Source organism: Pseudonocardia sp. N23 (assembly GCF_002583555.1).
In the GTDB taxonomy this organism is placed as follows: Bacteria; Actinomycetota; Actinomycetes; order Mycobacteriales; family Pseudonocardiaceae; genus Pseudonocardia.
Genome location: NZ_BEGX01000032.1, coordinates 56,811 through 114,029 on the forward strand (window position 1 = coordinate 56,811; position 57,219 = coordinate 114,029).

Below are 57,219 nucleotides of genomic sequence, written 5' to 3' on the forward strand. Positions count from 1 at the left end.
TGGGCACCGCGGCCTGGCTGGCCGGTGGCATGCCGCGGCCGCTCGAGCACGACGGCGGCCCCGGCAAGATCACCCCCGACGCCGTGCGCCGGGCCGCCGGCGGGCCCGGGCCCTACTACACGATGCGCACCAGCCTGCTGTGCCTGGAGAACACCCACAACGCCGCCGGCGGGACCGTCACCGCGCCGGAGGAGCACGCCGCCGTCGCGGCCGCCGCCCGCGCCGCCGGGCTGTCGGTGCACCTCGACGGTGCCCGGCTGTGGCATGCCGCCGTCGCGCTGGGGGTGCCGCCCGGCGCGCTGACCGTCGGCGCCGACACCGTGCAGGTCTGCCTCAGCAAGGGCCTGGGCGCACCCGTCGGGTCGCTGGTCGCGGGGTCGGCGGAGTTCACCGCGGAGGCGCGGCGGCTGCGCAAGATGCTCGGCGGCGGTGTCCGGCAGGGTGGCGTGCTCGCCGCGGCCGGACTCGTCGCCCTCGACCGCGTCGACCGGCTCGCCGAGGACCACGAACGGGCCCGGGTCCTCGCCGAGGGGCTGCGCGAACACGGCTGGCAGGTCTCCGAGCCGGAGACCAACATCGTCCTGATCAGCGTCGCCGACCTGGCCGGGACGCTCACCCGCTTCGAGGACTCCGGGGTCCGGGTGGCGCCGATGGCCGGGAAGGTCCGGCTGATGACCCACGCCGACCTCACCGACGGCGACATCGACACCGCCCTCGACCGGATCGGCCCCGTGGAGAACGGCGTCCAGGACCCCGCGCCTGCCCACCTCGCACCGGCCGGCCCCGGGCACCGCTCCCTCAGGCGGGCGGCGGGCTCCGCCGGTCGCGCTCCAGCGCGGCGAGCCGGGCGTTGACCGCCCGCAGCTCGACGAGCACCTCGTCGAGCCGCTCCGTCGTGTCCTGCAGCTCGTCCTCAGTGCGCTGGGCCGCCGCGGCCGTGGTGGTGCGCAGGTTCGTGATGAACCAGCTCGCGATCGACGCCGTCACCACACCGAGCAGGGCGATACCCGCGACCATCAGCGTGCCCGCGACGAGCCGGCCCTCGAACGTCACCGGGTACCGGGCGCCGTAGCCGACCGTCGAGATCGTGGTGATCGTCCACCACAGTGCCTCGCCGAACGTCGTGATCGTCGCGCCCGGGGCGTCGCGTTCGGCGTCGAGCACCGCGAGCGCGGAGACGAACCCGACCAGCGTCACCGTGCCGGCCACGTAGACGGCGACGCGGCCGCGGAAGTCGTCACGCAGCTGCCGGTTCAGCACCCCGATGATCGTCACGACGCGCAGCGCACGCAGCGGGCGCAGCACCGGCAGCACGAGGATCAGCAGGTCGAGGATGTGTGTCCCGACGAACCGCAGCCGCCGGTGCGCCAGCGCGATCCGCACGACGTAGTCGGCGCCCATGATCGCCCAGATGACCGTCAGCACGGTGTCGAGCGCCTCGTGCATCTCCGGGGACAGCGACCGCTGCAGCACCTGCCACGTGAAGACCGCGAGGAACACCACGGCCAGCCCGGTCAACGGCCAGTCGACGCGGCGGTCCCAGGCGGCGATGCGCGGCTCGTCCATGGGCCCGGGACGATAGCCGCCGGCCACCGGCCACCGGCGCCGCGGCACCGACGATCCAGGCCAGCAGCGGCGTGACCTGGTCGGACGAGGGTCCGACGTTCACAGCGATGTCGCGGCGAGCGCGGACCGGCGGCCGCCGGGCGGCACTGATCACACCGCAGGGAGCCAGCCCCGGAGCCGTCGCAGCGCCTCGACGATGTCGTCGGTGCCGCCGGCGAAGGAGAACCGGATGAACCGGTTGCCGTCGACGGGGTCGAAGTCCATCCCCGGCGCGACGGCCACCCCCGTCTCTGCCAGCAGCCGGTAGGTCAGCGCCATCGAGTCGTCGGCCAGGTGCGACACGTCGGCGTAGACGTAGAAGGCGCCGTCGGCCGGGGCGAGCTTGTCGATCCCCAGGTCACGCAGCCCGTCGAGCAGCAGCGACCGGTTGTGCGCGTAGCGCTCGACGTGCGCGTCGACCTCCACGTAGGACTCCGGGCCGAACGCGGCCAGCGCCGCGTGCTGCGGCAGCGCGGGCGGGCACACCGTGAAGTTGCCGGTCAGCCGGTCGACGGCCCGGCGCAGCCGCGGCGGCACCACGAGCCAGCCCAGCCGCCAGCCGGTCATCGAGAAGTACTTCGAGAACGAGTTGACGACGATCGCCTCCCGCGACGTCGACCAGGCACACGACGTCGCGGGCGATCCGGCGTAGCCGATGCCGTGGTAGATCTCGTCGCTGACGAACTGCACGCCGTTGCCCTCGCACCACGTCGCGAGCGCCGCGAGCTCCGCCGGGTCGAGGACCGTGCCGGTCGGGTTGGCGGGGCTGGCGACGATGAGGCCCGCGACGGGCTCGTCCAGCGCCTCCAGCATCTCGACGGTCGGTTGGAACCGCGTCTCCGGGCCGCACGGCAGCTCCACGACCTCGCAGCCCAGCGCGGTGAGGATGTTGCGGTAGCAGGGGTAGCCGGGCCGGGCGAGCGCCACGCGGTCGCCGGCGTCGAACGCGGCCAGGAACGCCAGCAGGAACCCGCCCGACGAGCCGGTGGTGACGACGACGTCGTCCGGTGCGACGTCGAGGTCGTAGGTGCGCCCGTAGTGGCCTGCGATCGCCTCGCGCAGCGGCTCGATGCCCAGCGCCACGGTGTAGCCGAGGACCTCGGTCTCCAGCGCCGCCGCGGCCGCGGTGCGCACCGCCTTCGGCGCGGGCGTCGACGGCTGGCCCGCCGAGAGGTTCACGAGGTCGCCGTGGCTGCGGGCCCGCTCGGCCGCGGCCTGCCAGACGTCCATGACGTGGAACGGCGGGATCTGCGAGCGAAGCGCTTCGGGGCGCGGACCGGTCACGTCCCGAGCCTAGGAGACGCCCCGGCGGACGCTCCCGAGAACCGGCCGCAACCTCACGGTCGTGATCCGGGCGCAGGAGGACGCCGAGGTTGCGCGCGGATCGCTCGGGGCTGCCGCGGGTCAGGCGCGGGCCGGGATCGCGACCTCGCCGCGGGCGGCGCGGGCCGCGATGTCGGTGCGGTGGTGCGAGCCCGGGAGGTTGACGCCCGCGAGCCGCTCGTAGGCGTCGGCGCGGGCGCCGTCGAGGTCGTCGCCGGTGCCCACGACCGAGAGCACCCTCCCGCCCGCGGAGACGACGGCGCCGTCGTCGCGGCGCCGGGTGCCTGCATGCAGGACGCCCTCCCCGTCGGCGCCACTGATGACGTCACCGAGCCGGGGAACGCCGGGGTAGCCCTCTGCGGCGACGACGACCGTGACGGCCGAGCCCTCGGCCCACTCCAGGGGCGCGACGTCGGCGAGGGTCCCGGTGGCGACGGCACGCAGCAGGCCGGCGAGCGGGGTGCGCAGGAGCGCGAGGACGACCTGGGTCTCGGGGTCACCGAACCGGCAGTTGAACTCGATGACCGACGGCCCGGCCGAGGTCATGGCGAGGCCCGCGTAGAGCAGCCCGGAGAACGGGACGTCGCGCCGGGCCATCTCGTCGGCGACCGGCTGCACGACGCGGGCGACGATGTCGGCGACCGCCGCGTCGTCGATCCAGGGCAGCGGGGCGTAGGCGCCCATGCCGCCGGTGTTGGGACCGGAGTCGTCGTCGCCGACGCGCTTGAAGTCCTGGGCCGGCACGAGCGGGACGACGGTGGTGCCGTCGACCAGGCAGAACAGCGACGCCTCCGGTCCGTCGAGGAACGTCTCCAGCAGCACAGGGTGGCCGCCGTCGAGCAGGGCGGCGGCGTGCGCGCGGGCGATCTCGCGGTCGGTGGTGACGACGACGCCCTTGCCTGCGGCGAGCCCGTCGTCCTTGACGACGTACGGCGGCGTGAACCGGTCGAGCGCGGCGTCGAGCAGCGCAGGGCTGTCGACGATCTCGCAGCCCGCGGTGGCGACGCCCGCGGCCGTCATGACGTCCTTGGCGAAGCTCTTGGAGCCCTCGATGCGGGCCGCGGCGGCGCCGGGGCCGAAGCAGTCGATGCCGGCGGCGCGCACGGCGTCGGCGACACCGGCGACCAGCGGCACCTCCGGCCCGACGACGACGAGGTCGGCCGTCCAGTCACGGGCCAGCCCGACGACCGCCTCGGGGTCGACCGCGTCGACGCCGTGCTGCTCGGCGACGGCGGCGGTGCCGGCGTTGCCGGGGGCACACGCCAACGCCGTGACCGCAGGGTCGGACGCCAGGCTCAGGACCAGGGCGTGCTCTCGGGCACCGGAGCCGATCACCAGGACTCGCACGGTCGGCCAGCCTAGGGGCCCGCGGCGGGTGGGTGGTCACCGCATGCGGGATCCGGACGCGCGTCACAGTCCCAGGCGGGACGGCGCGGTCGTCACGCGTTCACCGCGGCGACGTCGCCCGGTCGACTTCCGTCGCCCGGACAGTCGTCCCGCGCCCCCAGACTGGCCCGATCATCACCCGACCGGGAGGACAGCCGGTGATCGACCTCGGCTCCGGTGCGACGGCACCCCTGGTGATCGCACATCGTGGAGCGTCGGGATACCGGCCGGAGCACACGCTCGCGGCCTACGAGCTGGGTGTACGTCTCGGCGCCGACGCGCTCGAGCCGGATCTGGTGTGCACGGCCGACGGGGTTCTCGTCGGCCGGCACGAGCCGGAGATCGGCAGGACGACCGACATCGCGGCACGTCCGGAGTTCGCCGACCGCCGGACGACGAAGACGATCGACGGCGTCGCGCGCGAGGGCTGGTTCGTCGACGACCTGACGCTGGCCGAGGTGCGGACGCTGCGCGCGGTGGAGCGCATCCCGGACGTCCGCAGGCGCAACACACTCCACGACGGACGCCACCCGGTCGCGACGTTCGACGAGATCCTCGAGCTGCGGGCGCGGCTGTCGGCCGAGGTCGGCAGGCCGATCGGGCTGTTCCCCGAGATCAAGCACTCCAGCTGGTTCGCGGCCCGCGGCCTGCCGATCGAGCCCGCGCTGGTCGACGCGCTCGACCGAGCGGGTCTGAACCGGCCGGGGTCGCCGGTGTGGGTGCAGTCGTTCGAGACGGCGAACCTCGTCGCCCTGCGCGGGGCGTTGCGGACGGGCCTGGTGCAGCTGCTCGACGACCACGGGGCCCCCGCGGACCTCACCGCGGCCGGGGACCCGCGGACGTTCGCCGATCTCGCCACGCCCGCGGGGTTCGCGGGGATCGCCCGCTACGCCGACGCGGTCGGGGCGGCGAAGCGGCTCGTCGACCCGCTGCTGGTGTCGGAGGCACACGACTTCGGGCTGTCGGTGCTGGTGTTCACGCTGCGCAACGAGAACCGGTTCCTACCGGCCGACCTGCGCCGTCCGGGACCCGACGGCGAGTGGCACGACGACGACTTCGGGGACGCGTTCGCCGAGGCGGAGCGGTACCTGCGACTGGGCGTCGAGGGCGTGTTCAGCGACCACCCCGACACGGCGGTGGCGGTCCGGGACGCGCTGACGGCGGCGACGAGCCGCGGCCGAGGGCTCAGCGGCTGACGTCGGCGACGAAGTCACGCAGCAGCCTGCGTACCTGCCCGGGCCGTTCCTGGTGCGGGAAGTGCCCGGCGCGGGCGAGGACGTGGCGGCGCACCCCGCCGCCGGCCCAGCGGTCGGACGCGGCGGCCGTCGCGGGCAGGATGCAGGGGTCGTCGGCACCGTGGATGGCGAGGACGGGCGCGCTGACGGGACGGGCGACGGCCGCGGCGAACCGCCGGCCCTCGGCGCGCAGCTGGGAGCGCATCGCCCACCGGTAGTACTCCATCGACGTGTGCGCGACGACCCCGATCCGGATTGCGGACCTGTTGTGCGCCACCACGTCCGCGAAGTCGTGGGTGATCGTCCAGTCGTGTCCCGCCCAGCGGCGCATGATCGTCTCGACCCGGGCGCCGTCGTCGACGCGCAGGGACCTTTCGGGCAGCCGCGGCAGCTGGAAGCCGAGCGCGTAGGAGGCGGTGGCCCGGCCCTGGCCGCGAGGGTCGCGCCACACGGCCCGGCGGAACGCCAGCGGGTGCGCCGCGCCGACGATCCCCAGCCCCGCGACGAGCCGCGGGTGCAGCGCGGCGAGCGTCCACGCGATGAAGCCGCCCCAGTCGTGCCCGACGACGGTGGCGCGCTCCTCACCGAGCGCCCGGATCAGGCCGGCGATGTCGCCGGCGAGGGTCCACAGGTCGTAGCCGCGGGGCGGCTTGTCGGAGTCGCCGTAGCCGCGCAGGTCGACAGCGACGGTCCGGTACCCGGCGGCGGCCAGGTCGGGCAGCTGGTGGCGCCACGACCACCAGAACTCCGGGAAGCCGTGCAGCAGCACGACGAGCGGGCCGGTGCCCGCCTCGGCGACGTGCAGCCGGATCCCGTTGGCGGACACGTCCCGGTGGATCCAGGGGCCCTCGATCCGGACGACCGACGGGTCCGGCCCGCGGCGCCGTGCGACCACCGGGTCAGGTCAGCTCAGGGGTGTTCCCCGCGGACTTGCCGCGGCTGCCGATGACCTGGGCGGTGTCCTTGAGCGAGCTGATCGTGCGCTCCGGCTTGCGGATCTTGCGCACCCGCAGGAAGCCGAGGAAGCCGAACAGGCCGGCGACGACGACCATGAAGCCGAAGACGATGCCGAACGCCGCCGCCCGGTTCAGCCACAGGGCGAGCAGCTCGCCCAGGGCGAAGAACAGGAAGAACAGGCTGAACAGCACGATCGTCAGGGCGACGATGAAGAAGATGCTGCCCTGCACGCCCTTCTTGACCTCGGACGTGACCTCGGCCTTGGCGAGCTCCACCTCGGAGCGGACCAGCGACGACAGGTGCGTCGTCACGTCCTTGACGAGTCCGCCGACCGACTGGTCCTCCGGCTTGACCGGGTCCGCGGACAGCGGGATCGAGGGCAGCACAGGCGGAACGTCCGTGCCGCCGGTGTTGGTCGGGCTGGCCACCGCGGTCCCCTTCTTCTGTCCTGCTGGGATCGTCACCGTCGCTCCGGGGAGCCGGTGACACGTCGTGATCAGGAGTCATCGTGCCACGGCCCCACGGGCGGTGCCCGCTCAGGCGCAACCGTCATCCGGTCGTGACGTGCCCGTCGTCATTCCGGGGTCGATCCGGTGTCGCTCCGGGGTTCCGCTCCGCTGTGGACGCGACGGCGGCGCAGCAGCAAGGCGGCCGCGATGAGCGCGGCCGCGGTGCTCGCGAGCAGGACCGCGGCCTTGGCCGCCTCCATCTCGGCCGGCAGGTCGGCCAGCGACAGCTCGGCGATGAGCAGGCTGACGGTGAAGCCGACCCCGCCGAGCATGGACACCGCGAGTATGTCGCGGCCGCCGAGCCCACGTGGGCGGCTACCGGGGACGAGCCGCATGACCAGTGCGGCCGACCCGGCGATGCCGATCACCTTGCCCACCAGCAGACCCGCGACGACGGCGAGCGGGACCGGATCGGTGACGACCGTCCGCAGCGCCTGGGCCCCGAGCGGCACCCCGGCGGCGAAGAGCGCGAACACCGGCACGCACAGCCCGGCCGACCACGGCTGCAGCCGGTGTTCGAGCCACACGGCCGGGGCGTGCTCCTCGCCGGGGTCGGCGCGGACCCGGACGAGCAGGCCCAGGACGACGCCGGCGATCGTCGCATGGATGCCGGACTCGTGGACGGCCGCCCACGTCACCAGGGCGAGCGGCACGTAGAGCCACCAGGCGCGGACGCGGCGGCGCTGCAGGTACCAGAACGTGGCCGCGCAGGCCGCGGCGACGAGCAGCCCGAGCAGGTGGATGCCTGCCGAGAAGACCACGGCGATGACGACGATGGCGCCGAGGTCGTCGGCGACGGCGAGGCCGAGCAGGAAGATGCGCGCTGTCGCCGGGAGCGACGAGCCGGCCAGCGCGAGCACCCCGAGCGCGAAGGCGATGTCGGTGGCGACGGGGATCGCCCAGGCCTGGTCCATGCCGGGGGCGCCGCGCCCGACGAGCAGCGCGAGCCCCGCGGGGACGACCATGCCACCCAACGCGGCAGCGACCGGCAACAGGGCGCGCCGGATCGACGACAGCTCGCCGACGACGAGCTCACGCTTGAGCTCGAGGCCGACGACGAAGAAGAACAGGGCGAGCAGCCCGTCGGTGGCCCACTGACCGACGGTGAGGTCGAGCCCGAGCGCGGCGGGCCCGAGGCGGGCGTCGCGGACCGTCTCGTAGCCGCCCTTCCACGGCGAGTTCGCCCAGATCAACGCGATCGCGGTGGCCCCGAGCAGCACCATCCCGCCGACGGTCTCGGTGCGCAGGTAGCGGGCGAACTCGGAGACGGGCTCGGGCAGGCGGCGGTTCATCGGGGCGGCTCCGGCGGAATCGGGCATGCGGACGACACGCCGACCAGACTTCCCGGCACACCGCCGACGACCTTACCGCCGCTCGGTCCGGGAACACCGGCCGGCTCAGTCCGGGAACGCCGTCCAGCGGGACACCGCCCACAGCCCGCCGAAGCAGCGCCTGCACCGCAGCGACGACGAGGAAGACGCTCAGCTCGACGCCACGGCGCTGCACGTCGACGGCGGCCACCGCGCCGCCCGCGACCCACCAGCGCCGCCACGATGATCGTTCGCTGCGGGCCCGGGGGTGTCGTCGAACGGGGTCGGTGACTCCACCGGCGGCACTGCACCGAGGGTACGCGGGGAATCCCCAGGTGGATGCGACATTCGGGGGACGCCCGTGGTCCTGCGGCGCCCGGGCCGCTACTCGTCCGGGCGGCCCCGGAGCCTCTTGATCGCGCCGCGCCGCGTCTTCGCGTCCATCCGCCGCCGCTTCGCACCCCTCGACGGCTTCGTCGGCCGCCGCGCGGGTGGGTCGGCCGCCGTCGCCTCTCGCAGGGCCGCCAGCAGCCGCTCCCGGGCGGCGTCACGGTTGCGCAGCTGGGAGCGGTGTTCGGACGCCACGATCGTGAGCACCCCGTCGACGAGGCGGTTGCCGAGCCGGCGCACCGCCCGCTCGCGCAGGTCGTCGGGCACGCTCGGCGAGCGCGCCACGTCGAACGACAGCTCCACCCGCGAGTCCGTCGTGTTCACGCCCTGTCCGCCGGGACCCGAGGCGCGCGAGAAGCGCCAGCGGAGCTCGCGCTCCGCCAGCACCACGTTCTTGCGCACCACGAGATCGTCGTCGGACACGAGCAGTGCCTACACCGCATCGACCGTCGGTGACCAGCCGAGCGCCGGCCCCAGCCGCGTCGCCATGTCGGTGAGGATCTGGACGTAGTCCTGCGGCTCGAAGCTGAACGGCAGCGCGAACACCACCTCGGTCACCGCCCGGTAGGCCTCGTGGGCGTGCAGCTGTTCGGCGATCCACTCCGACGGGCCGACGATGTCGCGGGCGAACAGCATCCCGGCCGGACCCTGGGGCTTCTCCGTTCGTGGCGTCCGTTCGGCCGCGTAGGCCTCGTACTTCGCACGTTGCTGCGGTGTCGCCGAGTCGGTCGGGACGACGACGAGCCCCTGCGACACCCGGCCCTGGGGGTGCGACTGCCGGAACTCGTCGATCTGGGCCCGCTGAATCGCCGCGAACCCCGTCCTCTCGTTGCCCTCGGCCCGCACGACCGAGCTGGTCAGCAGGTTCATCCCCAGCTCACCGGCCCGCCGCGCCGACCCCAGGCTCGCCGCGCCGTACCACATCCGCGACCGCAGCCCGGGCGAGTGCGGCTCCACCCGTTCCGAGTAGACCTCGAAGCCCTCGGTGCCGCTGAAGGTGCTCGCCCGCTCGCCCGCGACGAGACGCAGCAGCCGGCTGAGGCGCTCGTCGCCGAAGTCCTCGTCGGTACCGGGACAGAGCGCCTCCCGGACCTCGTCGAGGTTGCGTGGCGGTCCCACGCTCACCCCCGGGTTGAGCCGGCCGCCCGAGAGCAGGTCGACAGTCGCCAGGTCCTCGGCGAGGCGCAACGGGTTCTCCCAGCCCAGCGGCGTGACCGCGGTGCCGAACTCGATGCGCCGCGTACGCTGCGACGCCGCCGCGAGGACGGCGACGGGCGAGGAGATCCCGTACTGGAGGTGCCGATGCCGTAGCCAGGCACTGTCGAACCCGAGCTGCTCGCCCAGCTCGATGGTCCGCAGCGTGTTCTCGTGGCCGGGCCCCGGATCGGCACCGTCGAAGAGGCCGATGGTGAGGAAGCCGAGCCTCTCCAGCGGCCGCGCCGTCTCGCTCAGTCCTCGCCCTTCCCGTCCTGCATGCCCGACGAGATCAGGTCCATGACCGTCGAGTCCGCCAGCGTCGTCACGTCGCCGACCTCGCGGTTCTCCGCGACGTCACGCAGCAGCCGGCGCATGATCTTGCCCGAGCGCGTCTTGGGCAGCTCGTCGACGACCATGATCTGGCGCGGCTTGGCGATCGGCCCGATCTCCTTGGAGACGTGCTCGCGCAGCGCCTTGATGGCTTCCTCGCCCTTGGCCTCGTCCTGGGCGACGTTGCCGCGCAGGATCACGAACGCCACGATGCCCTGGCCCGTCGTCTCGTCCGACGCGCCGACGACCGCGGCCTCGGCCACCGTGGGGTGGCTGACCAGCGCCGACTCGACCTCGGTGGTCGAGATGCGGTGCCCGGACACGTTCATGACGTCGTCGACCCGCCCCAACAGCCAGATCGCGCCGTCGTCGTCGTACTTCGCACCGTCGCCCGCGAAGTAGTAGCCCTGCTTCTCGAAGCGGGACCAGTAGGTGTCGCGGTAGCGCTCCTCGTCGCCCCAGATGCCACGCAGCATCGACGGCCACGGCTTGTCGAGCACCAGGTAGCCGCCGCCGCCCGGGCCGACCGGCTCGGCCTCCTCGGTGACGACCTCGGCACTGATGCCCGGCAGGGTGCGCATCGCCGAACCCGGCTTCGTCGCGGTCACGCCCGGCAGCGGGGCGATCATCATCGCGCCCGTCTCCGTCTGCCACCAGGTGTCGACGATCGGGCAGTTGTTGCGGCCGATGTTCTCCCGGTACCACATCCACGCCTCGGGGTTGATCGGCTCACCGACACTACCCAGCACCTTGAGCGAGGACAGGTCGTACTTCTCCGGGATCTCCTTGCCCCACTTCATGAACGTCCGGATCAACGTGGGCGCGGTGTAGTAGATCGAGACACCGTACTTCTGGATGATCTCCCAGTGCCGACCCTCGTGCGGGGTGTTGGGCGTGCCCTCGTACATCACCGAGGTCGCCCGGTTCGCCAACGGCCCGTACACGATGTAGGAGTGCCCGGTCACCCATCCGATGTCCGCGGTGCACCAGTACACGCTCTCACCGGGCTTGTGGTCGAAGACGGCGTGATGGGTGTAGGCCGCCTGGGTGAGGTAGCCGCCGGACGTGTGCAGGATGCCCTTGGGCTTCCCCGTCGTCCCGGACGTGTAGAGGATGTACAGCGGGTGCTCGGCGTCGAACGACCGGGCCTCGTGCGTGTCGGCCTGCCGGTCGACGATCTCGTGCCACCAGACGTCGCGGCCGTCGGTCCACGGGACGTCGGTCTCGGTGCGCTTCACGACGAGCACGTGCTCGATCGACGGCGTGTCGGCGACCGCCTGGTCGGTGTTCTCCTTCATCGGGGCCGGCTTGCCGCGCCGGTACTGCCCGTCGGAGGTGATGAGCAGCTTCGCCTCGGCGTCCTCGATCCGGGACTTCAGCGCGCTCGGCGAGAACCCGCCGAACACCACGCTGTGCAGCGCACCCAGCCGGGCACACGCCAGCATCGCGACCGCGGCCTCCGGGATCATCGGCAGCTGGATCGCGACCCGGTCACCCTTGCCGACGCCGAGCTCGGTCAGCGCGTTCGCCGCCCGGCACACATCACGCTGCAGGTCGGCGTAGGTGATGGTGCGGGTGTCGCCGGGCTCCCCCTCCCAGTGGAAGGCCACCTGGTCGCCGTGCCCGTCCTCGACGTGGCGGTCCACACAGTTGTAGGCGACGTTCAGCTCACCGCCGACGAACCACTTGGCGAAGGGGGCGTCCCACTCCAGGACCGTGTCCCACTTCTTCGTCCACGAGAGCCGGTCGGCCTGCTCCGCCCAGAACGCCTCCCGGTCGGCGTCGGCCCGGTCGTACCAGTCCGCCGTCGCATTGGCCTGGGCCGCGAACTCCTCGCTGGGCGGGAAGGTGCGGTCCTCGTGCGACAGGTTGCTCAGGGTGGCGCCGGACTCGGCCATTTCCTCACGTCCTCCTCGTGGCTGCGGGGCCACCGACCGCGAGCACAACTCGGCGGCGGTCAGGGTCACCGTCTCGCAGCGAACGGTAGTGCGCCGACGCGCCGGATGCACCGTCAGTACGGAGAGGGAGCCACCGGGTGACAGGTGGGGGTCGGCACCGATGACAGCATGGCGTCGTGGCCCCCTCCTCCACCACGGACCCGCTGGCACCGCTCGTGTCGCTGCCCGGCGTCGGCGACGCCGTGGCACGCGTCCGGGACGCGCTCGTCGCCGTCCACAACCACCCGGCCAACAGGCGAGGATTCGCCGCCAACGCGGCCGAGGGAGGCCTGCGTGGCGCCCGCGCCTCGGCGGCGATCGACGGTGCCCCGCTGACCACCGCGGACCTCGTCTCCGACCCGCTGCTCGCCGGCGCGGCGCGGGTGGCCGACGAGCACGCCCGGCTGGTCCCGGTGTGGAAGGCCGCGCCGCTGCAGGCGCTGGCCCGGCTGCACGTCCTCGCGGCCGCCGACCTCGTACCCGTCGAGCAGCACGACGCCGAGCTCGGCCGGCCCAGGCCCGGCACGTCGGACCGGCTGGCGCTGCTCGCCGACCTCGTCACCGGCGCGACCCGGGTGCCCGCGCCCGTCCTCGTCGCCGTCGTGCACGGCGAAATCCTCGCGCTGACGCCCTTCGGGGTCGCGGACGGTGTGGTCGCGCGCGCCGCCGCCCGGCTCGCCGCGACCGCGTCGGGTCTCGACGTGAAGTCGCTCGCCGTGCCGGAGGTCGGGCACCTGCGCAGGCTCGCCGAGTACCGGACGGCTGCCGCGGCGTTCGCGGCCGGCGGGGCCGACGGCGTGGGTGCGTGGCTGCTGCACTGCTGTGAACAGTGGGAGGCGGGCGCACGGGAGGCGACCTCGATCGCGGAGTCGCGCTAGCCGTCGTCGCCGTCGTCGCCGTCGTCGCCGTGGTCGTGCCCAGGACATGAGAAAGGCGGCACCCTCACGGGTACCGCCCCTCTCGCACGACCTTCCGGGGTCCAGGCGTGCACTACGTGTCGTGGTCCGGCCTCGGCGTCCGGCGTCCCGGTACGCAGGCCCACGACGACATGCCTCCCGCGGCGTGCTGTGCGTGGAGTGCCCGGCGTCCGTGCACGGAGCCCACCCGGGGGAGACGGGTACTTCTCTGCCGTACCGCCCCTGGCCGACCGGAGTCCGTGGGGTCATTTGTAGTGCGTGACCGCGGGCACATCAAGGGTCGGATCGGGTACACCACCGGATGGACGCGTGGTGACGAAAAGGCGTCGCACGGAACCCGGATGGGGGCTGCACCGGAGCTGCGGGCACGGAGTACAAAGGATTGTTTGCGCTGCTCAGCGCCAGTGCCGTCGCAACGACCGGTGCCCGATCCATCCTGCGCCGGCCAGCGCCACCACACCCACGCCCGCGGCAGCCAACGTCGTCGGCGACGACACCCGCAGCCGTGAACCCAGCGCCACGGGATCGGCGAACGTCAGCACCGGCCAACCCCGCTCCTCGGCCTCCCGGCGCAGTGCCTTGTCCGGGTTGACCGCCGTCGGATGGCCCACCGCGGCGAGCAGCGGCAGGTCGGTGATCGAGTCGGAGTAGGCCCAGCAGTCGGCCATCCGGTAGCCGCGCTCGGCCGCGATGTCCCGAGCCGCCTCCGCCTTGTGCTCGCCGTAGCAGTAGTAGTCGATGTCACCGGTGTACCGGCCGTTACGCACCGTCATCCGGGTGGCGAAGCAGCGGTCGGCCGCGACGAGCGCCGCGATCGGCTCCACGACCTCCACCCCCGATGCCGACAGCACGACGACCTCCTCACCCGCCGCCTGGTGCCGGGCGATCAGATCGGCCGCCTCCGCGTAGACCAGCGGCTCGACGATCTCGTGCAGCGTCTCGGCCACGATGGACCGGACCTGCTCGACCTCCCAGCCCGCGCACAACGCCGTGATCCGCTTGCGCAGCATGTCCATCGTGTCCGCATCGGCGCCCGCGAGCAGCAGCATCAGCTGGGCGTAGACGCTGCGCAGGACGGCCCTGCGCCCGATCAGCCCGTGGCTGCGGAACGGCCGGCTGAACGCCAGCGCGCTCGACCCCGCGATGATCGTCTTGTCGAGGTCGAAGAACGCCGCCGACGTCGGGGTCCCCTCGGGCGGTCGTGGCACGTCGCGGGAGCTTGCCAGATGCCGGCGACGACACCGCGTCACGGCGCGCGGCACGCCACGGCGACACCCCGAACCACATCCCTCGGAGGGGCGCGCATCGGGCCCTTATCGGGCTACGATTGCCGCGGCCCGTTCGCGGGCCCGCGGTTCAGCTCGACCCCCCGGGGCTGAACCCACGACGGCCCCCGCCACTCCCCCCTGGCGGGGGTCGTCCCATGTCCGGGGCAGGCCGGATGCATTGGGCGCCAGCGGATCTCGGGCGGTTCTCCCGCCGCGCCGCGCGTGCTGCCCGCCGCATCGTCACACACCCCACCGACACCGCCGGCCGTCCACAGCAACCATCGGGTCGATCCGTCCACATCTCCACAGACCTGTCCACAGTCTCCGGTCAACCTCCCCACGTCCCCGTCCGGGCCGACACGCTCGACGACGGACAGCGCACCGCTCCCCGACGGTGCCGGCGAGGAGACGAGGACAGATGGACGAGCGACGCGCACTGCTGATGGTCGACGATCCCGACCTCCTCGACGCCGTGCTGCGCCTCGCCGCCGCCGCGGGGTGCGAGGTCCACCGCGCGCTCGACGCGACCGACGCCCGCCGCCATTGGACGGACGCGGCCGTCGTCGTGATGGACGTCGGGGCGGCCGAACGCTGCGCCCACGTCCCGCTCCCCCGCCGCGACGGGACAGTGCTGGTCACACCCGCCGACCCGCCGCCACACGTGTGGCGGCTCGGGCTCGTCGTCGGCGCCACGAACATCGTCGAACTCCCCGAGGGCGAGCTGTGGCTGGTCACCACGTTCACCGAGGCGACCGAGAACGCGGGGCCACCGGGCGCCGTGCTGGCGGTCGTCGGCGGCTGCGGCGGCGCAGGCGCCTCGGCCCTCGCCGCGGCCACGGCGCTGCGCGCGGCCCGCGACGGCACCCGCACCCTGCTGCTCGACTGCGACCCGCTCGGCGGTGGCCTCGACCTCCTCCTCGGCGCCGAGGACGTCCGCGGCGTCCGATGGCCCGAGCTGTCCGTCGTGGACGGACGGATCCCTGCGGGCGCACTGCACGACGCGCTGCCCGCCATGGGCGACCGCGGGCTGTCCCTGTTGTCCTGCGACCGGATCGGGCCCGGCCCGACCGCCGGCGCCCTGCGTGCCGTCGTCGAGTCCGGGCGCCGCGCGGGCGACACCGTCGTGTGCGACGTGCCCCGCCAACCGGGCGACTCAGCCGCCGTCGTCCTCCCGGCGGCCGACCTCACCGTCCTCGTCGTCCCGGCCGACGTGCGCGCCTGCGCCGCGGCCGCCCGCGTCGCGACCGAGCTCGCCGCACGGTGCCCCGCGGTGGGGCTCGTCGTCCGCGGGCCGTCACCGGGCAGGCTGGCACCCGTCGAGATAGCCCGGGTGCTCGACGTCCCGCTCCTCGCCTCGATGCGCCCGCAGCACGACCTCGACCGCCGGCTCGAACGCGGCCTCCCACCCGCCGACCGCGGCCCCCTCGCCGACACCGCCGCCACCCTGCTCACCGAGCTGCGCGACCGGTCCCGGCTCAGCCGCAGCGGGTGGGCGTCGTGAGCGCCCTGGTCGACCGGGTCCGTTCGCGGCTCGCCGAGAGCGGCGGGGAGCCCACCGCCGCGGCCGTCGCCGCCGCGATCCGCGCGGAGGCCGGCGGCGTCGTCTCCGACCTCGACACCCTCGCCGCGCTGCGCACACTGCGTCAGGAGTTCATCGGTGCGGGGCCCCTCGACGCCCTGCTGCGCGACCCGCGCACCACCGACGTGCTCGTCAGCGGCGGCGCCGTCTGGGTCGACCGCGGCCGCGGGCTCGAACGCACCGCCGTGTCCTTCGCCGACGAGGCCGCCGTCCGCCGCCTCGCCCAACGGCTGGCCCTCGCCGCGGGGCGCCGCCTCGACGACGCGAGCCCCTGCGTCGACGGCTGGCTGGCCGACTCCGGGGTGCGGCTGCACGCCGTGCTCGCCCCGGTCGCGGCCGACGGCACCTGCCTGTCGCTGCGGGTCCTGCGGCCCGCGACCCACGACCTCGACACCCTGACCGCCCTCGGAACCGTCGACGCCACCGGTGCAGCCCTGCTCCGCGCCGTCGTCGCCGCCCGGCTCGCCGTCCTCGTCTCCGGCGGGACCGGCAGCGGCAAGACCACGCTGCTCACCGCGCTGCTCTCGGCGGCCGACCCCGCCGAGCGCATCGTCACCGTCGAGGACGCCGAGGAGCTGCGGCCCCGGCACCCGCACGTCGTCCGGCTCGTCGCCCGGCCCGCCAACGTCGAAGGGGCCGGCGGGGTCGCGCTGCGCGAGCTCGTCCGGCAGGCGCTGCGGATGCGGCCCGACCGGCTCGTCGTCGGCGAGGTGCGCGGTGAGGAGGTGTGCGACCTGCTCGCTGCCCTCAACACCGGTCACGACGGTGGCGCCGGCACCGTGCACGCCAACTCCCCGAGCGAGGTCCCGGCCCGGATCGAGGCGCTCGCGGCGCTCGGCGGGATGGCCCCGCCCACGGCCCACAGCCAGCTCGCCGCCGCGGTGCAGGTCGTCCTGCACATGAGCCGCCGCGACGGACACCGCGTCCTCGACGGCGTCGGCGTCCTCGACCGCGGCGACGGACGCGTCCTCGTCGAGCCCGCGTGGACCCGATCCGGCGGCTGGGACACCGGCCGTGCCGTGCTCGGTGCGCTGTTCGCGGCCCGCGGTCAGGAGCCGACGTGGTGAGTGCCGCCCTCGTCGCGCTCGCAGCGGCCGTCCTCGTCGCGCCCGGGCACACCGCCGCAGCCCGGCTGCGCCGCGTGACCGGCACCGACGTCGGCGGGCGACGGCTCCCGCGTCCGACGGCGGCGCTCTGGGTCGTGCTCGGCGCGACCACGGTGGCCGGGCTCGTCGCCGGTGCCGGCGGGGCGGCGGCCGGGTTGCTGGCCGGCACGATCTGGGCTCGTCGTCGCGTGGCGCGGCGGGCCGCCCTCGCCGCTGCCCTCGCCGGCACCGAGCTCGCCGACGCGCTGACCCGCATCTGCGACGAGCTGCGCGCGGGAGCGCATCCCGCGGCCGCGCTCGCCGGGATCGACTCCGACGGCGTCACCGCCCGCGACGCGCTGCGTCCCGCCGAGGCCGCGCTACGTCTCGGCGAGACCGTCCCGGCGGCGCTCGCCCGCTCGGCCCTGCACTCCGCCCTCACCGCCGACGTCGACCGTGTCGCCGCGGCTTGGGCGCTGTCCGACCGCCACGGCGTCCCGCTCGCGACCCTCCTCGCGTCCGTCGCCACCGACGTCCGCTGGCGCGTCGACTTCGGCAACCGGGTCCGTGCCGAGCTGGCCGGTCCGCGTGCGACCGCCACGGTCCTCACCCTGCTGCCGGTGCTCGGCCTCGCGTTCGGGCAACTCATGGGTGCGGATCCGATCGGGGTGCTGCGCGACGGCCTCCTCGGCGCGGTCCTGCTCGTCGGCGGCACGCTGCTGACCGCGGCGGGTGTCGCCTGGTCCGAACGCATCCTCGCCGCGGCGGTCCCCCGATGAGCCCCCTGCTCGCCGCCGTCGCGCTCCTTGCCGCCGCGGCGCTCGTGACCACCGACGTCCACGTCAGCCGCACCCGGCTGCGGCTGCTGTACCGGTCCGCGCCGGTCCTCCTCGCCGCGCCCACCCCGGCGACGTTGCGCCGCGGCTGGACGGTCACCGGCGGCGTCGCAGTGGGTGCACTCGCCGCCGCCGTCGGTGGGGCGGTCGCAGGAGTCACCCTGGGCGCACTCGTGACCGGCGCGTTCGTGGTCCTGGCACGGCGGGCCCGGGCCGCCGACGCCGGTGAGTCCCCCGCCGAGCTCGCCGGTGGCTGGGAGCTGCTCGCCGTCTGCCTCGACGCGGGCCTGCCGCTGCCCACCGCCGTCGACGCCACCGCCCTGCGGCTCTCCGGCCCGGCCGGTCGCGACCTGCGCCGGGTCGCAGGACTGCTCGAGCTCGGCGCCGATCCTGTTGAGGCATGGCAGAGCGCTGCTGCCCGGCCCGCCCTCGCCGTCTTCTCCCGCGCGGCCCGGCGGTCGGCCGCGACGGGCTCCGGCATCGCGCACGTCGCCCGCACCGAGGCGGTTCGGCTGCGCGGGGAGCTCGTCGACACCGCCCGCGCGCGGGCCCAGCGCGCCGCCGTGACGATCACGGGCCCACTCGGCCTCTGCTTCCTACCTGCGTTCCTCGTCCTCGGCATCGCGCCCGTCGTCGTCGGCCTCGCGGGCGATGCCCTGGCCCTGTGGTGAGCCTCCCTCCGGTGAGCCGCACGGTGCCCACCCCACAGATCCGTCCGTCCCACCCACCAGAAGGAGAACCCGATGTCCGTCCTCACCCACTCCCGCCGTACCCCGTTGCTGCGCCGACTCCGGCGGTTCCTGACCGACGACGCCGGGATGTCGACGGTCGAGTACGCGATCGGGACGCTCGCCGCGGCAGCGTTCGCGGCGGTGCTCTACAGCGTCGTCAGCGGGGAGAACATCGTCACGGCGCTGACCGGGCTGGTCGAACGCGCGCTCTCCTCGACCGTCTGACCCACGCGAAGCGTGTCGACGACAGGGGCGCCGTGACCGTCGAGGCCGCGATCGCGCTCGGGGTGCTGGTCGTCGTGGCGCTGGCGGCGATGGGCGCGATCCTGGCCGTCGTCGCCGCCGTCCGGTGCACCGACGCCGCGCGGGAGGCGGCACGGCTCGCGGCCCGGGGCGAGCCCGACCGCGGCCGCGCCGTCGCCTCGCAGTTGGCCCCGCCGGGCGCGGTCGTCGAGATCGCATCCCAGGGTGACGACGTGGTCGCCTCCGTGACCGCTCCCGCCGTCCGCCCGTTCCCGCTCCGGGTCTCCGCCCGCGCCGTCGCCGCCACCGAGCCGGCCGGTCCACCGGCCGTCGAGCCGGGCGGCTCCGTCGAACCGGGCAGGTCCGTCGAACCGGGCAGCGCAACCGGAGTGAGTGGCGCGGTGGGAGTGGGTGGCGCGGCCAGAGTGGGTGGCGCGGCCGGCCGACTCGCCCGAACACTCCGCCGAGTCCGACACCGGACTGCCCCGGCGCCGCCGGAATCCGGTCCCACGTCGAACTCGGTGGATGGGCCGGCGGGCTCGGGCGGCAGCCGACGGCCGCAACGGGCCGGCCGGGTGGTTCCGGTCACCGCTCCTGCGTCGATCCCGACGGGAGTGCGAGCGCGGCGCGGTCCTGCGGCGGCGAGGACCGGATCGGGCCAGGACCGTGCCGGCAGGCGGCGGGGAGTCGACGACTCCGGTGTCGCCACGGTCCATGCCGCCCTGGCCGCGGTGCTCGTGCTCGGACTCGCGGTCGTCGGGATCGACCTCGGTGGCGCGGTGCTCGCCCGCCACCGGGCCGAGGCGGCGGCCGACCTCGCCGGCCTGGCCGCGGCCGGCGACGCCGCACTGGGTCAGGACGCCGCCTGCACCCGGGCCCGCACGATCGCCGCCGGCATGGACTCCACGCTGCGGCAGTGCGTACTCGACGGATGGGACGCGCTCGTCGAGGTGAGCACCCCCAGAGCCGCGGTGCTCGGCAACCCGGAAGCGCTGGGCAGAGCCCGCGCCGGACCCGCGTCACCACCCTGACCCCGGCGCGTCCGACACGACACGCCGAGCCGCACGAGCGCCGCGGGGATCCCGGCGCTGAGTGTCGGGGTATCCCGCCGAGGAGCCGATGACCGGCGCGGTCCACTCGGCCGAGGCATCACACCCGAGCGACCCACGCTCGACGACGAACGGTCGACAGCCGAGGACGAACGGAGTCGTACGTGTGTCAAAGACACTGTTTCCGCACGTCGGGCCCCGAGTGCCACCGAACAGCATCAAGACCCTCGCTCGTCGTTGCGCGTGCACCGATCGGCGACGACCGGTGGCGATGCCCGGTCGTCCCTGCCCTACTGGACCTGTCAGGGCGAGGCGGAATACACCGAACCCCGACGCCGAGCACGCTCCCCAGACAGCGGTGGGGCCGGAGCGCCTTCGAGCCGACCCCCATTCGGCTCCACCGCATTCAGGGCCGCTGCCGGCCGGTCCGGCCCCCGACGGGTCGGCCGGCAGCGGCCACCTCTTCCGGCGGCTCGTCCCCCGATCCTGGGGACCGGCGAGATGCCGCCCAGGCGGGTCAGCGGCGCTCGCCCACTGTGGCGGCAGCAGTCCGTCGTTATCGACCGCCGGGTGCCACGACGAAGTCGGCGCGGACTCGGCCTCGCCGCTGTCGCCTCGAAGACCCTCTCCGACCGCTGCACAGGTCCTCACCTCGCCGCACGGGTATCGCCACCTCCGGGGTGCGGGCTTCCAGCGCGACCACCGCGGCGGGCCGCCCGGAACCGGTGTCGATGTCGTCGATCGAGAGCACCGCCGTGGCCGCGCACGGGCCACCCCCATCGCGCAGGCTGACCGGTCCTGACCGTGGGCTGCAGACCGGCTGCGCGAGCACCCGGCTCAGCGCTGCCGGAGCGCCGCGACCACCAGGTCGAGCACGACGATCGCGCCGGCCTTGTCGAGCGGGTTGTTTCCGTTGCCGCACTTGGGCGACTGCACGCAGGAGGGGCAGCCGGTCCGGCAGCTGCACTCCTCGATCGCGGAGCGGGTGGCGCCGAGCCAGTCGGCCAGCACGGCATGCCCGCGCTCGGCGAGGCCCGCCCCGCCGGGGTGGCCGTCGTGGACGAACACCGTGGGCAGGCCGGTCTGGGGGTGCAGGGCTGTCGACATGCCGCCGATGTCCCACCGGTCGCAGATCGCGAACAGCGGCAGCAACCCGATCGCGGCGTGCTCGGCGGCGTGCAGGGCGCCGGGGATGCGGGCGGGCGGGATGCCGGCGTCGGCGAGGGCGGCGTCGTCGATCGCGTACCAGACCGCGCGGGTCTCGAGGGTCTGCTCGGGCATGTCCAGCGGCACGGTCTCGAGGATCCGGCCGTCGAGGGCCCGTCGTTGGTAGCCGACGACCTGCGTGGTCACCCGGGTCACCCCGAAGCTCACGGTGACGGCGCCGTGCTCGCCGCGGTCGATCTCGCCGACGATCTCGACGTCGGCCGTGGAGCGGGCGTCGGTGCGCCAGTCGGGGGTCTCGGCGTGGACCAGTGCGAGTCCGGCGTCGAGGTCGAGCGACTCGACGACGTAGCTCTCCCCGCGGTGCAGGTACACGGCGCCGGGGTGCGCGCTCGCGGGCGCGGAGCCGGCGTCGACGGTGCCGAGCATCCGGCCGGTGCCGGACTCGACCAGGGCGACCTGGCCGAGCCCGGAGCCGCGGATGTCGACCGACCCGGCAGGCATGTCCTGTGTCGACGGCCAGAACCAGCCGGTGGGCCGCCTGCGCAGGACGCCGTCGTCGACGAGCGCATCGAGGACACCGGCCGCGGGGGTGCCGGCGAAGACGCCGTCGAGGTCGGCCTCGGTGAGCGGCAGCTCGGCGGCGGCGCAGGCCAGGTGCGGGGCGAGGACGTAGGGGTTCGTGGGGTCGAGGACGCAGCGTTCGACGGGTGCGCCGAGCAGCGCCTCGGGGTGGTGGACCAGGTAGGTGTCCATGGGGTCGTCGCGGGCAACGAGGACGACGAGCGCTTCCTCCGCGGAGCGGCCGGCGCGGCCCGCCTGCTGCCAGAAGGAGGCGCGGGTGCCGGGGAACCCGGCGACGACGACGGCGTCGAGCCCGGCGATGTCCATCCCGAGCTCGAGGGCGTTGGTGCTGGCGACGCCGAGGAGCTCGCCGCAGGCGAGGGCGGCCTCGAGCTCGCGGCGTTCCTCGGGCAGGTAGCCGCCGCGGTAGGACTCGACCCTGGCGCAGAGGTCGGGGGCGGCGTCGGCGAGGAGCCGCCGGGCGCCCATCGCGGTGAGCTCGGCCCCGCGGCGGGACCGGACGAACGCGAGTGTGCGGGCGCCCTCGACGACGAGGTCGGCGAGCATCCGGGAGGCCTCGGCCCCGGCGGGCCTGCGGACGGGCGCGAGGTTCTCGCCGGTGAGCTCGGGCAGCAGCGGTGGTTCCCAGAGGGCGACGGTGCGCGCGGAGCGGGGCGACCCGTCGTCGGTGACGGCGGTGACGTCGCGGCCGGTGAGGACGGTCGCGAACGGTCCGGGATCGGCGACGGTGGCCGAGGCGAGCACGATCGTCGGATGCGAGCCGTAGCGGGCGGCGACGCGCAGCAGCCGGCGCAGCAGCAGGGCGACGTGGGATCCGAAGACCCCGCGGTACGTATGGCACTCGTCGACGACGACGTGGCTGAGCCGGCGCAGGAAAGTCGCCCAGCGGGCGTGCCTGGGCAGGATCGAGCGGTGCAGCATGTCGGGGTTGCTGTGGATCCAGCGGGCGTTGCGGCGGGCCCAGTCGCGTTCCTCGGCGGGGGTGTCGCCGTCGACGCAGGTGGCGCGCACGTCGGGGATGTCGAGGGCCTCGAGGGCGCGGAGCTGGTCGGCGGCGAGCGCCTTGGTGGGCGAGAGGTAGAGGGCGGTCGCGCGCCGGTCGGTGGCGAACCGGGTGAGGACGGGCAGCTGGTAGACCAGCGACTTGCCCGACGCGGTCCCGGTGGCGACGACGACGTCGTGGCCCGCGTGCGCGAGCTCGGCCCCCTCGACCTGGTGCGACCACGGCTGGTCGACGCCGGCGGTGCGGAGTGCGTCGACGACCGGGTCGGGAACCCAGACCGGCCACGGGACGGGCCGGCCGTGCCGCTGGTCGAGGCGGACGCTGTGGCGCAGCGGGCAGAGCGGGTCGCCGGGGACGGCCTCGGCTCCGGCGAGCACCCGGTCGAGGAGCCGGTCGCCGCGGCCGGGGCCGAGCAGCCGGTCGCCGGGGATCGCGGTGCCGGACAGCGCTGCGGTGGACGCGTCCGTCACCGACACGAGCGCCTCCTCCTGGTGCGATCCGGCCCGCCGATGCACGGCGCACCGGTCGAGGTTGGCACACCGGACCGACAGCCTGGCGTAGGCGCCCCGACAGGCCGTCTTGACCAGGGCGATTCCGATCTTGTGATCGAACCGTTACCACATCTGTGTCGTCGGACAACCCATAGCGGTGCAGATCACCCGGCCCACCTACACTGCCAACGCCCGGCGTCGCTGTCACCAGCGGTGACGGGGTGACGCCAGGGATGTCGTCCAGTTTGCGTTCCTGGCACCAGTGTCCGCACGATCCAGGAGAACGCATGCCCTCGTCCACCCTCGCGGCGATCGACCTCGCCGCGGGCGACCGCGTCATCGTCGGCGTGGTCGCGGTGGTCGCGCTCGCTGCCCTGGCCATCGGCTACGTACTGCTCCGGGAGGTTCTGGCCAACGGCCAGGGCACCGAGAAGATGCAGGACATCGGCCGAGCGGTCCAGGAAGGCGCCACGGCCTACCTCAATCGAATGTTCCGCACGCTCGGCGTATTCGTCGTGATCGTGTTCGTCCTGCTCTTCGCGCTCCCCGCGGACGGCTGGGGTGAGCGCATCGGGCGCTCCCTCTTCTTCATCGTCGGCGCGCTCTTCTCCGCGCTGATCGGCTACCTCGGGATGTGGCTCGCGACGCGCGCCAACATCCGCGTCGCCGCCGCCGCCCGCGAGCCGGGTGGTCGCGAGAAGGCGACCCGCATCGCGTTCCGCACCGGCGGCGTCGTCGGCATGTTCACCGTCGGCCTCGGCCTCTTCGGCGCCTCGGTCGTCGTGCTGGCCTACGCCGGTGAGGCTCCGAAGGTCCTGGAGGGCTTCGGCTTCGGCGCCGCACTGCTCGCGATGTTCATGCGTGTCGGTGGCGGCATCTTCACCAAAGCCGCCGACGTCGGCGCCGACCTCGTCGGCAAGGTCGAGCAGGGTATCCCCGAGGACGACCCCCGCAACGCCGCGACGATCGCGGACAACGTGGGCGACAACGTCGGTGACTGCGCGGGCATGGCCGCCGACCTCTTCGAGTCCTACGCGGTCACCCTCGTCGCGGCCCTGATCCTGGGCAGCGCGGCGTTCGGCCTGCAGGGCCTGCTGTTCCCGCTGATCGTCCCCGCGATCGGCGTGATCACCGCCGTCATCGGCGTCTACATCACCAAGGCCCGCCCCAACGAGGGCGGTCTGAAGGCGATCAACCGAAGCTTCTACATCTCGGCCGTGATCTCGGCGGTGCTGTGTGTCATCGCGGCCTACCTGTACCTGCCGGGTTCGTTCGGCCAGCTGGGCAGCAACGGCGCGGGCGTCCCCACCGACGCGTCGGTCGTGACCGCAATGGCCGGATCCGACCCGCGCCTGATCGCGTCGATCGCCGTGATCATCGGCATCGTGCTCGCCGGCATCATCCTGTGGCTGACCGGCTACTTCACGGGCACCGAGGACAAGCCGGTCAAGACCGTCGGCGAGTCCTCGCTGACGGGCTCGGCGACGGTCATCCTGGCCGGCATCTCGATCGGTTTCGAGTCGGCCGTCTACACCGCCCTCGTGATCGGTGCCGCGGTGTTCGGCGCGTTCGCGCTGGCGACGGCGTCGATCACGGTCGCGCTGTTCGCGGTCGCGCTCGCCGGTACCGGCCTGCTGACCACCGTCGGCGTCATCGTCGCGATGGACACCTTCGGCCCGGTCTCGGACAACGCCCAGGGCATCGCGGAGATGTCGGGCGACGTCGAGGGCGAGGGCGTCGCGATCCTGACCGAGCTCGACGCGGTGGGCAACACCACCAAGGCGATCACCAAGGGCATCGCGATCGCGACGGCGGTGCTCGCCGCGACGGCGCTGTTCGGCTCCTACCGCGACGCGATCACGCAGGCGCTGGCGAAGGCCGGCGCAGCGGCGACGGACGTGGGCACGGCGTTCGCGTTCGAGGTGTTCTCCCCGAACACCCTCGTCGGCGTGATCATCGGCGCCTCGGTCGTGTTCATGTTCTCGGGCCTGGCCATCAACGCGGTGACCCGCGCGGCCGGCGCAATCGTGTTCGAGGTGCGGCGTCAGTTCCGCAGCGACCCCGGGATCATGGCGGGGACGAGCCGTCCGGAGTACGGCCGCGTCGTCGACATCTGCACCCGTGACTCGCTGCGTGAGCTGGCCACCCCCGGCCTGCTCGCGATCCTCGCACCCGTCGCCGTCGGCTTCGGCCTCGGCGTCGGTCCGCTGGCCGGCTACCTGGCCGGCGCGATCGCCTGCGGCACGCTGATGGCGATCTTCCTCGCCAACTCCGGTGGCGCATGGGACAACGCGAAGAAGCTGGTCGAGGACGGGAACCACGGCGGCAAGGGCTCGCCCGCGCACGAGGCGACCATCATCGGCGACACCGTCGGTGACCCGTTCAAGGACACCGCCGGCCCGTCGATCAACCCGCTGATCAAGGTCATGAACCTGGTCTCGGTACTGATCGCCCCGGCGATCGTGGTGTTCTCGGTGGGCGAGTCGGCATCGCTGGGGCTGCGGATCGCGATCGCGCTCGTCGCGTTCGCGATCATCGTGGCGGCAGTCGTCGTGTCGAAGCGACGGTCGACGACGATCGCGGACACCCCCGTGGAGGAGCAGGTCGGCTAGTCCGTCCCGCGTCACCGCAGGTCACGACGAAGGCCATCCGCCCGCACGTTCGGGTGGGTGGCCTTCGTCGTGCCCGGGGGATGCCAGTAATGTCCGCTCGCCCGCGGCGCACCGAGCGTCGGAGTCCCCCGGAGGGTGTCGATGCGTCGTACGAGGTCAGGAACCTCGCTGCGACTGCGCACGCCCTCTCGCCGCCGCTCCGCTGCGCCGCCATTCCCACGAGAGAACCGGAGCATTCAGTGCGCCGTACCCCCCGATCCCTCAAGGTCTCGCTCGTCGCCCTCGCGGCGGCGGCGACGACCGTCCTGGCCGGCTGCGGCGGCCCCAGCGACGCCGATGTGAAATGGGTCGACGGCCTGTGTGGCTCGATCAGCACGTTCACCGAGGCGGTGCAGACACAGCCGAACTTCGACGCGTCGAACCCCGACGCCGCGATCCAGGGCCTCGAGGGCTACCTGGGCACGGCGAGCACCGCAGTCCAGGGCTCGATCGAGTCGATGGACAAGCTCGGCCCATCGCCGATCGACGGCGGCGATGCGGTCGTCACCCAGCTGAAGACGACGCTGACCTCGGTGAAGTCCTCGTTCGACCAGGCCCGCCAGAAGCTCGACGGCGTCGACACGAGCGACCCGACCGCGATCACGGGCGCGCTGACCGAGGCGCTGAGCCCGCTGCAGGAGCTGTCGAAGCTCGACACGAGTGGCCTGAACGGCAACGCGGACATCAACGCCGCTGCGTCGAAGGCCGCGAACTGCCAGAAGCTGCAGCGGCAGAACGGCTGACGCGGGGCGTCGACGGGCGGGCCGGGGGATCCCCGGCCCGCCCGCCCCGCGAGTGGGGGAGACTGGCGGACGGAGTGCCGTCGCTCGACCCCGTCAGGAGCCACGCATGCCGCGCCGCCCCACCTCGTTCCGCGCCGCCGTCGCGCTCGTCGCGCTGGCGTTCACGCTGCTGGTCGGGGGGTGCTCGTCGGTCGTGACGGGTGTCGCCTCGGCCGATCCGGCGCCGCGGCCGGCCGAGGGCGTGGGCGCCGACCCGGTGGCGTGGATGGACAAGGTGTGCGGGTCGTTCCAGCCGATGCTCGACGCGGCGCAGAAGACGCCGGACCTGGCCAACGCGCGTGACCTGCCGACGATCAAGAAGTCGTTCAGCGACTACCTGGGCGCGGTGCTCGCGGGGGTCCAGCAGGCCCGCTCGCAGCTCAGGGCCGCGGGCAAGGCGCCGGTGTCGGGCGGCGACGACGTGGTCGGCCGGATCGACGGCCTGTACGGGCAGTTCGAGACGAGCCTGTCGGAGGCGAAGACGCGGGTCGACGGCGTCGACCCGAACGACGCCACGGCGTTCCAGGCCGCGCTGACCGATGCCACGAACTCGCTGACGAAGCTGTCGCAGTCCGGCGGCGGGCTGGGCGACACGAAGCCGTTCATCCGGCTCAACCGCGCCGCGGACGCGGCGCCGAACTGCCAGAAGCTCGGCAGCCGCTGATTCCGATCGGGTAGCGAGACGCGCCGACCGGGTCACCGTCCGGCGACGCGCAACGACGACCCGGCGTGCCGCCCTGTTCTTGATCGAACAGATGTTCTACCGTGCGGCCCGTGGCTCAGCTGTCACTGTTCTCCGCGGAGGCCCGGCCGGTGCGGCGCACCGACCTGGCCGGGCTGCTGTGCGGGCCTGGCCGGATCGTACGGTTCGGCAGCGGCACGACGGCCCGGCTGAGCCTCGACGTGGCCGACGCGGTACGCGCACGCGCGGTGCGGGCGGCCGCGGCGGCGGCGGGGCTGCGCCTGGACGCCGACCCGGCCGACGACGGCTCGGTGGCGCTGCGCTCGGCGTTCCGCTGCGACCTGGTGTCGCTCGCCGCCGCCTGGAGCCGTGACGACGCGAAACACGTCCCGGACGACCTGCAGCTCGACGGTTCGATGCTGCGGCTGTGGGCGCTCGCTGCGGGCAGCCCCGACCAGCGCGGCGGATACCTGCTCGCGCTCGACCCGCAGGCACCGCACACCCACCGTCCACTGGCGGCCGCGGCGTACCGGGCCGGCATCTCGCCGGCCCGCGTCGGCGCCGACGACGCACCCGCCCTCCGGATCGCCGGGGCGGCCCGGGTGCGGCGTCTCGTCGAGCTCGTCGGGCCCACCCCCGAGCGCGTCCCGGCGACCGACTGGCCGCGGTGGTGGGGCCGGGCGTCGTGATCGTGGTTGACGACCTGGTTACGCTCCCGCTCGTCACCGCTTCCTGACGTGACAGATGCAACACGCCGGGTGAGTGTGCGAACGTGGCGGGCAGGACCGGTGTTGTAGGGATACTGGCGAACCTGGCCCCGCAACCGGGATCAGGGCGACCGAGCGGCCGGATCGACGGCCGACGGACGCGACGCGATCGGCGTCGGGTCCGGCGACGATGGAGTAGGACCAAGTGGCAACCCGAACGACGCGTTCGAAGGCAGGGGCCGACGACGACTCCGCCCCCGCCGCGGGCGGCAGCCGGCGCACCGGCACCCCTGCGGCGACGACGACGGGTCGTCCGACCCGGCGGCTCGTGATCGTCGAGTCGCCGACCAAGGCCAAGAAGATCGCGCCCTATCTGGGCAAGAACTATGTCGTCGAGTCGTCCGTCGGGCACATCCGCGACCTGCCGCGCGGCGCCGCCGACGTGCCCGCCAAGTACAAGGGCGAGTCATGGGCCCGCCTCGGCGTGGACGTCGACCACGAGTTCGCACCGCTCTACATCGTGACGCCGGAGAAGAAGAGCAAGGTCTCCGAGCTGCGCGAGGCGCTCAAGTCGGTCGACGAGCTACTGCTCGCGACGGACCCCGACCGCGAGGGCGAGGCCATCGCCTGGCACCTGCTCGACACCCTGAAGCCGACGGTCCCCGTCCGCCGGATGGTCTTCCACGAGATTACCGAGGCGGCCATCCTCGCGGCGGCCGAGAACCTGCGGGACCTGGACCAGGACCTGGTCGACGCACAGGAGACACGCCGCATCCTCGACCGGCTCTACGGCTACGAGGTCTCCCCCGTGCTGTGGAAGAAGGTCATGCCGAAGCTGTCGGCGGGCCGGGTGCAGTCGGTCGCGACGCGGCTGATCGTGCAGCGCGAGCGGGAGCGGATGGCGTTCGTCTCCGCCTCGTACTGGGACATCGCGGCGACGCTCGACGCCGGCGCCGATGCGACCCCGCGCTCGTTCGGTGCGCGCCTGGTGGCCGTCGACGGCAACCGGGTGGCGACGGGCCGCGACTTCGGGGCCGACGGCAGGCTGAAGTCCGACGCGCGCCCGCTCGACGAGGCGAGCGCCCGCCGGCTCGCCGAGTCGCTGCAGGGTGCCGACCTGACGGTCTCGTCGGTCGAGTCGAAGCCCTACACGCGCAAGCCGTACCCGCCGTTCATGACCTCGACGCTGCAGCAGGAGGCGGGCCGCAAGCTTCGGTTCTCCGCCGAGCGCACGATGCGCACCGCGCAGCGGCTGTACGAGAACGGCTACATCACCTACATGCGTACCGACTCGACGACGCTGTCGGCGTCGGCGATCGATGCCGCCCGGGCCCAGGCCCGTGAGCTCTACGGCGACGCGTACGTCTCGCCGCAGCCGCGGCAGTACACCCGCAAGGTCAAGAACGCCCAGGAAGCTCACGAGGCGATCAGGCCGTCCGGTGAGACGTTCCGCACTCCCGGTGCGATCGCCCGGGAGGTCGACGGCGACGACTTCCGCCTCTACGAGCTGATCTGGCAGCGCACCGTGGCCTCGCAGATGGCCGACGCGCGGGGCACGACGATGAGCGTCCGGATCATCGGCACCGCCGCGACGGGCGAGGAGGCGACGTTCGCCGCCTCGGGCCGCACGATCACCTTCCCCGGCTTCCTGAAGGCCTACGTCGAGACCCTCGAGGACGGCAGCGACGGCCAGGCCGACGACGCCGAGTCGCGGCTGCCGAACCTCACCGAGGGCGCGGGCGTCACCGCGACCGAGCTGAAGCCGGACGGCCACTCGACGAACCCGCCGGCCCGCTTCACCGAGCCGAGCCTGGTGAAGCAGCTCGAGGAGCTGGGCATCGGCCGCCCGTCGACGTACGCGTCGATCATCAAGACGATCCAGGACCGCGGCTACGTCTGGAAGAAGGGCTCCGCCCTCGTCCCGTCGTGGGTGGCGTTCTCGGTGATCGGACTGCTGGAGCACCACTTCGGCCGCCTCGTCGACTACGACTTCACCGCCGCGATGGAGGACGAGCTCGACGCGATCGCGTCGGGCAACGACTCGCGCACCGCCTGGCTGACAGGCTTCTACTTCGGTGCGGCGCAGGGCAGCGAGGGCTCGGTGGCCCGCGCGGGCGGACTGAAGAAGCTCGTCGGGGTGAACCTCGAGGAGATCGACGCCCGCGAGGTCAACTCGATCCCGATGTTCGCCGACTCCGAGGGCCGCGACGTCGTCGTGCGCGTCGGCCGCTACGGGCCGTACCTGGAGCGGATGGTCGACGACGCGTCGCAGCGGGCGAACCTCCCCGAGGAGCTGCCCCCCGACGAGCTGACCGCCGAGATCGCCGAGCAGCTGTTCTCGGTGCCGCAGGAGGGCCGCTCTCTGGGCACCGACCCGGTGACGGGGCACGAGATCGTCGCCAAGGAGGGCCGTTTCGGTCCCTACGTGACGGAGATCCTGCCCGAGCCGGAGGCGCCCGCCGCGGGCACGACGCCCCGGAAGAAGGCACCGGCCAAGCCGAAGCCGCGCACGGGTTCGTTGCTGAAGACGATGAGCGTCGAGTCGGTGACCCTCGAGGACGCGCTGCGGCTGCTGTCGCTGCCACGGCTGGTCGGGGCCGACCCGGAGAGCGGCGAAGAGATCACCGCGCAGAACGGTCGCTACGGGCCGTACCTGAAGAAGGGGACGGACTCGCGGTCGCTCACCGACGAGGAGCAGATGTTCACCGTCACCCTCGAGGAGGCGCTGGAGATCTACAAGCAGCCCAAGCAGCGTGGCCGGCGGACCGCTGCGGCCACGCCGCCGCTGCGTGAGCTGGGGAACGACTCGGCGACCGGCAAGCCGATGGTGATCAAGGACGGCCGTTTCGGCCCGTACGTCACCGACGGTGAGTCGAACGCGTCGCTGCGCAAGGGCGACAGCGTCGAGGAGATCACCGACGAGCGCGCGTCGGAGCTGCTGGCCGAGCGCCGGGCGAAGGCCCCGGTGAAGAAGGCCCCGGTCCGCCGCAAGACGGCCGCCGCCTCCAAGACGACGACCACCAAGGCGGCCGCGGCGAAGACGACGGCGGCGGCCAAGAAGGCCCCGGCACGCCGCCGGACCACCGCGGAGTCCTGAGGGACTCCGCCCTGCAGGACGACGCCGTTCTGCAGGAGCGGCACTTTCCTGCAGCTGGGCTGCCGGATGGCGCCGTTCCTGCGGAACCCGCGCGTCCCTGCCGCCGAGCGGTTCAGGCGAGCAGGGCCTTGACAGCTGCGGCCACCCGGCCGCCGTCGGCGCGGCCCGCTGCGGCGGCGTTGGCCTTCTTCATGACCTGACCCATCTGCCGCTGGCCCGGGGCCTCGCCGAGCTCGGCGGTGGTCTCGTCGACGGCGGTGCGCGCGATGGCGGCCAGCTCGTCGTCGGTGAGCTGCGTGGGCAGGTAGCCGGCGAGGACCTCGCCCTCGGCGATCTCCTGCGCCGCGAGCTCCGTGCGCCCCGCACCGGCGAACGCCTCGGCCGACTCGGCGCGCTTCTTCGCCTCCTTGGCGATGACCTTGAGCACCTCGTCGTCGCTCAGCTCACGAGCGGTGGTGCCGGCGACCTCGGCCGTGCCGATCGCCGTCAGCGTCATCCGAAGGGTGCGCTTGACCAGCTCGTCGCGAGCCTTCATGGCGGCCGTCAGGTCGTCACGGAGGCGCTGCTTGAGTTCGCTCACGCGCGTGAACGTACCCTGCATCGTGTGAAGAGCTGGGCGCGAATCGCACTCGGGGCGACGACGACCGGGGCCGCCACGCTGGCGTACGCGGCGGGCGTGGAGCGGCGCCGCTGGACGCTGCGGGAGGCCACCCTGCCGGTACTGGCGCCGGGCAGCCGGCCGATCCGCATCCTGCACGTCTCCGACCTGCACATGACCCCGGGCCAGACGTCCAAGCAGCGCTGGGTCGCGGAGCTGGCGTCGCTGGAGCCCGACCTCGTCATCGACACGGGCGACAACCTGGGCCACGAGAAGGCCGTGCCGAACGTGGTGGCCGCGCTGGGCCCGCTGCTGGAGCGGCCGGGCGCCTTCGTCTTCGGCAGCAACGACTACTTCGGCCCGACGCCCAAGAACCCGGCCCGCTACCTGGGCCGCAACGAGAAGCGCATCCACGGCGACCCGCTGCCCTGGCGCGACCTGCGCGCGGCGCTGATCGAGCGCGGCTGGGCCGACGCCACCCACACCCGGGTGCCGCTGACGGTCGACGGGGTGCGGATCAGCGTCGCGGGCGTCGACGACCCGCACCTGGGGCTGGACCGCTACCCGCGGGTCGCCGGCCGGGTCGACGACGTCGACCTGCGCCTGGGTCTCACGCACTCGCCCGAACCCCGGGTGCTCGACGGCTTCGCCTCCGACGGCACCGACCTCGTCCTCGCCGGGCACACGCACGGCGGGCAGCTGCGCATGCCGGGCGTGGGTGCGATCGTCACCAACTGCGGGATCGACCGGTCCCGTGCCCGTGGTGCGTCCCGCTGGGGCTCGCACACCTGGCTGCACGTCTCGGCGGGTCTGGGCACGTCGCCGTGGGCCCCGGTGCGGTTCGCGTGCCCCCCGGAGGCGTCGTTGCTGACGCTCGTGGCACGTCCCGCGGTCCGTGCGGCGCAACAGGGAACCCCCGCGTCGGCGGCTGTGGACGTCAGGTAGAGTTCACAGCGGCTCGCAGCGAGTTGGCGGGCAATCGGGGTGTGGCGCAGCTTGGTAGCGCGCTTCGTTCGGGACGAAGAGGTCGCAGGTTCAAATCCTGTCACCCCGACCAGAAATCCCAGTTCAGGGCCGGTTACTCCAGACGGAGGACCGGCCCTGAACTCGTTTCCCGGGTCTTCTGGGAGACGATCGTGAATACGATGCTCTCCCCCGAGCTTCAGCCGCGCGCGCCGAGGAGGGCGTCGAGACGAAGAGTTCCGCTTCGCGAACACCTACCGCTCGAGCGAAGCACTCAAGAGTTCTCGCGAGGACCACGCGCGTGACCGCTGCCGGGACGCGCGGAACGCGACCCGGTGGATCAAGATGCCCAGGGTGGTCGCGTTGATCTTGCTCCGTTCGTCTTCCTTTGGCGTAGCGCTCATACCGAGCTTGGCGTCGTGGCGTGCTGATCGGAGCTACACCGATGTTCCTGGAGTCCGGCTACCGGCGGAGAATGCCGTGCTCGGTGGCGAGGGCGACGGCAGCGGTACGGGAGTCGACGCCGAGCTTGGCGTAGATGTGGACGAGATGGGACTTGACCGTGGCCTGGCTGAGGTAGAGCCGCTTGCTGATGTCATGGTTGGACAGACCCTGCCCCACGAGATCGAGGACCTCGATCTCACGGCGGCTCAACGCGACGGATGGGCTGCGCATCCGGTTCATCAGACGTGCAGCCACGGTGGGGGCGAGGGCGGACCGGCCCGCCGCCGCTGCGCGGACGGCGGCACCGAGCTCGTCGGGTGGTGCGTCCTTGAGCAGGTACCCGGTGGCTCCGGCCTCCACCGCCGCGATGATGTCGGCGTCGCTGTCGTAGGTGGTGAGGACCAGGACCCGAGGGGCCCCCGGCTGAGCGAGGATCGCCGCGGTGGCCTGGTCACCGGACATTCCGTCGCCGAACTGCAGGTCCATCAGGACGACGTCGACATCGCCCGCCGCGGCGGCGGACACGGCCTGTTCGGCGGTGGCCGCCTCCGCGACGATGGTGAAGTCGGGCTCGGTCTCCAGGACCGCACGAAGGCCGCGTCGCACGATCGGATGGTCATCGGCGAGCAGCAAGCGGATCTGCGTCGTCACAGCGGAACGGATTCCTGAGCTGCTTCCGGAGCCGAGTCGGCAGCGCGGAGCGGGAAGCCCACGGCGACCGCGGTGCCCTCCCCGGGTGCTGACTCGACGGTGAGCGTGCCGTCGAGCGCACGAGCCCGCCCACGCATGGCGGCGAGCCCGAACCCGCCGTCGGTTCGGCCAGGGACCGGGCGCTGTGTCGGGTCGAACCCGACTCCATCGTCGACCACGTCGAGCGCGACTCCGGAGTCCATGTAGGTCAATGTGACCTCCGCCCGGGTCGCCCGAGCGTGCTGGACGGTGTTGGCGAGTGCCGCCTGCGCTATTCGCAGGATCGCGACCTCGTACGGGACCGGGAGCCGGAACCCCGCACCGCTGAGGTGAAAGTGCACGACGAGGCCGGACCGGACGGTCGTGGTCTCGCAGAGCCGGGCGAGGGCGGCGGACAAGGAGTCGCCTTCGAGCCCGGGCGGTGCGAGAGCGTGTACGAAGCGGCGGGCTTCGGCGAGGTTCTCCCGCGCCGCGATCCGCGCCTGTTCGACGTGGACGGCCGCCATCTCCGGGTTCCCCGGCAGAGCACGCTCGGCGGCACGCAGGAGCAGCTGGATGCTCGACAGACCTTGGGCGAGGGTGTCGTGGATCTCCCGGGCGAGCCGTTCGCGCTCGGTCGAGACGCCCGCGGCCCGCTCGGCAGCGGCGAGCTCGTTACGGGTCTCGGTGAGCTCTTCGATCAACAATGCCCGCTGTGTGCTCTGCCGGTACAACGCCTGGTAGCCCAGCGCAGTCGCCACCGCGACCGCCGCGCCGATCGTCGGCCCGATCACGGCTGCCGGACCGAGCGTCCCCTGATGGAAGGCGAAGCCGCCGACCGCCATGACCAGGATGACGCCGACCGCCGCCAGACCCCACCTGACCGGGAGCAGGTGCAGCTGCAGGAAGAACAGCGGGAAGGCGAGCCAGACCCCGTCCGGCGTCGACACCAGCAACAGCAGCCAGGCGACGGTCAGCACGGCCAGCCACCACGCGGACGACGCCGTCGACCGGCCCACCGACGGCACGAGCTGCCCGCCCAGGTAGACCAGGCCGACGAGCACCGCGAGTGCGACCACCACGGGCCGGTCGGTCGTACCGGCCACGACGCTGCGCACGACGACAAGCGTGAGCAGCCCGATGACCAGGGCGTGCAGGCACCCGCGCACGAGTCGGAGCGGGCGGTCCAGCACGGGGGGGTTCATGGCTGTCCCAGGGTAGCTCCGGCCAGGGCGCCGTCATCGATCGAAAGGTGGAGCCGCGGCCGCCTCCTTCGATACCGGCCGGCCGTTCCGCCGTGCGATGGCGTGGGTGCCCACCCCGATGAGACTGAGAGCCGAAGGAAGGAATCCGATGACCAAGCTCTCCTACGCGGCACTCGTCTCGACGGTCCTGGGCCTGGCCGCAGGCCTCTATTACCGCGAGCTCACCAAGGCCCACGAGTTCACCGGCTCCACGCAGCTCTCTGTCGTGCACACCCACCTACTGACCCTCGGCACGCTGTTCTTCCTGCTGGCGCTCCTGCTGGAGCAGGCCTTCGGCCTGTCCCGCAGCCGCCTGTTCGGCTGGTTCTTCTGGATCTACAGCGCGGGCCTCACCCTGACGGTGGCCATGCTGACTCTCCGCGGGACGCTGACGGTGCTGGGGCAGGAGGCCGGCGCCGCGATCGCCGGGATCGCCGGGCTGGGACACATCCTCCTCACCGTCGCCCTGATGCTGTTCTTCGCCGTGCTGCACCGGTGTGTGACCGCGCGCGACACGGTTGTGCGGTCCGCCTGATGTTCGTCGCATGGAGGGACCTGCGTTTCGCCCGCGGCCGGTTCGCCCTGATGGGTGCGGTGGTCGTCCTGATCACCATGCTGGTCGGGTTGCTCTCCGGTCTCACCGCGGGCCTGGCCCGTGACAGCACGTCGGCGATCTCCCAACTGCCGGCCGACCATCTCGTGTTCTCCACCCCCCCGGGTTCCGCGGCTCCCTCGTTCACCTCGTCCACGATCGACGTTCAGACCAGGCGCGCGTGGGCACAGACACCGGGCGTCACCGCCGTGGAGCCGCTGGGCCTCTCGACCACCCGCGCCGAAGCGAGCACCGCCACCGCTGTCGTGACCGCAGTGGGGATCGAGCAGGCGTCGCGGCTCGGCCCAGACGGGTCGGGAGTTGCTCCGGGGACGGTCACGCTCTCGGACAAGGCTGCCGACGACCTCGGCGCCGGGATCGGCTCGACGGTCAGCGTCGCGGGCCTGAGCCTCGATGTTGTCGCCATCAGCGGTGACGCCTCCTACAGCCACGTCCCGGTGATGTGGACGAACCTCGACGACTGGCAGCGGCTCAGCCCGGGTTCGAGTCCGCACTCGACCGTGCTCGCGGTGACCACCGAGCACGGCGCCGACCTCGCCGCCGCCGACACGCGCCTGGGCACGACCACCCTGTCCCGGGCCGACGCGTTGTCCGCGATCGGCTCCTATACCTCGGAGAACGGGTCGCTGCAGCTCATGCGCGGTTTCCTGTTCGCCATCTCCGCACTGGTCATCGGCGCCTTCTTCACCGTGTGGACCATCCAACGCAGCGGTGACATCGCCGTGCTGAAGGCGCTCGGGGCGTCCACCGGGTACCTGCTGCGCGACGCACTCGGCCAGGCGACGGTCCTCCTTGTCGGCGGCACCGCGATCGGCATCGGCGTCGCAGCGGGCCTGGGCACACTGGCCACGGACACCGTCCCCTTCGTCCTCGACGCGGCGACGGTCCTGCTGCCCGGCTCCGTCACGATCGTTCTCGGCGTCCTCGGGGCGGCGCTGTCCATCCGTCGGATCACCGCGGTGGATCCGCTCACCGCCCTGTCCGCCCGCTGAACCGGAGCATCCGATGAGTCTGCACCTGACCGACGTCACTCTCACCTACCCCGACGGTGACAGCCGGCTGACCGCGCTTGATCACGTCGATCTGCACGTCGCGGCTGGGACGATCACCGCGGTGACCGGCCCGTCGGGCGCAGGCAAGTCCAGCCTGCTCGCCGTCGCGGCGACCCTGATCACCCCGGACAGCGGCACCGTCGTCGTCGACGGCGTCTCCACCTCTGGCCTGGCCAAGGCCGAGCTGACCGATCTGCGTCGCAGCCGGATCGGGATCGTGTTCCAACAGCCCAACCTCATCGCGTCGCTCACCACACTCGAGCAACTGCAGCTGATGAACCACATCAGCGGCCGCTCCCCCGCAGCCGCACTCGACCGGGCCCGCGAGCTGCTCGACGCCGTCGGCCTGCGCGATGTCGCCGACCGCCGGCCGCACCAGCTCTCCGGCGGGCAACGTCAACGCGCCAACATCGCCCGCGCGCTGATGAACCGACCCGCGGTCCTGCTCGTCGACGAGCCCACCAGCGCGCTGGACTCCGAGCGTGGCGCTGCGGTGATCGAGCTCATCACCACCCTCACCCACCGAGACGCCACCGCGACCGTCCTCGTCACTCACGACCGCACGCATCTCGCCGGCGTCGACCAGGAACTCGTTGTCCGTGACGGGCGTCCCGCACAGTCGTCGGCGAGGTGAGTCCTCTCGATGCTCATCCGCTCGCCGTTGCCGCTCGGGCCGCCTGCTCTCATGCAGCGGACACACGGCGGCCGGCGACACGGCCAGGCCAGAGCATCGAAAGTGCTCGTGGACCTGGTCGTTGTCGTTGTGAGGCAGGCGCGGTTCTCTTGTCGTTTCCGTCCAAGACGGCCGCCGCCTCCGCGATCTAGCGTGCATCGGACAGTCCGCCCGAGCACGAGGAGACAGCACGATGCGTGACCTGGTCTACACCGGCTTCATGTCGCTCGACGGCGTTGTGGACTCTCCCGGCGGACCGCAGGAGGGTCACCGCAGCGGCGGGTGGGTGTTCAAGGATCTCGAGTTCGTCCCGGAGGCCTGGTCGCTCAAGGGCGAGGAGCTCGCCGACACGACGGCGCTGATGTTCGGCCGCCGCAGCTATGAGGCGTTCGCGTCGGTGTGGCCCGGTTCGCCCGACCACGCCGGCTACAAGGAGCTGCCCAAGTACGTGGTGTCGGCGACCCTGACCGACGACGCCCTCGTCGACGGGTGGGGGCCGACGACGATCCTCCGCTCGACCGAGGACGTGGCCGCGCTCAGGGAGGGCGACGGCGGCGCGATCTTCGTCCACGGCAGCGCGGAGCTCGCCCGGCGGCTGTCGGACGCGGGCCTGGTCGACCGGTACAACCTGCTCGTCTTCCCCGTGCTGCTCGGTGCCGGGAAGAGCCTGTTCGACAGGGCCGACCGGGACAAGCAGATGCTGACCCTGCGGGAGTCGGAGAGCTACTCCAACGGGATCCTGAAGCTCGTCTACGACGTCACGCGCTGATCCAGGTCGAGGGCGAGCGGGCCCCCGGCACCCTCCCGCAGCTGCCGGACGGTGCGGCCGACGTAGCAGCGCAGCGCCCGGGCGAGGTGCGGCTCGTCGAAGTAGTCGAGCGCGGCGACGACGTCGGTGGCCGGGTCCCCGGCGGCCAGCAGCTCCGCCGCCCTGCGAGCCCGCTCGATCTGGCGGACGGCGCCGCGGGTCAGCCCGGTGGCGGCGCGGAACCGGCGTTCGACGGTGCGCCCCGAGACGTCCGGGTGGTGGCCCCGCAGCACGTCGGCGACGAGTGGGTCACGGACGACCGTCCCGGCCCGGACGAGCCTGCCGACCAGGGCCTCGACGTCGTCGGGGCCGGGTGTCTCCCAGCTCGCGCCGTCGAGCCGGAACGTCCGTCGGGTGGTGTCGGGCAGCTCGATGCCGCCGTCGACCAGCGCCGCCGTGGGCACGACCCGCAACGAGGTGCCCACGGCGAAGTCGATACCCGTGAAGGTGGCGCCCTCCGGCACGGGCGCGGTCCCGGTCCGGGTCTCGGGGCCGGTGACGCCCGCGTGGGTGCGGCCGGCCTGCTCCCAGAACACCAGGCCCCAGCGGACCGCCGCGACCGAGGTCATCGCGGTGACCCGGTCGCTCGTGCACGTCCAGACGGAGTCGACCCACGTCGAGTCGGACCGACGCGTCTCGAACCGGAGGCCCACGGGAGGCACGATACGTCGGCTCAGGCCCCGGCGATCTCGGTGAGGCGGCGGTCGAGGAGGCGCCGTCGGTGAGCCGGCGCGCCGGCGTCGACGGACGACCGCCGTCAGATCCCTTCGGCGACCGGGTGGATCTCGTCGGCGACGAGTCCGTGCGCCTCGCGGTGGACGGCTGCGGCCTCCTCCGCGCTGGGGGCGTCGACGAGGCAGAAGATCTTTCCGTTGGCCGCGTCGACCCAGTACTGGCGGTAGTCGACCCCGTGCGCGGCCTGGACGCGGAGGTCGGCCTCGTGCGCCTTCGCGACGTCGTCCAGGTTGATCGTGCCGTCCATGTTGTGCACGTCCATGAACAGAGGCATTGTCGATTCCCTTCTCCCGGCCCGAGGGCCTCATCTGCTGATGGGATCGAGTCTCATGGCGCGGACGGACGTCGAGAATGACCGGGACACCGGCGAACCTGACCCGGTGCCCACCAGGGGTCCGTCGGCGGCGCTGAACGCGGCGTTGGAACGGTTGCGGCTGCAGGGTGCGGTGTTCCTGCGTGCGGAGTACCGGGAGCCGTGGGCGTACGAGTCGCTCCCCGGTCCGGCGACGGCGAACCTGCTGCGGCCGGGCGAGACGCGGGTCGTGCTGTTCCACGTCGTCGCGTCGGGACGCTGCTGGGTGGCGGTCGGCGACGGGGAGCGGCACTGGGCTGCCGACGGCGACGTGATCGTGCTGCCCTACGGCGACCAGCACCGGATGGGGGGCGTCGACGACGCCGAGGTCGTGCCGCTGCTGTCGTTCCTCGTGCCGCCGCCGTGGGCGCAGATGCCGGTGCTGCGCCATGGTGCCGACGGCACTCTCACCGGCGTGGTCTGCGGATACCTGCACAGCAGCGACCCGCTGTTCGACCCCGCGATGCGGGTCTTCCCGCCGGTGTTCGTCGTCCGTCCGCCCGCCGGTCCCGCGGCCGACTGGGTGCGGGCCAACATCACGTACGCGTTGGCACAGACGGGCGACGGCCTCGTCGACGCCACTGCCCTGTCGACGACGCGGCTGCCGGAGATGCTGCTCGTCGAGGTGCTACGGCTGCACCTGGCGACGGCACCCGCGACCGAACGGGGCTGGGTGGCGGCGCTGCGGGACCCCGTGGTCGCGCCGGCGATGGCGCTGCTGCACGGCGAGCCCGAGCGGAAGTGGACGGTCGAGGAGCTGGCCCGTGCGACGGCGGTGTCGCGGTCGCTGCTCGACGCCCGCTTCCGCGACGTCCTGGGCCGCTCACCGATCCGCTACCTCACGGAATGGCGGATGCATCTGGCCCGTGACCTGCTCTCGACGACGGACCTGCCCGTCGTCGCGGTGGCGCGCCGTGTCGGCTACGACGCCGAGGAGGCGTTCAGCCGGGCGTTCAAGCGTCACCACGGCACAGCTCCGGGGGTGTGGCGGTCCGCGCACCACGCTTGACCTTGACATGGTGTCAAGGTCTGGGGTGGGTCGAGGAGGTGGTCCCGATGACCCCACAGGAGACGCTGGTCCGGGCCCTGGTGCACGGCGACGCGTCGGTACGGCTGCGGGCGGCGCTGGCGGCGGGCACGTCGCCGGACCCGGGCTACGTCGACACCCTGGTGGCGCGGTGCGCGGTGGAGCCCGACTTCTCGGTGCGCGAGATGCTGACGTGGGCGCTGATCCGCCAGTCCCCGGCGTCGACGGTCCCGCTGGTCGTCGCACAGCTGCGCTCGGGGCGGGCGCAGGCCCGTAGCCAGGCGCTGCACACGTTGTCGAAGATCCAGGACCCGCGGACGTGGCCCGCCATCACCCGGGAGCTGCTGACCGACCCCGACGACGAGGTGGCGCGCGCGGCCTGGCGGACAGCGGTCGGGCTTGCTCCCGAGGGCGAGCGGCTGGCGCTCGCCGAGGTGCTGGTGACGCAGCTCGGGCGCGGCAGCCGTGAGGTGCAGCTGAGCCTGAGCCGGGCGTTGATCGGACTCGGTGAGGTGATGTTGCCGGCGTTGCAGGACTCGCTGGAGGCGCCGGACCCGCTGGTCCGGCACCATGCCGTTGCCACACAACGGCTCCTGCGCGACCCGGAGGCGGGGTTCGAGCTCGCCGTCGAGGCGGCGAAGCGGGTGGTGGCGCTCGGCGGACACAGCCCGGAGGGGTGACACGACAGTGCTGATCGGTGACGTGGCCCGTCGGTCGGGGGTGAGTGCGCGCATGTTGCGGCACTACGACTCCCTCGGTCTCGCCTCCCCGACGGGCCGGACCGGCGCCGGTTACCGGGAGTACTCCGAGGAGGACATCCGGCGGATCCTGCACATCGAGATCCTGCGGTCGCTGGGGTTGTCGCTGCGCGAGGTCGGGCGCGCGCTCGACGACCCGGCTTTCGCCCCAGCCGCGGCGGTGGACGACCTGGTCGACCGGACGCGGGAACGGATCGCCCGCGAGCAGGAGCTGTTGACGCGGTTGCGCCGGATCAGCGCGGCCGATCCCCTTGGCTGGGACGAGGTCCTGCAGGTCATCGCGTTGCTGCAGGGACTCGGCTCGGACAGCGTGGGACGCCGGCAGCGGGCGGCGCTGTCGTCGGCCGACGACGTCGCGGTGCCGGTGGAGGCGCTCGTGGAGGCGGTGCTGAGCGAGTCGGACCCGACCGTCGCCGGGACGCTGCGGTGGGCGCTGGCCCGGTCGGGTGCAGACGGGTCGGCCCTGCTGGCCGGTGCGCTCGCGTCGCCGGTGGCGGAGGTCCGCAGACGGGCCGTCGAGGCCGTCGCGGAGCTGCCGGGCGAGGAGGCGGCAGCGGCGCTGCGCACGGCTCTGAGCAGCGACGACGTCGAGGTTCGCCGGCGCGCGGCGCTGGCGCTGGGGCCCCGCGGGGTCGTCGAGACGGTGCCGACGCTCGTCGACATGGTGGTGGCGGCGGTGAACGACGTCGAGGCTGCCGACGCGCTGGGCGTGCTCGCGGGCCGACCGGGGGCGGCGGACGGGATCGCCACGCAGATCGTGGACCGGCTCGCCGCCGGGACCCTCGACGCGGACGCGCGGCGACGGTTGGCGCAGGCGTTCGCGGGCATCCCGGGACCGGTGGCGTCGACGGCGCTGACCGGGCTCGCGGCCGACCCGGATCGTGGTGTCGCGGTGACCGCCGGATACGTGTTGGGGCTACGCGTCGGGAACTGACCGGACCAGTCGGACGATCGACTCTCCTCAGCGGCCGATTTCCTGGGACGCTGGTGGGGTGACCTCCCGAGATTTGTCCGTGTTCGTCGGCGCGGCCGCGCGGGCGCCCCAGCTCGTGGGTGCCGTCGTCCCCAGCGGCCGCCGTCTGGCTGACGCCCTGACCGCCGTCGTTCCGCGCACGGGCTCGCCGTTCGTCGCGGAGCTCGGACCCGGCTCGGGGACGGTGAGCCGCGCCGTGGGCAGGCGGCTCCCCGGCGACGGCCGGCACGTCGCGGTGGAGATCGACGCCGCGTTCGCCCGGCACCTGCGCCGGACGTTGCCCGACACCGAGGTCGTACACGGCGATGCCGCCGACCTGCGCGACATCGTCGACCGTCCGGTCGACGTCGTCGTCAGCGGGCTGCCGTGGTCGCTGTTCGACGAGATGCGCCAGCGCAGCATCCTGGGCGCGGTACGGGACGTCCTGGCCGGCGACGGCGCGTTCACGACGTTCGCCTACCGGCACGCGGCCGGCCTGTCCGGGGCGCGCCGGTTCCGCCGGCTGCTCGACGAGCACTTCGACGAGGTCATCGACGGCCGCACAGTGTGGCGCAACGTGCCGCCGGCGGGCGTCCTGTTGTGCCGCAGGCCGATCCGGGGAGGGGCAGCCTGACCTCAGCTGTCGTTGTTGCTGCCGCTGGACTTGTCGGGCAGGTACGGCTCGATGGCGGCGGCGAGCTTGGCCGCGGTCATCGACTGCAGCCACATGTGGCCGGGCCCGCGGATCTCGGCCATGAGGAGCGAGTCGCCGAAGAACTTGTTCTTGATGCCCTTGACGGTGGTGAACTGCAGGTCCATCCCCGACGTGTACAGGGCGAGGTGCCCTGGGTGGACGATCATCGACTCGCCGGGCCCCAGGTCGTACTCGACGATCTCGCCGGACAGCTCTACCCACGCGGTGCCGTTGCCCGACAGCTTCTGGAAGACGAGCCCGGCCCCGCCGAAGATGCCCGCGCCGAGGCGCTTCTGCAGCGCCACGGAAATCTCGACGTCGCTGGTGCTGGCGACGTAGCTGCCGGACTGGACCATGAACTCGTCGGCGGGGTCGATGGTGAGCTCGCGGAAGACTCCGGGCATGCGGGCGGCGAAGGCGACCATGCCGCCGCCGGGGGCGCTGTACTCGGTGAGGAACAGCTGGCCGCCGCCGAGCGCTCGTTTGAGGCCGCTCATGAAACCGCCGCGCCCGCCCGAGCCGAACCGTGTCGACGTCTCCAGCTGCAGGCCGGGGGTGTACCAGGACACCTCACCGCCCTCGGCCGTGATGTGCTCCCCGGGCCCGAGCACGACCTCCAGCACCGGCATCGTCGTGCCGATCGTGCGTGTCTGCACAGCGGTCCCCCGTCGTCGGCGTCTCGGTGATCGAACCGTAGAGCCGCCGGGCGGGCCGCGTCCACGGTTCGGTCCTCAGTGGCCGCCGTCTCCGGTGGTGGCGGCCGGGACGCGCCGGGGCAGCAGCAGTGGGGTCGCCAGCAGGAGCACGCCCGCGGCGGCGATGGCCACGCGCGGCCCGGTCGCCGCCGCCAGCAGCCCCCACAGCGCGGTGACCGCGGCGATGGCCGCCTTCGTCGACACCGACCACGCCGTGAGGCCGCGGACCAGCCGGTCGTCGGGCAGCAGCCGCAGGCGCGTCGTCGCAAGCACCGGGCTGAACACCCCCGCGCACGCGACCAGGCAGAACTGGACCGCGATCACCAGCACGATCCCCCACGCCCCGGCCGGGACGAACGCCACCGCACCCGACCACACCGCCCGCAGCGTGCCGCCGACGCGCAGCACCGTGGTCTCGGAGAACCGCGCGACCAGCCGCCCCGACAGCCGGGCACCGACGAGCCCGCCGATGCACGGCGCCCCGAACGCCAGCGCGTACTGCCATGGCGCGAACCCGAGCTCGCCGAGCATGAGGACGGCGGCGACCGGCGCGGTGGCCATGATCAGTGAGTTGACGGCGACGACGTTGAGCAGCAGCGGGCGCAGGACGGGGTGGCGCAGCAGGACCCGCCAGCCGTCGACGAGATCGCCCCGGCGGACCGCCGGGACCGCGACAGGCGTCTCCGCCACCGGCCCGATCCGCCGGATCCACGCCGCGGACGCCAGGAAGCTCACGGCGTTGGCGACGACCGTCGTGACCGGGCCCAGCACGCCGACGGCGAACCCGCCCAGCGGCGGCCCGACCGCGGTGGCGACCCAGGTCGTCGACTCGAACCGCCCGTTGGCGACGAGCAGGTCGCCCGGCGCGACGACCGACTTCAGGAACGCGCCGCTCGCGGCGGTGAAGGCGATGTCGGCAGCCGCGACGACCACGGCGACGGCGAGCAGCTGCGGCAGCCCGAGCCATCCGGCCAGGTGGGCAAGAGGGACCGTCGCCAGGACGGCGAAGCGCATCAGGTCGGCGCCGATCATCACCGGCCGCGGGCACCTGGCCGCGACGAACGGCCCTGCCAGCGTCGCCAGCAGCGCCCCCGCCGCGGGTCCGGCCGCGGCCAGCAGGGACACCTCGACGGGCCCCGCGTGCAGGACGAGGATCGCGATCAGCGGGAAGGCGTCGAAGGCCAGCCACGTCCCTGCCGCGCTGGTGGCGAACGCCGCCCACAGCAGGCTGAACCGCCGCCCCAGCAGTCGCGCCATCCGCAGAGCATCGCGCGGCCCACCGACAACTCAGGGGTCGGGGGGCAGGCTCGCGGACACCGCGAAGGACGTTCGACGTAGCTGAGTTCGTCGGGCACGAACGGCCCGTGGACGGCGCCGCGCGGTGGCGTCCATGCGAACAGCTGGTCGACGATGGCACCCGCGAGACCGTCGTCGACGGTGCCCCGGTCCGCGCGGAGGGATCAGGCCCGCTCGAACCTCATGTGCGCGACCGTGCCCGACGCCACCACCCCGGTGCAGACGTACCCGTCGGGGGAGACGCCGTCGAACGGTCGCTCACCCGCGCCGAGCAGGACCCCCGACACGGCGAGGTGCATCGAGTCGACGAGCCCCGCGCGCAGGTACTGCCGGACCGTCTCGGCCCCGCCACCGATCCGGATGTCGGCGTCGCCCGCGGCAGCCCTGGCCTGCTCCAACGCGTCCTCGATGCCGCCGGTGACGAAGTGGAAGGTCGTGCCGCCCTCCATCGTGACGGGCTCCCGCTCGTGGTGGGTCAGCACGAAGACAGGGTGGTGGTAGGGCGGCTCCGGGCCCCACCAGCCGGTCCAGGAGTCGTCGGGCCACTCGCCGCGGATCGGGCCGAACATGTTGCGGCCCATGATCGTGGCGCCGAGGCCCGCCGCGGCGGCGACGACGTACTCGTCGTCGAGACCGGTCGTGCCGCCCTCCTCGCCCACCATCGCGCGGAAGCTGCGGGTGGGGAACATCCACTGGTGGAGGCGTTCGCCGCCGGTACCCAGCGGGGCCTCGAGGGTCTGGTCGGGGCCGGCCATGTGGCCGTCGAGGGAGACGGCGACGCTGACGCGCAGCTTTCCGGTCATGATGTCCTCCGTTTTTCGTCGGGATCACCATCAGGTCGGAGCCGCACCGAGCTTCTCGACATCCGGGGTGGGGCCGATGTCGAGCGACGGGGAACAGCTCCGACCATGCTGTGTGACGCGCCCCGGCCGGGGCGCGGCCGACCGCGAGGAGCGATCGTCGTGAAGTACATGCTGTTGATCCACAACCGTCCCGGCTTCCTGGACGAGCTGACCGAGGCCGAGCGCACCGAGCTGTTCGGCGATGTCGACCGGATCATGGGCGAGCTGACCGAGTCCGGCGAGATGGTCGGCGGGCAGGCGCTGGCCGACCCGTCCACGGCCGTCACGGTCCGCGGCGTCGACGGCCGGCCGGTGGTGACCGACGGCCCGTTCGCGGAGAGCAAGGAACAGTTCGCGGGGTACGTCGAGGTCGACTGTGCGTCGGTCGAGCGGGCCGTGGAGATCGCGTCGTCGTGGCCGGACGTCCGCTTCGGCGGCGGTGTGATGGAGGTGCGGGCCGTCATGCAGGACTCCGGGGCGGAGATGTGACGTCGCGCGTCGTCGAGGACCTGCTGCGCGCGGCCGCGCCGCAGGTCCTCGGCACGCTCGTGCGCCGGCACGGGCAGTTCGACGCGTGTGAGGACGCGGTGCAGGAGGCGTTGCTCGCGGCGGCGACGCAGTGGCCGGCGCAGGGCGTCCCGGAGAAGCCGCACGCGTGGCTGCTGACCGTCGCTGCCCGGCGGCTGACCGACGAGTGGCGCAGCGAGAGCGCGCGCCGCGACCGTGAGTCCGCCGTCGCGACGGCCGAGCCCGAGCAGGTCGAGCCGGAGCCGGGCGAGCGTGGCCCGGACGGCGACGACACGTTGCGGCTGCTGTTCCTGTGCTGTCACCCGGAATTGTCGGCGCCGTCGCAGGTGGCGCTGACGTTGCGTGCCGTCGGCGGGTTGACGACGGCGGAGATCGCGGCGGCGTTCCTGGTGCCGGAGTCGACGATGGCGCAGCGGATCAGCCGCGGGAAGCAGCGGATCAGGACGGCCGGCGCACGGTTCACGATGCCTGCGCCGCAGGAGCGTCCGGCCCGGCTGGCTGCTGTCATGCAGGTGCTCTACCTGGTGTTCAGCGAGGGCTACACGACCTCGGGCGGGGATGCGCTGCAGCGCACCGACCTGACGGCCGAGGCGGTCCGACTGGCCCGCGAGCTGCACCGGCTGACCCCGGGTGAGGGCGAGTCGGCGGGGCTGCTGGCGTTGATGCTGCTCACCGACGCCCGCCGCGCCGCGCGGACCGACGCGTCGGGTGCGCTGGTGCCGCTGGCCGAGCAGGACCGCACGCGATGGGACCGCACGATGGTCGACGAGGGCGTCGCCCTGGTGACCGACACCCTCGCCCACCATCCGGCCGGCCCCTATCTGGTGCAGGCCGCGATCGCGGCGGTGCACGACGAGGCCACCCGGGCCCAGGACACGGACTGGCACCAGATCGTCGCGCTCTACCGGGTGCTGTCGCGTGTGGAGCCGAACCCGATGGTCACGCTGAACCAGGCGGTCGCCGTCGCGATGGCCGACGGGCCGGACGCCGGTCTCGACGTGGTCGAGTCGCTCCGGTCCGACGAGCGGATGACCATCCACCACCGGTGGCACGCGGTGCGGGCGCACCTGCTGGAGATGGCGGGCGCGCACGACGAGGCGCGGGCCGCCTACCGGGAGGCGGCCCGGCTCACCACGAGCCTGCCCGAGCGGCGCTACCTGGAGTCGCGGAGTGCGCGGCTGGAGCGCTGACCGGGTCGTGGGTCAGGCCTCGACTTCCTCGATCGGGGCGCCGGTGGCAGCGCGGAGGACCGACTCGCAGCCCTTCTTGGCCGCGGCCTTCGTCTCGTAGGCCTCGCCGGTGGCCACGACCTGGCCGTTGCTGGCCTTGAGCCGGAACCGGAACTTGCCGGCGCGATCCTTGTAGACCTCGAACTTGCCTGCCATGTCGTCCCCCACGTCCTTGGAGAGAAGCCTCGTGCGGCGATCGTCCGGTCGGAACCATAGCGGCGATTCCGATCGTCGCAACAGGACTCGCGGTGCCGGTCAGCGCAGGTCGAGGCGCATGCAGCAGCGCGGCCACCGGTCCAGGCCCCGGCGGATCTCCTCTGCGCGCAGGGCTTCGAGGCCGGCGGTGACCTCGTCGTCGCCGATCTCGATCAGCCGGAGGGCGTCGGCGGGCCGAGCGGGCCGGACGATGTGCTCGGACACGCCCGGACCGTACCCGTCGCGAATGTGTACGGGCGTCTGAGACGGACGTTAGGCTGATCATGTGGGTCACCGCGAGGAGCTGTTGGCGGGTGCGCAGGAGTGCCTGCACGACAAGGGCTGGGGCCGCACCTCGGCGCGCGACGTCGTCGCCGCGTCCGGGACGAACCTCGCCTCGATCGGCTACCACTTCGGCTCCAAGGACGCCCTGCTGGCCGCCGCGCTCGTCGCGTCGACCGCGGAGTGCGCCGAGGCCGTGGACCGGGCCCTGACCGACGACCCGCCCCTCGACCCGCCCGCCGACGACGTGTCGGCCCTCCCGGCGGGCGACCCGCTCGACCGGTTCGAGCGCACGTGGGAGCGCGTCGTCGAACGGGTGGCGCGCGACGAGCGGATGACGACGGCGACGGTCGAGGCGCTCGCGCAGGCGCCGCGGGTGCCGCAGGTGCGGTCGGCGCTGGCCGCGGCCGCGGACCTCACCCGCGAGGACCTGGCGCTGACCTTCCATGCCGCGGGCGACGACGACGAACGCACCCGGGTGCTCGGCGCGTTCTACCAGTCGCTGCTGATCGGGACACTCGTGCAGTGGGCCGTCGACCCGGCGGGCGCACCGTCGGGACACGACCTCGCCGAGGCCCTCCGCATGATCGTCGCCGACTCCACGGAGAACACATGACCCGGCCCGACGAGTTCTGGACCACCAACGGCGTCCGGCTGCGCCGCGCCCGGCAGAACCCCGGGCCGCACAACTGGCTGTTCCTGCCCGGCGGTCCGGGGATCGGGTCTGAGAGCCTGGCCGAGCTGGTCGAGGTCGCCGACCGCCCGGGGACGAGCTGGCTCGTCGACCTCCCGGGCGACGGCTCCAACATCGCCGCGCCCGGCGCGCCGGCCGATCCCTACGCGCTGTGGCCGCACGTGCTGCTGGAGGCCGTCGACGCGCTGCCGCACCCGGTCGCCGTCGGGCACTCGACGGGTGGGGAGTACCTGCTGTCGGTGCCTGCCCTCGAGGAGCGGCTCGCCGGGCTCGTCCTGGTCAGCACGGCGCCCGGCTGTTCGTGGATGCCGACGTTCGAGGCCATGTGCGCGGCCGATCCGCTGCCCGAGGTCGCCGCGGCCGCCGAGCGCTACGGCGCCGACCCGACGGACACGGCACTCGCGCAGGTCGCAGTGGCATCGGCACCCTGGAACTTCACCCCGGAGGGCGTCGCCGCGGGGCGGGACCTGTTGTCCCGCATGCCCTACAACCGGCTCGCCGTCGAGTGGTCGGACGTGCACTTCGACCACTCCTACGCCGCGGCGTGGTTCCCCGCCACGCTTCCGACGCTCGTCCTGAGCGGCGGGGCCGACCGGATCGTCGACCAGACGCTGTGGGACGACCCGCGCTTCACCGGGCCGAACGTGCACCGCGTCGTCGTCGACGGGGGCGCGCACTTCCTGTGGATCGAGCGCCCGGACGCGGTCGCGGCGGCGTTCGCCGGGTTCGCCCCCACGCCCGCATGAGAGCGGTCAGCGGTCGCCGCGCGGGCGCCCGATCCCGGCGACGTAGAGCACCCCGAGCACGACGAGTGGGATGACCGTCCACACGAACCACGGGTAGATCAGCTCGACGTTCGTGGCGCTGACGATCCCCCAGACGACGACGTTCACCGCCAGCACGCTGCCGAAGACGATCGCCAGGACGCGCATCGCCGTGCCGCCGCCGGTGTCGGAGAAGATCGCGCGGGGCTCCGTCGGTGAACGCCGGGCCTGTGAGCGCCGTGCCGTGGCCGGCTCGGGCGCGTCCGGGACGTCGGGCAGGTCGGCGGTGACGATCGCGAGGTCGCCGCGGGTCTTGCCGGCCCAGACGGCCTGGACGCGCTCGTCGTACTCGGAGATGTCGAGCAGACCACGGCCCTGGGCGCGCAGCAGGAGGTCCTGGACCGCCTTGCGTTCGGCGTCGGACACCCGGATCCGGTCGGCGGGGACGGGCTCGTTCACGACGGCCATGGTGCCACGCCCGCCGCACATCGCGGTGGGCCTCGACCGCACCCGGTGCCACGAGCCGGGCCGGTGACCCGGCAGGATCGCAGTCGTGCACCCCGACGCCGCCGTCCCCGACCGGCTCTTCGACGACGACGCCCGCGAGCAACGCTGGCGGGCCCGGTTCACCGCTGTCCGGATGTCGCGGCCGCAGTGGGCGCAGGACGCGCCGGACCGCTGCGTCTACACCTCCAACGCGGGCGGCACCACCGAGGTGCACACGTGGGACCGGGCCACCGGCCTGCACCGCAAGGTCACCAGCCGTCCGGCGGGCACCCACTCGGCGACGCTGCCGCCCGACGGCGAGCGCGTCTGGTGGTTCGACGACACCGACGGCGACGAGTTCGGCCGCTGGGTCACCGAGCCGTTCGCCGGGCTGCCCGCCGGTGACCGGCCGGCCGACGCCATCGCCGGCGTCGAGGACGGCTACCCGGCCGGCCTGGAGATCGGCCGCACCCTCGTCGCCGCAGGCACCTCGACCGACAACGGCAGCCGGATCTGGTTGCGCCGCAACGACTCTGAGGCCGATGCCCACGTCCTCTACGAGTCCTCCGAGGACGCCGGCGTCGGCGCCCTGTCCGAGGACGAGACGCTCCTCGCGATCAGCCACTCCGAGCACGGCGACTCCCGCCACCCCGACGTGCGGGTGCACCGCACCTCCGACGGCGCCGCAGTGGCCGAGAAGTCCGACGGGCCGGGCAAGGGACTGACCCCGCTGGTGTTCAGCCCCGTCGCCGGCGACCAGCGGCTCCTGCTGCTGCACGAGCGTCGCGGCCGCGAGGAGCTGCTGATCTGGGACGTCGCCGCCGGCACCGAGACCGAGATCGTCCTCGACCTGCCCGGTGAGGTCGTCGCCGACTTCTACCCCGACGCGTCGGCGCTGCTCGTGTGGCACACCCACGCCGGGCGCGTCCGGCTGTTCCGCCACGACCTCGCCGACGGCACCCTCACCGAGCTGCCGACGGCCCCCGGCACCGTCGGGTCCGCGGAGGTCCGGCCCGACGGGACGATCGAGTACACGGCGTCGTCGGCCGCCGAGGCACCCTCGATCCGCGCCCTGCACCCCGACGGCACCGACCGCGTGCTCGTCGCCCCCGACGGCGAACGCCCGCCCGGCTCGGTCCCGGTCCGCGACGTGTGGGTCGACGGGCCCGGGGGGAAGGTCCACGCCCTCGTGGCCGAACCGGACGGCGACGGCCCCCACCCGACGGTGTTCAGCCTGCACGGCGGCCCGCACCACGCCGACGAGGACCGGTTCAGCGCGATGCGCGCGGCCTGGGTCGATGCCGGATTCTGCGTCGTCGAGGTCAACTACCGCGGCTCGACGGGCTACGGCTCCACGTGGCGGGACGCGATCGAGGGCCGCCCCGGGCCGACCGAGCTGGAGGACGTCGCGGCGGTCCACGACTGGGCGGTCTCGTCCGGCACGGCCGACCCGGCGCTGACGGTCGTCGAGGGCTGGTCGTGGGGCGGGTTCCTCGCGCTGCTCGCCGCGGGCACCCAGCCGCAGCGGTGGGCCGCGGCGATCGGGGGCGTCCCCGTCGCCGACTACGTAGCCGCCTTCGAGGACGAGATGGAGCAGCTTCGCGCGTTCGACCGCGCGCTGTTCGGCGGCTCCCCCGACGAGGTCCCCGACCGCTACCGGGTCGCGTCCCCACTCACCTACGTCGGCGACGTCCGCGCGCCCGTGCTCGTCCTCGCCGGCGAGAACGACCCGCGCTGCCCCATCCGCCAGATCGACAACTACCTCGACGCCCTCGCCGCCCGCGGCGACGTGCCCTACGAGGTCAGCCGGTTCGACGCCGGGCACGGCTCGCTCGTCGTCGACGAGACGATCCGCCATGTCGCCACGGAGATCGACTTCGCCCGCCGGGCACTCGCCGCCCGGCCGGAGTGACGTCACCCCGGTGTAGCGCAACGGAAACATCCGCCCCGGACGATGGAGTCGCCTGAGGGGGTGGACGACGTGACGCTGTGGCGCGTGCACGTGGAGCTGGAGGACCGGCCGGGCCGGCTCGGGGAGCTGGCGACGGTAGTGGGTGCCGCGGGATGCGACATCGTCGCACTGCACGTCGTCGGTGAACCGGCCGACGACGGCGCGATCACCGACGAGCTGCTCGTCAAGGTTCCCGACCGGATCGAGGCGGGCGAGCTCGTCGAGGCCATCGGATCGGCGGGGATCCCGTGCACGCTGCTGGTGCGTGCCGACGCCGCCGAGCTGTCCGACCCGGCGACGACGGCGCTCGCGTTGGCGCGCATGGTCGCCGCCGACCCGGGGAGCGCACCGCGCGCGGTCGCGACGATGCTGCGGGCCCGCCTCGTCGCGCCCGACGCGCCGGCGCACCCGCACACCCACACGTTGCGCGTCGGTACGCAGCAGGTGCGGCTCGGGCGGGCCTGGCCGTTCACGGCGACCGAGCTGTCACGGGCCGCGGCGCTGCTGGAGCTGGCGTCGCAGCTCGGGCTCGCGACCCCCGTGCACACACCGTCCGACGACCGCATCCTGCTGCTGCTCGACGGCACCGAGGCGGTACTGCGGGCGGCCTCGCCCGAGGACTCGCTGCTCGTCGCCGCCCTGCACGCGCGCTGTTCGCCGGAGACACGGCTGGCGCGGTTCGGCGACCCGTCGCCGCGGCTGGCACCGGGCCTGTTGCAGGCGGTGCTCGCCGGGGAGAACGGCGTCACCGCGGTCGTCGCGACGAGCGCGGACGGCGGCAGCGTCGTCGGGCTGGCGACGCTGCAGGACCGCTGCGGGGGCGAGGTGACCCTGACCGTCGTCGTCGAGGACGGCTGGCAGGGCCGCGGGCTGGGGACGTCGCTGGTGCGCCGAGCGGTCGACCTCGCGCTCACCGACGGGGCGGACACGATCGCGGCGTCGACGGCGAGCGGCGACATGCGGCTCACCCGGCTGCTGCGCCGGGCGGGGCTGCGGCCGACGGCACGGCTGGAGGGCGACGCACTCGTCGTGTCGGCTCCGCTCGTGGCGGCGGCGGTCGCGGGCTGACTGTCCTGGCGGACGGGTCTCAGCCGAGCAGGTCGAGCACCTTCTCCGGCGGCCTGCCGACGACGGCCCGGTCGCCGAGGATCACGATCGGCCGCTCGACGAGGACCGGGTTCGCGGCCATCGCGTCGAGCAGGGCGTCGCGGTCGGCGCCGGCCAGGCCGAGCTCGCGGTAGCGGGCCTCGCCGGTGCGCACGATGGCCCGCGGGTCGTCGGTGCCGAGCTTGCGCAGGACCTCCTCGAGGTCGGCGCGGGTCGGCGCGACATCGAGGTAGCGCACCACGTCGGCCTCCACGCCGCGCTCGGTGAGCAGGGCGAGCGCGCCGCGGCTCTTCGAACAGCGCGGGTTGTGCCAGACGACGGGCCGGTCCTCGGTGCTCACGCCCGGAATCCTAGGCGCCCGGTCAGTGCGCGGACGCCTCCGGGAGGCGGTGTCCGGCTGCCCCCGCCCTGCTGCACGCGGCGCACAGTCCGCGGAACACCACGACCGCCGTCTCGACCCGGTAGCCGGCGGCGTCGGCCGGGTCGAGATGGGCGGCGACGCCCGGGACCTGATCGACGTGCGCGGTCGCCCCGCACGCCCGACACACCAACCGGTGACGCTCCATGCGCCCGGCTTACCAGCCGCTGCCGACGGAAAGTGGTGCCCGTCTCAGATCGAGACCGGATGCCCGCCGCGAACGACGTCAGGCGTCCGGGAGATGGACCTCTTCGAGCACGAACGTCTCGATGTCGAGGACGAATCCCCGGATTCGGGTGTCGGGGTGCAGGAACGGATCATGGCGCAGCTGCGCCATGTCCCGGCGGACGCTCGTCATGGGGTTCTTGAACGCATGGGTCCGCCACGGCGGACGCATGCCGGTCTCGGCTGCCAACTCCTCCGAGAAGTCCTCGTCGGTGAACGTCGAGAGGCCACATCCACCGTGCTGCACGAGAAGGACGTCGCGGGTACCGAGCTTGCGCTGGCTGATCGCCAGCGACCGGACGGTGTCGTCGGTGACCACGCCGCCGGCGTTCCGCAGCACGTGCACCTCGCCCAGCTCGAGACCGAACAGGGTGAAGGTGTCGATTCGCGAGTCCATGCATGTCACGAGGACGGTCTTCAGTGCGGGCGGCACCGCCACGCCCTCCGCGGCGGCTGCGGCGAGCTTGCCGCCGCCCGCCTGGTACCGCCGGATCAGTTCTTCGCTGCTCACGTCCGGAACGTTATCGGCGACGCCGTGAGCACGGGATACGGTGTGACCGGGACGGCAAGCGCGTCACCCGATCCACTCATCCGCTCAGGCCGGAGGGCTCGCTTCGTGAGTGCGACCGACGCCCCGGTGGCGGTACGCAGACCCGCTGGTGTCGCCACCCTGCTGGCGCCGGCCGGAATCTACCTGGCCATCCGCCTCGTCGGCGTGCTGGCGCTGGTGTGGCTGTCGCTGACGCACGGTGTCTCGCCGATCGACCGGCTCCGGGCCTGGGACGGCGACTGGATGCTCGCCATCGCCCAGCACGGCTACGGCGGCATCCCCGAGACGATGCTCGACGGGCACGGCAACCACAGCCCGTTCACCGCGCTCGCCTTCTTCCCCGGCTACCCGATGACGATCACCGTCGTCGCGCCGCTGCTCGGCGGCAACTCCGTCGCGGCCGCGTTCCTCGTGTCGCTGGTCGCGGGTGTCGTCGCCGCCTACGGGCTGACCCGGATCGGCGAGCTCGTCCCCGGCGGGTCGCGACGGACCGGACTGCTGCTGACGGCCCTGTTCGCGGCGGCGCCCATGGCCGTCACCCTCAACATGGCGTACACGGAGGCGCTGTTCTGTGCTCTCGCGGCGTGGTCGCTGGTCGGGCTGCTGCAGGGCCGGTGGTTGCTCGCCGGGGTGATGTGCGGGTTCGCCGGGCTCGTCCGGCCGACGTCGGAGGCGCTGGTGCTCACCGTCGTCATCGCGGCGGCGGTGGCGCTGGCCACACGTCGCGACGGCTGGCGCCCGCTCGCCGGTGCCGTGCTGTCGGTCTCGGGCATCGCCGGCTACCTGATCTTCGTGGCCGTCCGCACCGGCGAGCTGACCGGATGGTTCACCGTCCAGAGCACGGGGTGGGACGGCGGCATCGACGGCGGCGTCGCCGGCATGAAGTTCATCCTCGGCACGCTGACCAGCCGCGACGCCGCGCTCATGTACTACGTGTCGGCGGTCGTGCTGATCGGCGCGCTGGTACTGCTCGGCCTGTCGTTCGCCGCGCGGCTGCCGTGGCCGCTGCTGCTCTACGGGGCGGCCGTCGTCGCGACGGTGTGGCTCGCGTCCGGGGTCATGGCGTCACGGCCGCGGTTGCTGCTGCCCGCGTTCGTGCTGCTGCTGCCGATCGCCCTCGGCCTCGCCAAACGCCGCCCCACGACGGCGGTGTCCGTCGTCGTGGTGGCGGCGCTGGCGTCGGCCTGGTTCGGCGCGTACTCGCTCACGATCTGGCGGTACGCGATCTGACTGCGCTCAGAGCCCCGCGGCGACCGTCTCGGCGATCTCGTAGGTGTTGAGCGCGGCGCCCTTGCGCAGGTTGTCGCCGCACACGAACAGCTCCAGCGTGTTCGGGAAGTCCAGCGCCTGCCGGATCCGGCCCACCCACGTGGGGTCGTCGCCGACGACGTCGGCCGGGGTCGGCCACTCGCCCGCGGCCGGGTCGTCGCGCACGACGATCGTCGGCTGCTCGGAGAGCACCTTGCGGGCTGCGTCGACGGTGACCTCGCGCCCGAACGTCGCGTGGACCGCGAGCGCGTGCGTGGTGACGACGGGCACGCGCACGCACGTCGCCGACACCTTGAGGTCGGGGATGCCGAGAATCTTGCGGGACTCGTTGCGGACCTTCAGCTCCTCCGACGACCAGCCGTCGTCCTTCACCGAGCCGGCCCACGGCACGACGTTGAGCGCCAGCGGAGCCGGGAACGGCGAGTCGTCGGGCAGCCCCGCCTCGGCGAGCGCGGCCGCGACGTCGCCGGCCTTCTGCCCGAGGTCCTTGCCCGCGACAGCGGACAGCTCGGCCTGCAGCCGGTCGATGCCGGGCTGACCCGCACCCGACGCCGCCTGGTACGACGACACCACCAGCGCCTCGAGGCCGAACTCGCGATGCAGCGCACCCATCGCGGCCATCATCGACAGCGTCGTGCAGTTGGGGTTGGCGATGATGCCCTTGGGGCGGTCGGCCGCCTTGTCCGCATTGACCTCCGGCACCACGAGCGGCACGTCGGGGTCCATCCGGAACGCGCCGGAGTTGTCGACGGCCACCGCGCCGCGCGCGGCGGCGATCGGCGCCCACTCGGCGCTGACCGCGTCGGGCACGTCGAACAGCGCGATGTCGACGCCGTCGAACACCTCGGCCTCGAGCAGCCGGACAGTGATGTCCTCGCCACGGACCTTGAGCACCTTGCCCGCCGAGCGGGCGGACGCGACGAGCCGGATCTCGCTCCACGGCACGGACTCGCGGGCATCGATGATGTCGATCATCGTGGTGCCGACGGCCCCGGTGGCGCCGACGATCGCAACGACGGGACCCTTCGCGGCGCTCATCGCCCGGTCCCCGCGTACACGACGGCCTCTTCCGCGCCACCGAGCTCGAACGCGTCGTGCAGGGCACGGACGGCGCCGTCGAGCTGGTCGGCCCGGCAGATCACGGAGATCCGGATCTCGGAGGTGTTCATGGTCTCGATGTTCACGCCCGCGTTCGACAGCGCCTCGCAGAACGTGGCCGTGACACCCGGGTGGTTGCGCATGCCCGCGCCCACCAGCGACACCTTGCCGACCTCGGGGTCGTAGACGACCTGCTCGAAGCCGATGTCGCTCTTCGCCCCGTCCAGCGCGGCGACCGCACGCGGGCCGTCCGTGCGCGGCAGCGTGAACGTGATGTCGGTGGTGCCGACGGACTCGTGGGAGATGTTCTGCAGCACCATGTCGATGTTGATCTCGGCATCGGCGACGGTGCGGAAGATCCGGGCGGCCATGCCCGGGGTGTCGGGCACGCCCATGACCGTGATCTTGGCTTCGGAACGGTCGTGCGCGACCCCGGTCAGGATCGGGTTCTCCAACGGAATCTCCTCGATCGACCCGGCGACGAGCGTCCCCGGCTTGTCGTTGTACGAGCTGCGCACCCGCAGCGGCACGTTGTAGCGGCGGGCGTACTCGACGGCGCGCAGGTGCAGCACCTTCGCGCCGGAGGCCGCCATCTCCAGCATCTCCTCGTACGTCACGGTGTCGAGGTGCTGCGCGTCCGGCACGATCCGCGGGTCGGCGGAGAAGATGCCGTCGACGTCGGTGTAGATCTCGCAGACGTCGGCGTTCAGCGCCGCGGCCAGCGCGACGGCGGTCGTGTCCGACCCGCCGCGGCCCAGCGTCGTGATGTCCTTGGAGTCCTCGCTCATCCCCTGGAAGCCGGCGACGAGGACGATCGAGCCCTCGTCGAGCGCGCTGCGCAGCCGGCCCGGGTTGACCTGCACGATGCGGGCGTCGCCGTGCCTGGACGTGGTGAGCATCCCGGCCTGCGAGCCGGTGAAGGAGCGGGCCTCGGCCCCGAGCGCATGGATCGCCATCGC

The 57,219-nt window shown here is 73.2% G+C and carries 57 protein-coding genes and 1 tRNA gene (2 of these 58 running past the window's edge); 31 read left to right on the forward strand and 27 right to left on the reverse strand.

Annotated elements, in window-relative coordinates; translation table 11 throughout:
- Positions 1–854, forward strand: partial view of a low specificity L-threonine aldolase gene (locus TOK_RS11120; protein ID WP_098957751.1) — the 3' portion only. 310 nt of this gene lie to the left of the window's left edge; the window shows 854 of its 1,164 coding nt (coding positions 311–1,164); the start codon falls outside the window, past its left edge; it ends in the stop codon at positions 852–854.
- Here TOK_RS11120 and TOK_RS34895 read toward each other — a convergent pair.
- The 3 genes from TOK_RS34895 to purD form a co-directional block, all read right to left on the reverse strand.
- Complete coding sequence (locus tag TOK_RS34895) at positions 799–1,566, reverse strand: potassium channel family protein (RefSeq protein ID WP_098957752.1); 768 nt, start codon at positions 1,564–1,566, stop codon at positions 799–801. The genes TOK_RS11120 and TOK_RS34895 overlap by 56 nt on opposite strands.
- Before the next feature lie 150 nt (positions 1,567–1,716).
- Positions 1,717–2,889: a pyridoxal phosphate-dependent aminotransferase gene (locus tag TOK_RS11130; RefSeq protein ID WP_098957753.1), complete on the reverse strand. Its 1,173-nt coding sequence runs from the start codon at positions 2,887–2,889 to the stop codon at positions 1,717–1,719.
- A 120-nt stretch (positions 2,890–3,009) separates the two neighbouring features.
- Positions 3,010–4,275, reverse strand: coding sequence for a phosphoribosylamine--glycine ligase (gene purD, locus TOK_RS11135; protein WP_098957754.1), 1,266 nt, complete (start codon positions 4,273–4,275; stop codon positions 3,010–3,012).
- Between the two features lie 197 nt (positions 4,276–4,472).
- Between purD and TOK_RS11140 the strand changes: the two genes are divergently transcribed.
- Positions 4,473–5,510 (forward strand): glycerophosphodiester phosphodiesterase family protein, encoded by a 1,038-nt coding sequence (locus tag TOK_RS11140; protein ID WP_098957755.1) that lies wholly within the window; start codon positions 4,473–4,475, stop codon positions 5,508–5,510.
- Here the strand turns inward: TOK_RS11140 and TOK_RS11145 are convergent.
- From TOK_RS11145 to acs, 6 genes are all read right to left on the reverse strand, one after another.
- The gene (locus TOK_RS11145; RefSeq protein ID WP_253258318.1) at positions 5,500–6,375 is read right to left on the reverse strand and encodes an alpha/beta fold hydrolase; all 876 of its coding nucleotides are present in this window, start codon (positions 6,373–6,375) and stop codon (positions 5,500–5,502) included. The two genes, TOK_RS11140 and TOK_RS11145, sit on opposite strands and share 11 nt — an antisense overlap.
- A 73-nt stretch (positions 6,376–6,448) precedes the next feature.
- A complete protein-coding gene (locus TOK_RS11150) occupies positions 6,449–6,934 on the reverse strand; it encodes a phage holin family protein (protein WP_098957757.1) in 486 nt (161 codons plus the stop codon).
- A gap of 146 nt (positions 6,935–7,080) precedes the next feature.
- Positions 7,081–8,307, reverse strand: coding sequence for a Na+/H+ antiporter NhaA (nhaA, locus tag TOK_RS11155; RefSeq protein ID WP_098957758.1), 1,227 nt, complete (start codon positions 8,305–8,307; stop codon positions 7,081–7,083).
- Between the two features lie 402 nt (positions 8,308–8,709).
- Positions 8,710–9,138 carry an alternative ribosome rescue aminoacyl-tRNA hydrolase ArfB gene (arfB, locus tag TOK_RS11160; protein WP_098957759.1) on the reverse strand — a complete coding sequence of 143 codons (429 nt, stop codon included), beginning with the start codon at positions 9,136–9,138 and terminating at the stop codon, positions 8,710–8,712.
- 9 nt (positions 9,139–9,147) lie between these two features.
- Positions 9,148–10,167 (reverse strand): LLM class flavin-dependent oxidoreductase, encoded by a 1,020-nt coding sequence (locus TOK_RS11165; RefSeq protein ID WP_098957760.1) that lies wholly within the window; start codon positions 10,165–10,167, stop codon positions 9,148–9,150.
- Complete coding sequence (gene acs, locus TOK_RS11170) at positions 10,164–12,140, reverse strand: acetate--CoA ligase (protein ID WP_098957761.1); 1,977 nt, start codon at positions 12,138–12,140, stop codon at positions 10,164–10,166. Before acs ends, TOK_RS11165 begins: the two co-directional genes overlap by 4 nt.
- 176 nt (positions 12,141–12,316) lie before the next feature.
- On the opposite strand from acs, the gene TOK_RS11175 reads away from it, so the two are divergent.
- Positions 12,317–13,057 (forward strand): oxidoreductase, encoded by a 741-nt coding sequence (locus TOK_RS11175; RefSeq protein ID WP_098957762.1) that lies wholly within the window; start codon positions 12,317–12,319, stop codon positions 13,055–13,057.
- A 434-nt stretch (positions 13,058–13,491) separates the two neighbouring features.
- Here TOK_RS11175 and TOK_RS11180 read toward each other — a convergent pair whose 3' ends face one another.
- Positions 13,492–14,304, reverse strand: a complete 813-nt coding sequence (locus tag TOK_RS11180; RefSeq protein ID WP_098957763.1) for an HAD family phosphatase — start codon at positions 14,302–14,304, stop codon at positions 13,492–13,494.
- 478 nt (positions 14,305–14,782) lie between these two features.
- On the opposite strand from TOK_RS11180, the gene ssd reads away from it, so the two are divergent.
- The 6 genes from ssd to TOK_RS34000 all read left to right on the forward strand — a co-directional run bounded on the left by ssd (position 14,783) and on the right by TOK_RS34000 (position 19,869).
- Positions 14,783–15,865, forward strand: a complete 1,083-nt coding sequence (ssd, locus tag TOK_RS11185) for a septum site-determining protein Ssd (protein ID WP_098957764.1) — start codon at positions 14,783–14,785, stop codon at positions 15,863–15,865.
- Positions 15,862–17,010 carry a TadA family conjugal transfer-associated ATPase gene (locus TOK_RS11190; protein WP_098957823.1) on the forward strand — a complete coding sequence of 383 codons (1,149 nt, stop codon included), beginning with the start codon at positions 15,862–15,864 and terminating at the stop codon, positions 17,008–17,010. Before ssd ends, TOK_RS11190 begins: the two co-directional genes overlap by 4 nt.
- Entirely contained in the window at positions 17,007–17,807 is an 801-nt protein-coding gene (locus TOK_RS11195; protein WP_098957765.1) for a type II secretion system F family protein, read from the forward strand. The genes TOK_RS11190 and TOK_RS11195 overlap by 4 nt, the downstream gene beginning before the upstream one ends.
- On the forward strand, positions 17,804–18,535 hold the full coding sequence (locus TOK_RS11200; RefSeq protein WP_098957766.1) for a type II secretion system F family protein: 732 nt from the start codon (positions 17,804–17,806) through the stop codon (positions 18,533–18,535). Before TOK_RS11195 ends, TOK_RS11200 begins: the two co-directional genes overlap by 4 nt.
- A 72-nt stretch (positions 18,536–18,607) precedes the next feature.
- On the forward strand, positions 18,608–18,820 hold the full coding sequence (locus TOK_RS11205) for a DUF4244 domain-containing protein (protein ID WP_098957767.1): 213 nt from the start codon (positions 18,608–18,610) through the stop codon (positions 18,818–18,820).
- 32 nt (positions 18,821–18,852) lie between these two features.
- Positions 18,853–19,869: an Rv3654c family TadE-like protein gene (locus tag TOK_RS34000; protein ID WP_253258319.1), complete on the forward strand. Its 1,017-nt coding sequence runs from the start codon at positions 18,853–18,855 to the stop codon at positions 19,867–19,869.
- An 855-nt stretch (positions 19,870–20,724) separates the two neighbouring features.
- Here the strand turns inward: TOK_RS34000 and TOK_RS11220 are convergent.
- The gene (locus tag TOK_RS11220) at positions 20,725–23,115 is read right to left on the reverse strand and encodes a DEAD/DEAH box helicase (RefSeq protein WP_098957825.1); all 2,391 of its coding nucleotides are present in this window, start codon (positions 23,113–23,115) and stop codon (positions 20,725–20,727) included.
- Between the two features lie 302 nt (positions 23,116–23,417).
- Between TOK_RS11220 and TOK_RS11225 the strand changes: the two genes are divergently transcribed.
- The 5 genes from TOK_RS11225 (at position 23,418) to topA (ending at position 31,049) form a co-directional block, all read left to right on the forward strand.
- Positions 23,418–25,742: a sodium-translocating pyrophosphatase gene (locus tag TOK_RS11225; RefSeq protein ID WP_098957768.1), complete on the forward strand. Its 2,325-nt coding sequence runs from the start codon at positions 23,418–23,420 to the stop codon at positions 25,740–25,742.
- Positions 25,743–25,981: 239 nt separating this feature from the next.
- A complete protein-coding gene (locus TOK_RS11230; RefSeq protein WP_098957769.1) occupies positions 25,982–26,524 on the forward strand; it encodes a hypothetical protein in 543 nt (180 codons plus the stop codon).
- Positions 26,525–26,630: 106 nt separating this feature from the next.
- Positions 26,631–27,227 carry a hypothetical protein gene (locus TOK_RS11235; RefSeq protein ID WP_098957770.1) on the forward strand — a complete coding sequence of 199 codons (597 nt, stop codon included), beginning with the start codon at positions 26,631–26,633 and terminating at the stop codon, positions 27,225–27,227.
- 110 nt (positions 27,228–27,337) lie between these two features.
- Positions 27,338–27,934 carry a hypothetical protein gene (locus tag TOK_RS11240; protein ID WP_098957771.1) on the forward strand — a complete coding sequence of 199 codons (597 nt, stop codon included), beginning with the start codon at positions 27,338–27,340 and terminating at the stop codon, positions 27,932–27,934.
- Between the two features lie 223 nt (positions 27,935–28,157).
- On the forward strand, positions 28,158–31,049 hold the full coding sequence (gene topA / locus TOK_RS11245; protein ID WP_374754885.1) for a type I DNA topoisomerase: 2,892 nt from the start codon (positions 28,158–28,160) through the stop codon (positions 31,047–31,049).
- Positions 31,050–31,161: 112 nt separating this feature from the next.
- Here the strand turns inward: topA and TOK_RS11250 are convergent, their stop codons facing one another.
- The gene (locus tag TOK_RS11250; RefSeq protein WP_098957772.1) at positions 31,162–31,629 is read right to left on the reverse strand and encodes a GatB/YqeY domain-containing protein; all 468 of its coding nucleotides are present in this window, start codon (positions 31,627–31,629) and stop codon (positions 31,162–31,164) included.
- 24 nt (positions 31,630–31,653) lie between these two features.
- On the opposite strand from TOK_RS11250, the gene TOK_RS11255 reads away from it, so the two are divergent.
- On the forward strand, positions 31,654–32,592 hold the full coding sequence (locus TOK_RS11255; protein ID WP_098957773.1) for a metallophosphoesterase: 939 nt from the start codon (positions 31,654–31,656) through the stop codon (positions 32,590–32,592).
- A 35-nt stretch (positions 32,593–32,627) separates the two neighbouring features.
- Positions 32,628–32,704: transfer RNA gene (locus tag TOK_RS11260), tRNA-Pro, on the forward strand.
- 368 nt (positions 32,705–33,072) lie between these two features.
- Here the strand turns inward: TOK_RS11260 and TOK_RS11265 are convergent.
- Positions 33,073–33,705 (reverse strand): response regulator transcription factor, encoded by a 633-nt coding sequence (locus TOK_RS11265; RefSeq protein ID WP_098957774.1) that lies wholly within the window; start codon positions 33,703–33,705, stop codon positions 33,073–33,075.
- Positions 33,702–34,928 carry a sensor histidine kinase gene (locus TOK_RS11270; RefSeq protein WP_098957775.1) on the reverse strand — a complete coding sequence of 409 codons (1,227 nt, stop codon included), beginning with the start codon at positions 34,926–34,928 and terminating at the stop codon, positions 33,702–33,704. The genes TOK_RS11265 and TOK_RS11270 overlap by 4 nt, the downstream gene beginning before the upstream one ends.
- A gap of 148 nt (positions 34,929–35,076) precedes the next feature.
- Here TOK_RS11270 and TOK_RS11275 point away from each other — a divergent pair, with 148 nt between their 5' ends.
- From TOK_RS11275 to TOK_RS11290, 4 genes are all read left to right on the forward strand, one after another.
- The gene (locus TOK_RS11275; RefSeq protein ID WP_098957776.1) at positions 35,077–35,502 is read left to right on the forward strand and encodes a DUF2871 family protein; all 426 of its coding nucleotides are present in this window, start codon (positions 35,077–35,079) and stop codon (positions 35,500–35,502) included.
- Positions 35,502–36,572 carry an FtsX-like permease family protein gene (locus TOK_RS11280; RefSeq protein ID WP_098957777.1) on the forward strand — a complete coding sequence of 357 codons (1,071 nt, stop codon included), beginning with the start codon at positions 35,502–35,504 and terminating at the stop codon, positions 36,570–36,572. Before TOK_RS11275 ends, TOK_RS11280 begins: the two co-directional genes overlap by 1 nt.
- Before the next feature lie 13 nt (positions 36,573–36,585).
- Positions 36,586–37,266, forward strand: a complete 681-nt coding sequence (locus TOK_RS11285) for an ABC transporter ATP-binding protein (protein ID WP_098957778.1) — start codon at positions 36,586–36,588, stop codon at positions 37,264–37,266.
- A gap of 232 nt (positions 37,267–37,498) precedes the next feature.
- Positions 37,499–38,074 (forward strand): dihydrofolate reductase family protein, encoded by a 576-nt coding sequence (locus TOK_RS11290; protein WP_098957779.1) that lies wholly within the window; start codon positions 37,499–37,501, stop codon positions 38,072–38,074.
- Here TOK_RS11290 and TOK_RS11295 read toward each other — a convergent pair.
- Both TOK_RS11295 and TOK_RS11300 read right to left on the reverse strand, forming a co-directional pair.
- The gene (locus tag TOK_RS11295; protein ID WP_098957780.1) at positions 38,056–38,766 is read right to left on the reverse strand and encodes a helix-turn-helix domain-containing protein; all 711 of its coding nucleotides are present in this window, start codon (positions 38,764–38,766) and stop codon (positions 38,056–38,058) included. The two genes, TOK_RS11290 and TOK_RS11295, sit on opposite strands and share 19 nt — an antisense overlap.
- Positions 38,767–38,870: 104 nt before the next feature.
- A complete protein-coding gene (locus TOK_RS11300; RefSeq protein WP_098957781.1) occupies positions 38,871–39,122 on the reverse strand; it encodes a DUF4242 domain-containing protein in 252 nt (83 codons plus the stop codon).
- Between the two features lie 106 nt (positions 39,123–39,228).
- Between TOK_RS11300 and TOK_RS11305 the strand changes: the two genes are divergently transcribed.
- The 4 genes from TOK_RS11305 to TOK_RS11320 are packed head-to-tail and all read left to right on the forward strand — an operon-like array spanning position 39,229 to position 42,571.
- Positions 39,229–40,209 (forward strand): AraC family transcriptional regulator, encoded by a 981-nt coding sequence (locus tag TOK_RS11305; protein ID WP_216361936.1) that lies wholly within the window; start codon positions 39,229–39,231, stop codon positions 40,207–40,209.
- A gap of 47 nt (positions 40,210–40,256) precedes the next feature.
- Entirely contained in the window at positions 40,257–40,907 is a 651-nt protein-coding gene (locus TOK_RS11310; protein ID WP_098957827.1) for a HEAT repeat domain-containing protein, read from the forward strand.
- Positions 40,908–40,914: 7 nt separating this feature from the next.
- Positions 40,915–41,919 (forward strand): MerR family transcriptional regulator, encoded by a 1,005-nt coding sequence (locus tag TOK_RS11315; RefSeq protein WP_098957783.1) that lies wholly within the window; start codon positions 40,915–40,917, stop codon positions 41,917–41,919.
- A 58-nt stretch (positions 41,920–41,977) separates the two neighbouring features.
- Positions 41,978–42,571: a class I SAM-dependent methyltransferase gene (locus TOK_RS11320; protein ID WP_253258320.1), complete on the forward strand. Its 594-nt coding sequence runs from the start codon at positions 41,978–41,980 to the stop codon at positions 42,569–42,571.
- Positions 42,572–42,573: 2 nt separating this feature from the next.
- Here TOK_RS11320 and TOK_RS11325 read toward each other — a convergent pair whose 3' ends face one another.
- The 3 genes from TOK_RS11325 to TOK_RS11335 form a co-directional block, all read right to left on the reverse strand.
- Entirely contained in the window at positions 42,574–43,287 is a 714-nt protein-coding gene (locus tag TOK_RS11325) for a TIGR00266 family protein (RefSeq protein WP_098957785.1), read from the reverse strand.
- Positions 43,288–43,362: 75 nt separating this feature from the next.
- Positions 43,363–44,583, reverse strand: a complete 1,221-nt coding sequence (locus TOK_RS11330) for an MFS transporter (protein WP_216361937.1) — start codon at positions 44,581–44,583, stop codon at positions 43,363–43,365.
- Positions 44,584–44,786: 203 nt separating this feature from the next.
- On the reverse strand, positions 44,787–45,425 hold the full coding sequence (locus tag TOK_RS11335; protein ID WP_098957787.1) for a dihydrofolate reductase family protein: 639 nt from the start codon (positions 45,423–45,425) through the stop codon (positions 44,787–44,789).
- 168 nt (positions 45,426–45,593) lie between these two features.
- Here TOK_RS11335 and TOK_RS11340 point away from each other — a divergent pair, with 168 nt between their 5' ends.
- On the forward strand, positions 45,594–45,953 hold the full coding sequence (locus TOK_RS11340) for a YciI family protein (protein WP_253258324.1): 360 nt from the start codon (positions 45,594–45,596) through the stop codon (positions 45,951–45,953).
- Complete coding sequence (locus TOK_RS11345; RefSeq protein ID WP_098957789.1) at positions 45,950–47,182, forward strand: RNA polymerase sigma factor; 1,233 nt, start codon at positions 45,950–45,952, stop codon at positions 47,180–47,182. The genes TOK_RS11340 and TOK_RS11345 overlap by 4 nt, the downstream gene beginning before the upstream one ends.
- A 12-nt stretch (positions 47,183–47,194) precedes the next feature.
- Here TOK_RS11345 and TOK_RS11350 read toward each other — a convergent pair whose 3' ends face one another.
- Together TOK_RS11350 and TOK_RS32525 are read right to left on the reverse strand one after the other, a co-directional pair.
- On the reverse strand, positions 47,195–47,377 hold the full coding sequence (locus tag TOK_RS11350) for a DUF1508 domain-containing protein (protein ID WP_098957828.1): 183 nt from the start codon (positions 47,375–47,377) through the stop codon (positions 47,195–47,197).
- A gap of 99 nt (positions 47,378–47,476) precedes the next feature.
- Positions 47,477–47,641: a hypothetical protein gene (locus TOK_RS32525; RefSeq protein WP_172457524.1), complete on the reverse strand. Its 165-nt coding sequence runs from the start codon at positions 47,639–47,641 to the stop codon at positions 47,477–47,479.
- Positions 47,642–47,702: 61 nt separating this feature from the next.
- On the opposite strand from TOK_RS32525, the gene TOK_RS11355 reads away from it, so the two are divergent.
- Together TOK_RS11355 and TOK_RS11360 are read left to right on the forward strand one after the other, a co-directional pair.
- Complete coding sequence (locus TOK_RS11355) at positions 47,703–48,314, forward strand: TetR/AcrR family transcriptional regulator (RefSeq protein ID WP_098957790.1); 612 nt, start codon at positions 47,703–47,705, stop codon at positions 48,312–48,314.
- Positions 48,311–49,138, forward strand: coding sequence for an alpha/beta fold hydrolase (locus tag TOK_RS11360; protein WP_098957791.1), 828 nt, complete (start codon positions 48,311–48,313; stop codon positions 49,136–49,138). The genes TOK_RS11355 and TOK_RS11360 overlap by 4 nt, the downstream gene beginning before the upstream one ends.
- A gap of 6 nt (positions 49,139–49,144) precedes the next feature.
- On the opposite strand, the gene TOK_RS11365 is transcribed toward TOK_RS11360, so the two are convergent.
- Complete coding sequence (locus TOK_RS11365; RefSeq protein ID WP_172457525.1) at positions 49,145–49,615, reverse strand: DUF1707 domain-containing protein; 471 nt, start codon at positions 49,613–49,615, stop codon at positions 49,145–49,147.
- An 85-nt stretch (positions 49,616–49,700) separates the two neighbouring features.
- Between TOK_RS11365 and TOK_RS11370 the strand changes: the two genes are divergently transcribed.
- Both TOK_RS11370 and TOK_RS11375 read left to right on the forward strand, forming a co-directional pair.
- Positions 49,701–51,554 carry an alpha/beta fold hydrolase gene (locus TOK_RS11370; RefSeq protein ID WP_098957793.1) on the forward strand — a complete coding sequence of 618 codons (1,854 nt, stop codon included), beginning with the start codon at positions 49,701–49,703 and terminating at the stop codon, positions 51,552–51,554.
- Between the two features lie 69 nt (positions 51,555–51,623).
- Positions 51,624–52,661, forward strand: coding sequence for a GNAT family N-acetyltransferase (locus tag TOK_RS11375; RefSeq protein ID WP_172457526.1), 1,038 nt, complete (start codon positions 51,624–51,626; stop codon positions 52,659–52,661).
- Positions 52,662–52,680: 19 nt separating this feature from the next.
- Here TOK_RS11375 and arsC read toward each other — a convergent pair whose 3' ends face one another.
- The 3 genes from arsC to TOK_RS11390 form a co-directional block, all read right to left on the reverse strand.
- Entirely contained in the window at positions 52,681–53,040 is a 360-nt protein-coding gene (gene arsC / locus TOK_RS11380; RefSeq protein ID WP_098957795.1) for an arsenate reductase (glutaredoxin), read from the reverse strand.
- 22 nt (positions 53,041–53,062) lie between these two features.
- A complete protein-coding gene (locus TOK_RS11385) occupies positions 53,063–53,266 on the reverse strand; it encodes a hypothetical protein (RefSeq protein WP_141566352.1) in 204 nt (67 codons plus the stop codon).
- 78 nt (positions 53,267–53,344) lie between these two features.
- Positions 53,345–53,854: a carbonic anhydrase gene (locus TOK_RS11390; RefSeq protein WP_098957797.1), complete on the reverse strand. Its 510-nt coding sequence runs from the start codon at positions 53,852–53,854 to the stop codon at positions 53,345–53,347.
- Positions 53,855–53,959: 105 nt separating this feature from the next.
- Here TOK_RS11390 and TOK_RS32530 point away from each other — a divergent pair, with 105 nt between their 5' ends.
- Positions 53,960–55,123 (forward strand): hypothetical protein, encoded by a 1,164-nt coding sequence (locus TOK_RS32530; RefSeq protein ID WP_098957798.1) that lies wholly within the window; start codon positions 53,960–53,962, stop codon positions 55,121–55,123.
- A 6-nt stretch (positions 55,124–55,129) separates the two neighbouring features.
- On the opposite strand, the gene TOK_RS11400 is transcribed toward TOK_RS32530, so the two are convergent.
- A complete protein-coding gene (locus tag TOK_RS11400; RefSeq protein ID WP_098957799.1) occupies positions 55,130–56,200 on the reverse strand; it encodes an aspartate-semialdehyde dehydrogenase in 1,071 nt (356 codons plus the stop codon).
- Positions 56,197–57,219: the 3' portion of an aspartate kinase gene (locus TOK_RS11405; RefSeq protein WP_098957800.1), read on the reverse strand. Its footprint extends 243 nt past the window's final position; only the last 1,023 of its 1,266 coding nucleotides appear in the window; the start codon falls outside the window, past its right edge — the gene reads right to left on this strand; it ends in the stop codon at positions 56,197–56,199. The genes TOK_RS11400 and TOK_RS11405 overlap by 4 nt, the downstream gene beginning before the upstream one ends.

Coding starts and splice junctions, on each gene's coding strand:
- TOK_RS34895 (WP_098957752.1), bottom strand. CDS start 1,566: ATGGACGAGCCGCGCATCGCCGCCTGGGACCGCCGCGTCGACTGGCCG.
- nhaA (WP_098957758.1), bottom strand. CDS start 8,307: ATGAACCGCCGCCTGCCCGAGCCCGTCTCCGAGTTCGCCCGCTACCTG.
- acs (WP_098957761.1), bottom strand. CDS start 12,140: ATGGCCGAGTCCGGCGCCACCCTGAGCAACCTGTCGCACGAGGACCGC.
- ssd (WP_098957764.1), top strand. CDS start 14,783: ATGGACGAGCGACGCGCACTGCTGATGGTCGACGATCCCGACCTCCTC.
- TOK_RS11200 (WP_098957766.1), top strand. CDS start 17,804: ATGAGCCCCCTGCTCGCCGCCGTCGCGCTCCTTGCCGCCGCGGCGCTC.
- TOK_RS11205 (WP_098957767.1), top strand. CDS start 18,608: ATGTCCGTCCTCACCCACTCCCGCCGTACCCCGTTGCTGCGCCGACTC.
- TOK_RS11225 (WP_098957768.1), top strand. CDS start 23,418: ATGCCCTCGTCCACCCTCGCGGCGATCGACCTCGCCGCGGGCGACCGC.
- TOK_RS11235 (WP_098957770.1), top strand. CDS start 26,631: ATGCCGCGCCGCCCCACCTCGTTCCGCGCCGCCGTCGCGCTCGTCGCG.
- TOK_RS11270 (WP_098957775.1), bottom strand. CDS start 34,928: ATGAACCCCCCCGTGCTGGACCGCCCGCTCCGACTCGTGCGCGGGTGC.
- TOK_RS11275 (WP_098957776.1), top strand. CDS start 35,077: ATGACCAAGCTCTCCTACGCGGCACTCGTCTCGACGGTCCTGGGCCTG.
- TOK_RS11280 (WP_098957777.1), top strand. CDS start 35,502: ATGTTCGTCGCATGGAGGGACCTGCGTTTCGCCCGCGGCCGGTTCGCC.
- TOK_RS11285 (WP_098957778.1), top strand. CDS start 36,586: ATGAGTCTGCACCTGACCGACGTCACTCTCACCTACCCCGACGGTGAC.
- TOK_RS11290 (WP_098957779.1), top strand. CDS start 37,499: ATGCGTGACCTGGTCTACACCGGCTTCATGTCGCTCGACGGCGTTGTG.
- TOK_RS11300 (WP_098957781.1), bottom strand. CDS start 39,122: ATGCCTCTGTTCATGGACGTGCACAACATGGACGGCACGATCAACCTG.
- TOK_RS11310 (WP_098957827.1), top strand. CDS start 40,257: ATGACCCCACAGGAGACGCTGGTCCGGGCCCTGGTGCACGGCGACGCG.
- TOK_RS11330 (WP_216361937.1), bottom strand. CDS start 44,583: ATGGCGCGACTGCTGGGGCGGCGGTTCAGCCTGCTGTGGGCGGCGTTC.
- TOK_RS11335 (WP_098957787.1), bottom strand. CDS start 45,425: ATGACCGGAAAGCTGCGCGTCAGCGTCGCCGTCTCCCTCGACGGCCAC.
- TOK_RS11340 (WP_253258324.1), top strand. CDS start 45,594: ATGCTGTTGATCCACAACCGTCCCGGCTTCCTGGACGAGCTGACCGAG.
- TOK_RS11350 (WP_098957828.1), bottom strand. CDS start 47,377: ATGGCAGGCAAGTTCGAGGTCTACAAGGATCGCGCCGGCAAGTTCCGG.
- TOK_RS11360 (WP_098957791.1), top strand. CDS start 48,311: ATGACCCGGCCCGACGAGTTCTGGACCACCAACGGCGTCCGGCTGCGC.
- TOK_RS11385 (WP_141566352.1), bottom strand. CDS start 53,266: ATGGAGCGTCACCGGTTGGTGTGTCGGGCGTGCGGGGCGACCGCGCAC.
- TOK_RS11400 (WP_098957799.1), bottom strand. CDS start 56,200: ATGAGCGCCGCGAAGGGTCCCGTCGTTGCGATCGTCGGCGCCACCGGG.